This is a genomic window from Afipia birgiae 34632 (genome assembly GCF_000308295.2).
GTDB lineage: Bacteria > Pseudomonadota > Alphaproteobacteria > Rhizobiales > Xanthobacteraceae > Afipia > Afipia birgiae.
This window is the reverse complement of record NZ_HG326652.1, coordinates 2,262,489-2,318,405: the sequence shown is the minus strand read 5'-3', so window position 1 is coordinate 2,318,405 and position 55,917 is coordinate 2,262,489. Positions and strand designations below refer to the sequence as shown.

The 55,917-nt window shown below is 60.0% G+C and carries 57 protein-coding genes and 1 pseudogene (2 of these 58 running past the window's edge); 32 read left to right on the top strand and 26 right to left on the bottom strand.

The window, feature by feature from the left end; genetic code table 11:
* The 6 genes and pseudogenes from BN32_RS10925 to BN32_RS10900 all read right to left on the bottom strand — a co-directional run.
* Positions 1 to 550 carry the 5' portion of an HlyD family secretion protein gene (locus BN32_RS10925; protein WP_019198229.1) on the bottom strand. 683 nt of this gene lie to the left of the window's left edge, so only the first 550 of its 1,233 coding nucleotides appear in the window; the start codon lies at positions 548 to 550; the stop codon falls past the left edge of the window.
* Positions 543 to 1,004 (bottom strand): hypothetical protein, encoded by a 462-nt coding sequence (locus BN32_RS10920; RefSeq protein WP_040425643.1) that lies wholly within the window; start codon positions 1,002 to 1,004, stop codon positions 543 to 545. The genes BN32_RS10925 and BN32_RS10920 overlap by 8 nt, the downstream gene beginning before the upstream one ends.
* A 311-nt stretch (positions 1,005 to 1,315) precedes the next feature.
* Positions 1,316 to 2,217, bottom strand: a pseudogene (locus BN32_RS10915) (sigma-70 family RNA polymerase sigma factor).
* Positions 2,204 to 2,680 (bottom strand): carboxymuconolactone decarboxylase family protein, encoded by a 477-nt coding sequence (locus tag BN32_RS10910; RefSeq protein WP_040426289.1) that lies wholly within the window; start codon positions 2,678 to 2,680, stop codon positions 2,204 to 2,206. Before BN32_RS10910 ends, BN32_RS10915 begins: the two are co-directional and overlap by 14 nt.
* Positions 2,681 to 2,726: 46 nt before the next feature.
* Positions 2,727 to 3,143, bottom strand: a complete 417-nt coding sequence (locus tag BN32_RS10905) for a cupin domain-containing protein (RefSeq protein WP_019198226.1) — start codon at positions 3,141 to 3,143, stop codon at positions 2,727 to 2,729.
* Between the two features lie 29 nt (positions 3,144 to 3,172).
* Positions 3,173 to 3,931, bottom strand: coding sequence for an SDR family oxidoreductase (locus BN32_RS10900; protein ID WP_040426288.1), 759 nt, complete (start codon positions 3,929 to 3,931; stop codon positions 3,173 to 3,175).
* 338 nt (positions 3,932 to 4,269) lie between these two features.
* On the opposite strand from BN32_RS10900, the gene BN32_RS10895 reads away from it, so the two are divergent.
* Positions 4,270 to 4,578, top strand: a complete 309-nt coding sequence (locus BN32_RS10895) for an I78 family peptidase inhibitor (RefSeq protein WP_040426287.1) — start codon at positions 4,270 to 4,272, stop codon at positions 4,576 to 4,578.
* A 32-nt stretch (positions 4,579 to 4,610) separates the two neighbouring features.
* Here BN32_RS10895 and BN32_RS10890 read toward each other — a convergent pair whose 3' ends face one another.
* On the bottom strand, positions 4,611 to 5,024 hold the full coding sequence (locus BN32_RS10890; RefSeq protein ID WP_019198224.1) for an META domain-containing protein: 414 nt from the start codon (positions 5,022 to 5,024) through the stop codon (positions 4,611 to 4,613).
* A 223-nt stretch (positions 5,025 to 5,247) separates the two neighbouring features.
* Between BN32_RS10890 and BN32_RS10885 the strand changes: the two genes are divergently transcribed.
* The 5 genes from BN32_RS10885 (at position 5,248) to rocF (ending at position 12,038) form a co-directional block, all read left to right on the top strand.
* Positions 5,248 to 6,357: a hypothetical protein gene (locus tag BN32_RS10885; protein ID WP_040425642.1), complete on the top strand. Its 1,110-nt coding sequence runs from the start codon at positions 5,248 to 5,250 to the stop codon at positions 6,355 to 6,357.
* A 165-nt stretch (positions 6,358 to 6,522) separates the two neighbouring features.
* Positions 6,523 to 7,866 carry a hypothetical protein gene (locus BN32_RS10880; protein WP_019198221.1) on the top strand — a complete coding sequence of 448 codons (1,344 nt, stop codon included), beginning with the start codon at positions 6,523 to 6,525 and terminating at the stop codon, positions 7,864 to 7,866.
* 140 nt (positions 7,867 to 8,006) lie between these two features.
* Entirely contained in the window at positions 8,007 to 9,200 is a 1,194-nt protein-coding gene (metK, locus tag BN32_RS10875) for a methionine adenosyltransferase (protein WP_019198220.1), read from the top strand.
* Between the two features lie 294 nt (positions 9,201 to 9,494).
* A complete protein-coding gene (gene ahcY / locus BN32_RS10870; RefSeq protein ID WP_019198219.1) occupies positions 9,495 to 10,931 on the top strand; it encodes an adenosylhomocysteinase in 1,437 nt (478 codons plus the stop codon).
* Between the two features lie 141 nt (positions 10,932 to 11,072).
* Entirely contained in the window at positions 11,073 to 12,038 is a 966-nt protein-coding gene (rocF, locus tag BN32_RS10865) for an arginase (RefSeq protein ID WP_019198218.1), read from the top strand.
* Between the two features lie 10 nt (positions 12,039 to 12,048).
* On the opposite strand, the gene BN32_RS10860 is transcribed toward rocF, so the two are convergent.
* Positions 12,049 to 12,444, bottom strand: a complete 396-nt coding sequence (locus tag BN32_RS10860; protein ID WP_019198217.1) for a MerR family transcriptional regulator — start codon at positions 12,442 to 12,444, stop codon at positions 12,049 to 12,051.
* A gap of 70 nt (positions 12,445 to 12,514) precedes the next feature.
* On the opposite strand from BN32_RS10860, the gene BN32_RS10855 reads away from it, so the two are divergent.
* The 5 genes from BN32_RS10855 (at position 12,515) to BN32_RS10830 (ending at position 17,104) form a co-directional block, all read left to right on the top strand.
* Positions 12,515 to 13,366: a cation diffusion facilitator family transporter gene (locus BN32_RS10855; RefSeq protein WP_040425641.1), complete on the top strand. Its 852-nt coding sequence runs from the start codon at positions 12,515 to 12,517 to the stop codon at positions 13,364 to 13,366.
* Between the two features lie 749 nt (positions 13,367 to 14,115).
* On the top strand, positions 14,116 to 14,325 hold the full coding sequence (locus BN32_RS10845; RefSeq protein WP_019198213.1) for a cold-shock protein: 210 nt from the start codon (positions 14,116 to 14,118) through the stop codon (positions 14,323 to 14,325).
* A 435-nt stretch (positions 14,326 to 14,760) separates the two neighbouring features.
* Positions 14,761 to 16,230, top strand: a complete 1,470-nt coding sequence (locus tag BN32_RS10840; protein WP_019198212.1) for a flavin-containing monooxygenase — start codon at positions 14,761 to 14,763, stop codon at positions 16,228 to 16,230.
* Between the two features lie 135 nt (positions 16,231 to 16,365).
* Positions 16,366 to 16,791, top strand: a complete 426-nt coding sequence (locus tag BN32_RS10835) for a cupin domain-containing protein (protein WP_040426285.1) — start codon at positions 16,366 to 16,368, stop codon at positions 16,789 to 16,791.
* A gap of 94 nt (positions 16,792 to 16,885) precedes the next feature.
* Positions 16,886 to 17,104, top strand: a complete 219-nt coding sequence (locus BN32_RS10830) for a LapA family protein (protein ID WP_019198210.1) — start codon at positions 16,886 to 16,888, stop codon at positions 17,102 to 17,104.
* Between the two features lie 24 nt (positions 17,105 to 17,128).
* On the opposite strand, the gene BN32_RS10825 is transcribed toward BN32_RS10830, so the two are convergent.
* Both BN32_RS10825 and BN32_RS10820 read right to left on the bottom strand, forming a co-directional pair.
* Positions 17,129 to 18,010 (bottom strand): alpha/beta hydrolase, encoded by an 882-nt coding sequence (locus BN32_RS10825; RefSeq protein WP_019198209.1) that lies wholly within the window; start codon positions 18,008 to 18,010, stop codon positions 17,129 to 17,131.
* A gap of 27 nt (positions 18,011 to 18,037) precedes the next feature.
* Positions 18,038 to 19,768 carry an adenylate/guanylate cyclase domain-containing protein gene (locus tag BN32_RS10820; RefSeq protein WP_019198208.1) on the bottom strand — a complete coding sequence of 577 codons (1,731 nt, stop codon included), beginning with the start codon at positions 19,766 to 19,768 and terminating at the stop codon, positions 18,038 to 18,040.
* Between the two features lie 1,055 nt (positions 19,769 to 20,823).
* Here BN32_RS10820 and BN32_RS10810 point away from each other — a divergent pair.
* On the top strand, positions 20,824 to 22,122 hold the full coding sequence (locus tag BN32_RS10810) for an amidase (RefSeq protein ID WP_019198206.1): 1,299 nt from the start codon (positions 20,824 to 20,826) through the stop codon (positions 22,120 to 22,122).
* 180 nt (positions 22,123 to 22,302) lie between these two features.
* Here the strand turns inward: BN32_RS10810 and BN32_RS10805 are convergent, their stop codons facing one another.
* From BN32_RS10805 to galE, 3 genes are all read right to left on the bottom strand, one after another.
* On the bottom strand, positions 22,303 to 22,992 hold the full coding sequence (locus tag BN32_RS10805; RefSeq protein ID WP_019198205.1) for a fumarylacetoacetate hydrolase family protein: 690 nt from the start codon (positions 22,990 to 22,992) through the stop codon (positions 22,303 to 22,305).
* A gap of 49 nt (positions 22,993 to 23,041) precedes the next feature.
* Positions 23,042 to 24,844, bottom strand: coding sequence for an ABC transporter ATP-binding protein (locus BN32_RS10800; RefSeq protein WP_019198204.1), 1,803 nt, complete (start codon positions 24,842 to 24,844; stop codon positions 23,042 to 23,044).
* A 119-nt stretch (positions 24,845 to 24,963) separates the two neighbouring features.
* Positions 24,964 to 25,977 carry a UDP-glucose 4-epimerase GalE gene (galE, locus tag BN32_RS10795; RefSeq protein ID WP_019198203.1) on the bottom strand — a complete coding sequence of 338 codons (1,014 nt, stop codon included), beginning with the start codon at positions 25,975 to 25,977 and terminating at the stop codon, positions 24,964 to 24,966.
* 371 nt (positions 25,978 to 26,348) lie between these two features.
* Here galE and waaC point away from each other — a divergent pair, with 371 nt between their 5' ends.
* Positions 26,349 to 27,299: a lipopolysaccharide heptosyltransferase I gene (waaC, locus tag BN32_RS10790; protein ID WP_040425640.1), complete on the top strand. Its 951-nt coding sequence runs from the start codon at positions 26,349 to 26,351 to the stop codon at positions 27,297 to 27,299.
* Here the strand turns inward: waaC and BN32_RS10785 are convergent.
* The 3 genes from BN32_RS10785 to waaF all read right to left on the bottom strand — a co-directional run bounded on the left by BN32_RS10785 (position 27,289) and on the right by waaF (position 29,563).
* Positions 27,289 to 27,813 (bottom strand): D-glycero-alpha-D-manno-heptose-1,7-bisphosphate 7-phosphatase, encoded by a 525-nt coding sequence (locus BN32_RS10785; RefSeq protein ID WP_019198201.1) that lies wholly within the window; start codon positions 27,811 to 27,813, stop codon positions 27,289 to 27,291. The genes waaC and BN32_RS10785 overlap by 11 nt on opposite strands.
* Positions 27,810 to 28,403 (bottom strand): D-sedoheptulose 7-phosphate isomerase, encoded by a 594-nt coding sequence (locus BN32_RS10780; RefSeq protein ID WP_019198200.1) that lies wholly within the window; start codon positions 28,401 to 28,403, stop codon positions 27,810 to 27,812. The genes BN32_RS10785 and BN32_RS10780 overlap by 4 nt, the downstream gene beginning before the upstream one ends.
* A gap of 92 nt (positions 28,404 to 28,495) precedes the next feature.
* On the bottom strand, positions 28,496 to 29,563 hold the full coding sequence (waaF, locus tag BN32_RS10775) for a lipopolysaccharide heptosyltransferase II (protein ID WP_040425639.1): 1,068 nt from the start codon (positions 29,561 to 29,563) through the stop codon (positions 28,496 to 28,498).
* Between the two features lie 203 nt (positions 29,564 to 29,766).
* On the opposite strand from waaF, the gene rfaD reads away from it, so the two are divergent.
* Genes rfaD through BN32_RS10755 form a run of 4 tightly spaced genes read left to right on the top strand, consistent with a single transcriptional unit; the run spans position 29,767 to position 35,461 of the window.
* On the top strand, positions 29,767 to 30,747 hold the full coding sequence (rfaD, locus tag BN32_RS10770) for an ADP-glyceromanno-heptose 6-epimerase (RefSeq protein ID WP_019198198.1): 981 nt from the start codon (positions 29,767 to 29,769) through the stop codon (positions 30,745 to 30,747).
* A gap of 39 nt (positions 30,748 to 30,786) precedes the next feature.
* A complete protein-coding gene (rfaE1, locus tag BN32_RS10765) occupies positions 30,787 to 32,259 on the top strand; it encodes a D-glycero-beta-D-manno-heptose-7-phosphate kinase (protein ID WP_019198197.1) in 1,473 nt (490 codons plus the stop codon).
* Positions 32,256 to 33,533, top strand: a complete 1,278-nt coding sequence (locus BN32_RS10760) for an O-antigen ligase family protein (protein ID WP_019198196.1) — start codon at positions 32,256 to 32,258, stop codon at positions 33,531 to 33,533. Before rfaE1 ends, BN32_RS10760 begins: the two co-directional genes overlap by 4 nt.
* 2 nt (positions 33,534 to 33,535) lie before the next feature.
* On the top strand, positions 33,536 to 35,461 hold the full coding sequence (locus BN32_RS10755; protein WP_019198195.1) for an SDR family NAD(P)-dependent oxidoreductase: 1,926 nt from the start codon (positions 33,536 to 33,538) through the stop codon (positions 35,459 to 35,461).
* A gap of 1 nt (position 35,462) precedes the next feature.
* On the opposite strand, the gene BN32_RS10750 is transcribed toward BN32_RS10755, so the two are convergent.
* Complete coding sequence (locus BN32_RS10750) at positions 35,463 to 36,476, bottom strand: MraY family glycosyltransferase (protein ID WP_040426283.1); 1,014 nt, start codon at positions 36,474 to 36,476, stop codon at positions 35,463 to 35,465.
* A 20-nt stretch (positions 36,477 to 36,496) separates the two neighbouring features.
* Complete coding sequence (locus BN32_RS10745; RefSeq protein ID WP_019198193.1) at positions 36,497 to 37,345, bottom strand: class I SAM-dependent methyltransferase; 849 nt, start codon at positions 37,343 to 37,345, stop codon at positions 36,497 to 36,499.
* Between the two features lie 237 nt (positions 37,346 to 37,582).
* On the opposite strand from BN32_RS10745, the gene BN32_RS10740 reads away from it, so the two are divergent.
* Positions 37,583 to 37,951 (top strand): hypothetical protein, encoded by a 369-nt coding sequence (locus tag BN32_RS10740; protein WP_244438126.1) that lies wholly within the window; start codon positions 37,583 to 37,585, stop codon positions 37,949 to 37,951.
* 33 nt (positions 37,952 to 37,984) lie between these two features.
* Here BN32_RS10740 and BN32_RS10735 read toward each other — a convergent pair whose 3' ends face one another.
* The 6 genes from BN32_RS10735 to BN32_RS10710 all read right to left on the bottom strand — a co-directional run bounded on the left by BN32_RS10735 (position 37,985) and on the right by BN32_RS10710 (position 42,626).
* Positions 37,985 to 39,100 (bottom strand): glycosyltransferase family 4 protein, encoded by a 1,116-nt coding sequence (locus tag BN32_RS10735; RefSeq protein ID WP_430641916.1) that lies wholly within the window; start codon positions 39,098 to 39,100, stop codon positions 37,985 to 37,987.
* 240 nt (positions 39,101 to 39,340) lie between these two features.
* Complete coding sequence (locus BN32_RS10730) at positions 39,341 to 39,712, bottom strand: hypothetical protein (protein WP_019198190.1); 372 nt, start codon at positions 39,710 to 39,712, stop codon at positions 39,341 to 39,343.
* A gap of 9 nt (positions 39,713 to 39,721) precedes the next feature.
* Positions 39,722 to 40,345, bottom strand: coding sequence for a hypothetical protein (locus tag BN32_RS10725; protein WP_019198189.1), 624 nt, complete (start codon positions 40,343 to 40,345; stop codon positions 39,722 to 39,724).
* 123 nt (positions 40,346 to 40,468) lie between these two features.
* Positions 40,469 to 41,230, bottom strand: coding sequence for a hypothetical protein (locus BN32_RS10720; protein ID WP_019198188.1), 762 nt, complete (start codon positions 41,228 to 41,230; stop codon positions 40,469 to 40,471).
* 267 nt (positions 41,231 to 41,497) lie between these two features.
* Entirely contained in the window at positions 41,498 to 42,157 is a 660-nt protein-coding gene (locus tag BN32_RS10715) for a hypothetical protein (protein WP_019198187.1), read from the bottom strand.
* A 10-nt stretch (positions 42,158 to 42,167) separates the two neighbouring features.
* Positions 42,168 to 42,626, bottom strand: a complete 459-nt coding sequence (locus BN32_RS10710; RefSeq protein WP_019198186.1) for a hypothetical protein — start codon at positions 42,624 to 42,626, stop codon at positions 42,168 to 42,170.
* Positions 42,627 to 42,693: 67 nt separating this feature from the next.
* Between BN32_RS10710 and BN32_RS26160 the strand changes: the two genes are divergently transcribed.
* Entirely contained in the window at positions 42,694 to 42,921 is a 228-nt protein-coding gene (locus BN32_RS26160) for a helix-turn-helix domain-containing protein (protein WP_040425636.1), read from the top strand.
* A gap of 25 nt (positions 42,922 to 42,946) precedes the next feature.
* Here the strand turns inward: BN32_RS26160 and BN32_RS10700 are convergent, their stop codons facing one another.
* Complete coding sequence (locus BN32_RS10700; protein WP_019198185.1) at positions 42,947 to 44,200, bottom strand: ERF family protein; 1,254 nt, start codon at positions 44,198 to 44,200, stop codon at positions 42,947 to 42,949.
* A 4-nt stretch (positions 44,201 to 44,204) separates the two neighbouring features.
* A complete protein-coding gene (locus BN32_RS10695; protein WP_051488455.1) occupies positions 44,205 to 45,038 on the bottom strand; it encodes a YqaJ viral recombinase family protein in 834 nt (277 codons plus the stop codon).
* Positions 45,039 to 45,132: 94 nt separating this feature from the next.
* Here BN32_RS10695 and BN32_RS10690 point away from each other — a divergent pair, with 94 nt between their 5' ends.
* From BN32_RS10690 to BN32_RS10630, 13 genes are all read left to right on the top strand, one after another.
* The gene (locus BN32_RS10690; protein WP_040426273.1) at positions 45,133 to 45,384 is read left to right on the top strand and encodes a helix-turn-helix transcriptional regulator; all 252 of its coding nucleotides are present in this window, start codon (positions 45,133 to 45,135) and stop codon (positions 45,382 to 45,384) included.
* A 142-nt stretch (positions 45,385 to 45,526) separates the two neighbouring features.
* The gene (locus BN32_RS10685; protein ID WP_210164656.1) at positions 45,527 to 45,814 is read left to right on the top strand and encodes a hypothetical protein; all 288 of its coding nucleotides are present in this window, start codon (positions 45,527 to 45,529) and stop codon (positions 45,812 to 45,814) included.
* Between the two features lie 270 nt (positions 45,815 to 46,084).
* On the top strand, positions 46,085 to 47,320 hold the full coding sequence (locus BN32_RS10680) for an IS256 family transposase (RefSeq protein ID WP_169713338.1): 1,236 nt from the start codon (positions 46,085 to 46,087) through the stop codon (positions 47,318 to 47,320).
* Between the two features lie 610 nt (positions 47,321 to 47,930).
* Positions 47,931 to 48,572: a winged helix-turn-helix transcriptional regulator gene (locus tag BN32_RS10675; RefSeq protein ID WP_019198181.1), complete on the top strand. Its 642-nt coding sequence runs from the start codon at positions 47,931 to 47,933 to the stop codon at positions 48,570 to 48,572.
* Entirely contained in the window at positions 48,569 to 49,084 is a 516-nt protein-coding gene (nusG, locus tag BN32_RS10670) for a transcription termination/antitermination protein NusG (protein WP_019198180.1), read from the top strand. The genes BN32_RS10675 and nusG overlap by 4 nt, the downstream gene beginning before the upstream one ends.
* A 191-nt stretch (positions 49,085 to 49,275) precedes the next feature.
* Positions 49,276 to 49,935, top strand: a complete 660-nt coding sequence (locus BN32_RS10665; RefSeq protein ID WP_019198179.1) for a cytidylyltransferase domain-containing protein — start codon at positions 49,276 to 49,278, stop codon at positions 49,933 to 49,935.
* Entirely contained in the window at positions 49,935 to 50,963 is a 1,029-nt protein-coding gene (locus BN32_RS10660) for a Gfo/Idh/MocA family protein (protein WP_019198178.1), read from the top strand. Before BN32_RS10665 ends, BN32_RS10660 begins: the two co-directional genes overlap by 1 nt.
* Positions 50,960 to 52,129 carry a DegT/DnrJ/EryC1/StrS family aminotransferase gene (locus tag BN32_RS10655; RefSeq protein WP_019198177.1) on the top strand — a complete coding sequence of 390 codons (1,170 nt, stop codon included), beginning with the start codon at positions 50,960 to 50,962 and terminating at the stop codon, positions 52,127 to 52,129. Before BN32_RS10660 ends, BN32_RS10655 begins: the two co-directional genes overlap by 4 nt.
* On the top strand, positions 52,111 to 53,142 hold the full coding sequence (locus tag BN32_RS10650; RefSeq protein WP_019198176.1) for an NAD-dependent epimerase/dehydratase family protein: 1,032 nt from the start codon (positions 52,111 to 52,113) through the stop codon (positions 53,140 to 53,142). The genes BN32_RS10655 and BN32_RS10650 overlap by 19 nt, the downstream gene beginning before the upstream one ends.
* A 33-nt stretch (positions 53,143 to 53,175) precedes the next feature.
* Positions 53,176 to 53,904: a GNAT family N-acetyltransferase gene (locus BN32_RS10645; protein ID WP_156946967.1), complete on the top strand. Its 729-nt coding sequence runs from the start codon at positions 53,176 to 53,178 to the stop codon at positions 53,902 to 53,904.
* Positions 53,901 to 54,914 (top strand): N-acetylneuraminate synthase family protein, encoded by a 1,014-nt coding sequence (locus BN32_RS10640; protein WP_019198174.1) that lies wholly within the window; start codon positions 53,901 to 53,903, stop codon positions 54,912 to 54,914. The genes BN32_RS10645 and BN32_RS10640 overlap by 4 nt, the downstream gene beginning before the upstream one ends.
* Before the next feature lie 5 nt (positions 54,915 to 54,919).
* A complete protein-coding gene (locus tag BN32_RS10635; protein ID WP_019198173.1) occupies positions 54,920 to 55,663 on the top strand; it encodes a formyltransferase family protein in 744 nt (247 codons plus the stop codon).
* Positions 55,656 to 55,917 carry the start of a polysaccharide deacetylase family protein gene (locus tag BN32_RS10630; protein ID WP_162161305.1) on the top strand. It continues 647 nt past the right edge of the window, so only the first 262 of its 909 coding nucleotides appear in the window; its start codon is at positions 55,656 to 55,658; its stop codon lies off the right edge, out of view. The genes BN32_RS10635 and BN32_RS10630 overlap by 8 nt, the downstream gene beginning before the upstream one ends.

The window sequence follows — 55,917 nt, the reverse complement described above, 5'->3', positions numbered from 1 at the left end:
CCGTCACCACCACTTCGAGTTTTTCGATGTCCCGCTGCGGGACGATGCCGGGATTGCGCCTCTGCAACTCGCGCTTGACGTCGAGTTCATCGGAGGCCTGCTGCAGCGAACTCTTCGCTTCCTGAATCTGGGCGTCGGCTTTCACGACTTCCGACTGAGCCGCGATCATGGCGGCATCGACTTCCGCGATCTTGCGCTGTGCTGTTTTTACAGCTGCGTCCTGTTTTGAACTGTCCAGTCTGAAGATGACGTCCCCCTTTTTGACGGGACCGCTGAAATCAGCGTTGACCTCCGCGACGCGCCCGATTGTCTCCGGAACGAGCGGGATCGTGCGGTAAAACAGGGTCACATTCGTGGTGGACGGATGAAAATAGAAGATCACTGTGATGAGCGCGACGGTCAGCATCAGGCACGCCGTGATGCCCCATCGCAGTTCATACCAGACAGAGAACAGCGTGATCTCTTTGCCGATCCGCTTGCCCTGGACATAGCGGCGATAGAGATAATCCGGAAGGATCGTCAGAAGGGAGCAGAGCATCAGTTCAAGCATGATGCGACTCCACACTCTTGACGCCTGCGTCCCTGGCTTTGCCGGGTGCGTTCGCCGCAGCGGTGTGAGCCGTCACCTCGGCCGGTGGCTCGGAGGGATCGGGGGTCGGCGGAATGCCGGCCATTTTCTGGACGGAGCCGGCGATGCTGCGCAGCGGCGTGCTGAAGTCAGGCAGATCGACCAGGGCAAGCAGCAGTCCGGCGACCCAGAATGCTTGGATATGCGTGAACAGCGCGAGCAGGCAAAGGACTGCGACGATCTCGAACTGAAGCTTCTGCGATTTGTGTGCCATCTGCTCGGGCAGGGCGTGAAGCCTCAGGTAGATGTTGCCGACGAACAGAACGGAAAGAAGCAGGATGAGCCCGACGACCACCATGAGAACGTCGGTGTCACCCGGTGCGGTGATAAAGCCCGGGAGATGGTGCGGCGCGGCTGGATGTAGCGACTCGCTCAAAGGCAACCTCCCGGAAGCATGTTGTCAAAAACAAAGTGCCAAAACAGAAACGGCGTTGCCGAGAGTTCCATCCTTGCACAGGGATGGAACTTGGCAAGGGCAAAGTGGCCGATGTTGATCTGAGTCATGGTCGAGGAAAGATTGGCGTTGCCATCCCACCGAGCGAAGTTTGTTCATCTTCACCGGGTGGGCATTAATGATGTGTTGTCGCGCGTGACATTCCCGGCATGGGCCGGGCGCCCGATTGCCGTCACCATCCCGCCTTTTGCGCTGGAGTCCGCCGCCCTTTCGCCTCTTGGCTGCGGCACCCCTCAGTGCTGCGTTTCAGATGACCCGGAAACATTGAGAGCTTCCGCGACGTGGCGCAGTTTCTCTGGATTGCGGGTAATATAGATCTCGGTGATCTTTCCATCCTCAATGGCGAAGGCCGTGGTCTGAAAGACATCATCGCGCTCATAGCTGACATAGCCCGGCAAGCCGTCGATCTGTATCGGCCGGAAAAATCCATCCCGCTTGATGCCCAGCTTTCGCGAGAGGCCTTCATAAAGGCGAAGCACGCGCTCCAGCCCGGCAATGGGATTGAGGAAGGCGTGCACTTTGCCGCCGCCATCGGACCGCACCACCACGTTCTGAGCGAGGATCGCGCGCAGCGCATTGGTGTCGCCGCTGCGTGTGGCGACGAAAAAGGCTTCGGCGATGCGGCTGCCTTCGTCGCGCGCAACGGGAAAGCGCGGACGCGAGTCCTGAACATGCTTGCGTGCCCGCGCAGCCAGTTGCCGGACGGCGGCGGGCTCGCGTTCGACGGTCACTGCCACTTCATCGAGGGGGACGCCGAACACGTCGTGCAGCAGAAACGCGGCGCGCTCCAGCGGCGACAACCGTTCCAGCGCAAGCATCAGGGTCAGGGTCAGATCGTCCTGATCCATTTCGTCCGGCTCCTCGATGATCGGCTCCGGCAGCCACGATCCGACATAGGTTTCGCGGCGCGAGCGGGCGGATTTCATGACGTCGAGGCAAAGCCGCGTCACGATGCGCGACAGGAATGCAGCCGGAGTTTCCACCGTTGCGCGATCGGCCTGCTGCCAGCGCAGCCAGGCATCCCCTGCACCACGTCCTCGGCCTCCGCGACAGAGCCGAGCATGCGGTAGGCGAGACGCACCAGCCGGGGCCGGTGCGTCTCGAACATTTGCGTGCCGTCGTCAGGCCGCGGCATGAGCCCTGTCCTTCGCCTCATCCACCGGATGAAGAACGCGGAAACCCACCTGCAAACGATTCCAGACGTTGATGGAGCCGATCAGCATGGTCAGGTTCACCTGTTCGTTCTCGGTGAATTCGCCCTTGAGCAGTTCGTAATCCCGGTTCGGTGCGCCTGTCGCCGCCAGCAGCGTCAAGGCTTCCGTCCAGGCAAGTGCGGCTCTTTCCCGGTCACTGTAAAGAGGAGACTCTCGCCATGCGGTCAGCATGTAGATTCTCATTTCGGTTTCGCCGTGGGCGCGCAAATCGGTCGTGTGCATATGGATGCAGAACGCACAGCCGTTGACCTGCGAGGCGCGCAGCTTCACCAGTTCGATGAGGTTGTATTCGAGGCCACTGTTCTTGATGGCGGCTTCGAGCGCCGTCATGGCCTTGATAGCATCGGGGACCAACTTGTAGGGGGCATCCAATCGGGGGATCATCATCGTCTCCATTTGAGGTAGGTTCATTTCAATTCTCGGCTGATTTTTATTTGATGTCGGTCGTGAGTACCTTCTCGTCGGTATCGACAACGAACACCGCGAGCAGGCTCGCCGGCTCGGTATCGCTGGCGTTGGCGCTGACGGCGTGACGATCGCCCGGCATCTCGGCGAAATTCTCGCCGGCGCGGTAGGTCTTCTCCGGTCCGTCGTTCACCTTGCTGCGGATCGCGCCCTTCAGGATGGTTGCATAGATGAAGGCGGAGTCCGGATGCGTGTGCGCGGGCGACGAACCGCCGGGCTGATATTCGACCAGAACGCCTTTCAGGCTCTTGCCTTTCGCGTTCGGAAGCACGTGATCGAAAACCACGGTGACCTTTGCATTGTTGTTGGCTGCATCGTTACCGGAGGCTCCGCCGACAAGCAGAAGGCCGATGGCGGCGGAGCAGAGAAGTGCTTTGAACATTTTGATCTCCTGTTGGGCTAGCGAGCCGGTTATGCAGCCGCGGTGGTCTGATCGCGGCGCAGCCATTCGTCGAATGTGATGGTGCCGAGACGGGCGCCTGTGTCCGGCGTCAGCGAGCGATCGTTGAGCTTGATGCCGAAGTAGCGCGCGTCGGGATCGGTGATCACGTCCTTCCGGTCGTTCTTCGCACTCAGGTATTTCCGGATAAGCTGATCCATCTGGAAAGATTCCGGTCCGGCAACCTCGACCATGCCCTGCGCGGGGGCGAGGGCTGCATCCGCGACAGCGGCGGCGACATCATCGGCCGCCATCGGCTGGAATTTCGCAGGAGAGACACGGACGGTTTGTCCCTGCGTCGCTTCCTGCGCGATGCCGCCGACGAATTCAAAAAACTGCGTGGCGCGGACGATGGTGTAGGGCACGCCTGAATTTTCGACGGCGCGTTCCTGCGCCAGCTTGGCGCCGAAGTAGCCGAACTCGAGCAGACGCTCGGTGCCGACCACGGACAGCGCGACATGAAGCTTTACGCCGGCGGCTTTTTCCGCCGCGAAAATATTGCGGCCCGCCGCTTCAAAGAAGGCCAGCGCTGCCGCACTTTCGAACGACGGCGAGTTCGCCACGTCGACGACAACATCTGTGCCTGTGAACGCTTCCTTCAGTCCCTCTCCGGTGACGGTGTTGACGCCTGTCGATGGCGACGCCGCCAGAACCTCATGGCCGCGCTGGCGCAACTGGGTGACGACACGCGATCCGATCAGGCCGGAGCCTCCGATAACGACAATCTTCATGATGGCCTCCTGTGAGGGCCGCGATTTGCGGCGGTTGATAACGGAAGTGCATGAAAGTCCTTGAGTTTCGGCGGGTTTCCCGCCGTTGCCTTCAAGTTCTTTCTGCACCTTCGCCATCAAGACGAGGCAGGAGGGGGCGGATGTGACATCGTTCGAAAGATTTTTTTGGAGGGGCGGTGCCAGTCGATACGCCTCAGTCTTCGACGGTCCTGAAATTGAGTGAGGCGAAGACAACTTCGCCATTGTTCCGTGCGCTTTGGAGCCGTTAGATTTTGCTTGCGGCGCATATGCGCCGTGCGTTGCCCGATGCTCGTTGGCCTTTCAGGGAGGTGATTGCCTTGACGCTCCATTCCAGATTGCGGATCGCCGGGACCCTGACGCTGACCGTCTTCGCCATCGCGGCGTCTCAGAGTGTCACGCGTCAGGCGGACGCGGCTGGCGGGGCCGGTATCTGTCGGCGCGATGCGGCAGAAGCGCTGACGGGCAAGAAACGTATCACCAATGCTCAAGCGAAGCGGATCACCGGGGCTTCCATCGTGCGCCAGATCAAGCCGGGCCAGCCTGTAACGATGGACTACCGCCAGGAGCGCGTGACGATCGAGACTGATCCGAAGACTGGCAGGATTATCCGCGCCTATTGCGGATAGGGTGCGCTATCGCTGTCTCCTGCGGCGATGTTCTAGTCCATCTTGCTGAGGCGCATCATTTCGAAGCCGCCGCCATCGAACAGCAGGAGTTTTCGCTGCGCCTGATCGATGCGCCACGTCCTGACTCTTTCCAGCGTGTTGTGGAATTTGCCTTCCTGTTTCATCACGGCGGCGGAGCACGCCATGCGCGTCGAGGCCATCGGCAGGAACTTGATCGCGGTGCCGTCGATCTTTGCCGAGCCGGCATAGCGGTTGCAGCCGCCCATGCCGTTGACGATGCCGTCGTCACGAATCTCCAGCGTGGTCTGCAGCCGGTCGATCACGCCGCCGCCGTCGATGTCCTCCGCCAGCCATTTGCCGGTCGGCGCGACGGGCGCTGCATGGGCGGTCCCTGCGAGCAGCAGCGCAAGAAGTGCGAGGATGTTGAATTGTGATGCTCTGGTCATGCTGAGATTTTGCTTCGGCGTTTCGGCTCCCGATAATGGATAGAGATTTGGGTGAAAACGCGGATACCGCGCAGAATTTTTGTCCCATCGAACGGCAGGGTGGCGAAGCCGCTGAATGGGCTACTGGGATTGTTGCCAGCGGCCGGAACTTCATGGTGGGCGGCGCGCCGCGTGCATACTGAATCTTAAAGCTGCGGTCCTATGCCTCAGGGCAGGAGGACTGATGGTCACGGTTCTGACAAGGCAACTTGTGTGCAGTCATCGCCGCGCATGGCGCGCGTGCATTGCGCTTGTCACGCTGGTCGTTCTGGCTGTCCTGATCGGCATCGGGGTCGCGAACCTCGGCACATTGCCGACGGCCGCCGCCAACGCGCCGAATGCAGGCGACATCGCACTTTACAAGCGCATTATCGCGGATGTGCAGGGCGGTGAATCCTATTATACGGCCGCCATTCGCGAGCTGCGGGAGAGCAACTATCCGCTTCGCCCCTTCGTTGTGGTGCGCCCGCCCGTTCTTGCTGTTGCGCTCGCGGCAATATCCGACGAGAACGTGTGTCGTGTGGTGCTCCGCGCGCTTGCAGCCGTCACGCTGCTGGCGTGGACGTGGCGTTTGCGCGCCTTCGCACCTGCGCCGCTGTGGTTTGCCTTTGCCGTCGTGGTGCTCGCCACCGGCATTGCTCCGGCCATCGTGCCTCAGGCCTATCCGCTGCATGAAGTCTGGGCTGGATTGCTGATCGCTTTGTCGCTCGCGCTGCGCAGGCCAAACGCATGGATCGTCGCCGTCATTCTTGGTGTCGCCGCTGCGATTGTTCGCGAACTGGCGGCAGCCTATCTGCTTGCGATGATGGTCATGGCATTGAAGGACGGTTATCGGAAGGAAGCGGCGGCATGGGCCGCTGGTCTTGCGATATTTGCCGCTGCGCTTGCCGTTCACGCGTTTGAAGTGAACTCGCTGGTGACGGCGGCCGATTCTTCGTCGCCGAGCTGGCTGCGTGTCGGCGGCTGGTCGTTCGTGCTGCAAACCATGCAATGGAATTTGCTGCTCGAAGCCGCGCCGCGCTGGGTCAGTGTGGTCCTGGTGCCGTTGGCGCTGGTGGGATTGACCGGGATGCGCGATGAACTTGGTCAGCGGGTGTCTCTGGTCGTGTTCGGCTATCTGGCTGCTTTCATCTTTGTCGGCCGTGACAACAATTCCTACTGGGGGTTGATGATCGCTCCTTTGTGGCCGCTGGGCCTCGTCGCCACATGGCCCGCGCTAGCCCGGTGTGTCGCCGATTTACGTGCGTACCTTGTCCCAAAGGAATCGCCGTCCAACGCGGCGTCTACGGGCTAGGTTTGGGCGGAAATAGCTCCGAGTCCTTAGGCAAACGAGCTGTGAGTCCGGGCAAAATAAGTCCCGTACGGGCATTTTATTTGTGGGCAGATAGTGGTAGGAAGCCGAACGCAAAATCGTTCTGCCCACAAATTCCAGCCCACCCGAACCCTGCCCACCGGTCTGATGAAAAACGACCAGCTCCTGGCCCAGATTTCCGAATACTGCCGACAGGCGGGAATGGCGGAATCGACGTTCGGCCGCCGCGCGGTGAACGACGGCAAGCTGGTGCACCGGCTGCGCGAGGGCAAGCGCATCACCGTCGATACGCTCGAGCGGATACAGGCCTTTCTCGGCGACGGCGTGCCGGTCGTGACCGTGCCGGAGCCGCCGATCGAGAAGCGCGATCCCACCGGAAACTTCCGTTTTTTCGAGAACCGCCAGAAGTACCTGCTGTTCGTCCACACCTGCTCGGAAAAGCGGGTGATCGCCGACCGGGTGGCGCTGGAGTTGGGGAGCATCCATCCGCGGCCGCCCGCATTGCGTGTTTTCGACGCAGGCGTGGGCGACGGGACGGTGCTGGCGCGGGTGATGCGCGCGATGCACAGCCGGTTCCCGAACATGCCGTTCTATATCGCAGGCAAGGAAATCAGCCTCGAGGACGTGCGGCTGACCCTGAACAAGGTGCCGGACCGGTTGTTCGAGCATCCGGCGACGGTCTTTGTCCTGACCAACATGAATTATGCCGAGGCCCCGTGGCTGGCGCCGAAATCGCCGACTGCCGCAGCCGGAATGATCTGGCGCGAGGTGGCGCTGCGTGGCTCGTCCTCAGGCGAATTCGAGACGCAAATCGCAGATTTGCAGCCGTTTCTGGAAGAGAACTGGCGCGCCGCTGTCAGCACGCGCTCGGGCATGCCGGTCTACGAGCGGCCGATCGCGCTTGTGATCTACCGCGAGGATCACCGGTTCCTGCTCGATGCCATGATTCCGCGGGCCGGCCGCGTCGAGGCCAATTTCGATCTGGTGATCGCCTCGCAGCCGTATCGCGCCAGATCGTCGCTGAATTTCCGCGCCAAGAAGATCGTTGCGCCGTTGGCCCGCGCGCTGCGCGCCGGCGGCCGGCTGATCGGGATTCACTCCTACGGCCGCGATCCCGGGATGGAGATTGTGCAGTCGGTCTGGCCGGGAGAAAATCCTTTCGCGGTCAGCCGCCATGAGCTACTCCGCGCCGTAAAATACGAGCTGGGATCGGCGGGACGCGATCTTAACTTTAATGCCTATGCGGATAACCGCTCGATCTTCCGATACGATATGGAAGCGTTGCCCAACGAGGTGACGGGTCCGATCGGGACTTCGACGGCCTTTGCAGCATGGAACGCGGCGGTGTATGTCGCTCAGGTCGAAGACGACCGCCTGGACGAAGTCACGCAAAGCGGACGTTATCTCGACGCCACCAGAGAGGTTCTGCGCAAGCACAACGGCCTCTGGTTCTACGATGAGTCTTACGTCATCTCACGGCGTCGAGATTGAAAAGATCCATAGTGTTTTCGAGCGAAGTGGACACCGGTTCGCGTCAGGAAAACACGTCACTAGAAGACGAACCTTGGTTCTCGACCAAGGTTCGAAAATTCAAACGGGCCGACCGCGGCCCATCTGGAAGGGATTGGTTGATGCGCGCGTCTTATCTGTTCACGAGTGAATCGGTTTCTGAAGGTCATCCGGACAAGGTTTGCGACCGGATTTCGGACGAGATCGTCGATCTGTTTTTCCGCGAAGGCCCGAAGGCCGGAATCGATCCGTGGGATATCCGCGCCGCGTGCGAAACGCTGGCGACGACCAACAAGGTCGTGATCGCGGGCGAGACGCGCGGACCTTCCACCGTCACCAACGATCACATCGAGCAGGTTGTCCGCAACGCGATCAAGGACATCGGCTACGAGCAGGACGGCTTCCACTGGAAGAACGCCGACATCGAAATCCTGCTGCATCCGCAGTCGGCCGACATCGCGCAGGGCGTCGATGCGAAGCAGCCGACCAATGCGGAAGAAGGCGCGGGCGACCAGGGCATCATGTTCGGTTACGCTACCAACGAGACGCCTGAACTGATGCCGGCGCCGATCCACTACGCGCACAAGATCCTGCGCCTGATCTCGGAAGCCCGTCACTCGGGCGTCGAGAAGGTGCTCGGCCCGGACTCCAAGAGCCAGGTCACCGTGCAGTACGAAAACGGCAAGCCGGTCGGCGTGCGCGAGATCGTCGTGTCGCATCAGCATCTCGTCGAGGACATGACCTCGAACCAGGTGCGCGAGCGCGTCGAGCCGTACGTGCGCAAGGCGCTGCCGGAAGGCTGGATCAACGGCAAGACCATCTGGCACATCAACCCGACCGGCAAGTTCTTCATCGGCGGTCCCGATGGTGACGCGGGTCTCACCGGCCGCAAGATCATCGTCGACACCTACGGTGGTGCTGCTCCGCACGGCGGCGGCGCGTTCTCCGGCAAGGATTCCACCAAGGTCGACCGCTCGGCGGCTTATGCGGCGCGCTACGTCGCCAAGAACGTCGTCGCGGCTGGTCTCGCCGACAGGTGCACGCTGCAGCTCGCTTATGCCATCGGCGTGGCGCGTCCGCTGTCGATCTACATCGACACCCACGGCACCGGCAAAGTCTCGGACGACAAGATCGAGAAGGCCGTCGCTGAATCGATGGACCTCACCCCGCGCGGTATCCGCAAGCACCTCGATCTCAACAAGCCGATCTACGCGCGCACCGCGGCTTACGGCCACTTCGGCCGCACCCCGGACGCCGACGGCGGCTTCTCGTGGGAAAAGACCGACCTCGCCGACGCGCTCAAGCGCGCGGTGTGAGTTCAGCACTAGGGCCGGAATAATCCCTCCCCCTTGTGGGGAGGGCAAAGGCGACCTTCGGTCGCCGTCACTTTGGAAGAACGCCGATGCTTTGCATCGGCTACGCAAGCGAAGCGGAGGCCGGGGTGGGGGTCTTTCGCCAATGACGATTAAGACCAACACCCCCACCCGACGCATCGTTCGCTGCGCTCTCGATGCGCCACCCTCCCCACAAGGGGGAGGGAGAGCAAAGCACACTCGAATTTGCGTGCAGCCCCGCGCAACCACGCCACTCATGAATCAGGATTACACACCATGACCACCGCCACCGCGAAAGCCCCCGCAGGCTTCACCGATTACATCGTCGCAGACATCGGCCTTGCCGATTTCGGCCGCAAGGAACTCTCGCTGGCCGAGACCGAAATGCCCGGCCTGATGGCGACGCGCGAAGAGTACGGCCCGAAGCAGCCGCTGAAGGGCGCGCGCATCGCCGGCTCGCTGCATATGACCATTCAGACCGGCGTGCTGATCGAGACGCTGAAGGCGCTCGGCGCCGACATCCGCTGGGTCTCCTGCAACATCTATTCGACGCAGGACCACGCCGCTGCCGCCATCGCAGCCGCCGGCATTCCGGTGTTCGCGATCAAGGGCGAGACGCTGAAGGATTACTGGGACTACACCGCCAAGCTGTTCGACTGGCACGGCGGCGGTCATCCGAACATGATCCTCGATGACGGCGGCGACGCCACCATGTACGTCCATCTCGGCCTGCGCGCGGAGAACGGCGACACTGCGTTTCTCGACAAGCCGGGCTCCGAGGAAGAAGAAGTGTTCTTCGCGCTGCTCAAGAAGCAGCTCAAGGAAAAGCCGAAGGGGTACTTCAAGGCAATCGCCGACAGCATCAAGGGCGTCTCGGAAGAGACCACCACGGGCGTGCATCGCCTGTACGACATGCAGAAGGCCGGCACGCTGCTGTGGCCAGCCATCAACGTCAACGACTCGGTGACCAAGTCGAAGTTCGACAACCTCTATGGCTGCCGTGAATCGCTGGTCGACGGCATCCGCCGCGGCACCGACGTCATGATGTCGGGCAAGGTCGCGATGGTCGCTGGCTTCGGCGACGTCGGCAAGGGCTCGGCGGCGTCGCTGCGTCAGGCCGGCTGCCGCGTGATGGTCTCCGAAGTCGATCCGATCTGCGCACTGCAGGCGGCGATGGAAGGCTATCAGGTCGTCACGATGGAAGACGCGGCACCTCAGGCCGACATCTTCGTCACCGCGACCGGCAACAAGGACATCATCACCATCGAGCACATGCGCGCGATGAAGGATCGCGCCATCGTCTGCAACATCGGTCACTTCGACAACGAGATCCAGATCGCCTCGCTGAAGAACCTGAAGTGGACCAACATCAAGCCGCAGGTCGATGAAATCGCGTTCCCGGACGGTCACCGCATCATCATGCTGTCGGAAGGCCGCCTCGTGAACCTCGGCAACGCGATGGGCCATCCGTCCTTCGTGATGTCGGCATCGTTCACCAACCAGACGCTGGCGCAGATCGAACTCTGGGCCAACAACAAGGACAGCAAGTACAAGAAGGAAGTCTACGTGCTGCCGAAGTCGCTCGACGAGAAGGTCGCGCGGCTCCACCTTGCCAAGATCGGTGTCAAGCTCACCGAGCTGCGCAAGGACCAGGCCGACTACATCGGCGTGAAGCAGGAAGGCCCTTACAAGGGCGATCACTACCGCTACTGAGCCTTTCTCTCAGGACAAAACACAAAAGCCCCGGAGCAATCCGGGGCTTTTTTGCGTTGAGACGGCGTATCGCGGCGCGCGCGAATCCCGCTAGGATACCCGCACAGTTCTGTCTCCATCGCCCACCCGCGCGAGGTTGTCGTGACCGCCAAACCAGACTCCTATCCGACGAATGTCTCGCTGCTCGGCGTGCCGATCGAAGTTGGCGCCTCGCAGAAGGGCGCACTGATGGGTCCGGCGGCGCTGCGCACGGCGGGCATCGCGCCGCTGCTGGAAAGCCTCGACTTCAAGGTGGAGGACCTCGGCGACATCTCGCCGCGCGATCTCACGTTCAGCGATGAAGCGCCGCCGCCGAATGCGAAGCATTACAGGGAGATCAAGGCCTGGACCCGTGAGACCAGCAAACGCGCTTACGCGATGGCGAAGTCCGGCGCGATTCCGGTTTTCCTCGGCGGCGATCATTCGCTGTCGATGGGCACGGTGAATGGCGTCGCGCGGCACTGGCACGAACAGGAGCGCGAGCTGTTCGTGCTCTGGCTCGACGCCCACGCCGACTACAACACGCCGGCAACAACGATCACCGGCAACATGCACGGCATGTCCGGCGCGTTCCTGTGCGGCGAGCCGGGACTGGACGATCTGTTGCCGCGCAATGAGCGATCCTCCATCGTGACGCGCCAGCTCGGCCTGTTCGGCCTGCGCTCGGTGGACAAGAAGGAGAAGGAGTTGCTCGCGCAGCGCGATGTCTGGATCGCCGACATGCGCCGGATCGACGAGTTCGGCGTCAGCGTGCTGATGCGCGAATTCATCGAGCGGGTGAGGGCGCGCAGCGGCGTCCTCCATGTCAGCCTCGATGTGGATTTTCTCGATCCGGTGTCCGCCCCCGGCGTCGGCACCACGGTGTCGGGCGGGGCGACCTATCGCGAGGCGCATCTCGTCATGGAGATGCTTCAGGATTCAGGTCTGGTGCGCTCGCTCGATCTGGTCGAGCTCAATCCGTTTCTGGACAACCGCGGCCTCACCGCGCGCACCGTGGTCGAATTGGTCGGCTCGCTGTTCGGCCAGCAGATCCATGACCGGCCAACGCCGAGTAATGCGGTGGTGTAGGGGGAACTCTCTAGTTCACCTTCGCGAGTTCATTGATCACGCGGCAATCTGTTACGCGGCCATTTTCGCATGCGTTTACCATGCGCGTCAGTTCGTCGCGTAAAGCAGCCAGACGACGCAGCCGGCTTTCGACGGCCACGAGTTGCGCAGTGGCAAGTTTGGATGCCGTCTTGCAGGATCGTTCGGGCTGCTCTTGCAATGCAAGAAGTGCGCGCACGGAACTGAGATCGAACCCAAGGTCGCGGGCATGTCGGATAAAGGCCAACCGCTGAACGTCCGCCTCAACATAAGATCTACGGCCATTCGCCGCGCGTTCAGCCTTCGGCAGAATGCCCATCCGTTCATAGTACCGGATGGTCTCGATATGAACGCCAGATCGCTTGGAAAGAGTGCCGATGGGCATCATGGGAAACACCTTGCTCCTGTAGTCACTACAGGATGTAGCCTCGGGGGACAATTTAGCAAGGAGTCGGAATATGACGACAGCAGAACTAGATGCGCCGGTTCGGTATCGGGTGACGGGCATGGATTGCTCGTCTTGCGCCGCGAAGATCGAGAGCACTGCGCGTGGCGTCCCAGGCGTGCAGGAAGTCAGGGTTTCCATTGCTTCACAGGAGATGACGCTACGCCTCGATGACTGGGCGGCTACGCTCCCAGAGGTGGAGCGCAAGATTACTGATCTCGGCTACAAGCTCGCCCGCTTACGCACTGACGATGATGACGACAAAGTTCCGGACCTTTCCCATGTTACGCCGGCCTATAAGCGAGCGCTCTGGATCGTGGTTCTTCTCAACGCTGGATACGGTGTTATCGAAATCGTCGGCGGATATATCGCAGGGTCGCAGGCTCTGAAGGCCGATGCGCTCGACTTTCTTGGCGACGGCATGATTTCGTTCTTGGGGTTGATTGCAGTGGGCTGGGGACTCGCGGCGCGCGCTAAGGCGGCGATGCTGCAAGGAATTTTTCTGGGCGTTCTGGGCGTGGGCGTGCTCGTGGCAACCGCCTATCGCGTACTAATCGTGCAGCAGCCGGAAGCGGAGTTAATGGGCATTCTTGGCCTGATCGCGCTTGCGGTGAACGTAGCGGCGGCGGTGGTTCTCCTTCCGCACCGGCATGGTGATGCCAATGTACGCGCGGTTTGGCTGTTCAGCCGAAATGATGCCATCGGGAATGTTGCGGTCGTCATCGCCGCGTTCCTCGTCGCGTGGACGCAGACCCGTTGGCCTGATCTGGTGGTCGCGGTCATCATTGCAGGTCTGTTCCTGCAATCGGCGTTCTCAATCGTTAAAGATGCACGCAACGACTTGAGCACCGTGCGCTCAGGGTAACGCTCGGTAGTTCACTCCCCCACACCCTGCATATACGCGCGGTCTTCTGCCGGCAGTCCGTCCAGCCAAATCTGCTCGTCGCCGGGCTCGGGCAGCACGTGGCCGTATTCCGCCATCTGCCGGGCAGGGATCTCCGTGACGGGAGAAAATGTGGAGCGCGATCATCCAATACCTCCGATGTCGTCCCCGCGAAGGCGGGGACCCACGATCGATGTTGTCGCGATAGCCGGTCACGCCTTCCTTCGCCTTCACCAAGGGCGGTGGTTATGGGTCCCCGCTTTCGCGAGGACGACGTGGAGAGATTACGTCACCGCGTTATGGATACGCGTGATCTCCCTGGCGATGGCGGCTTTCTTCGCGGCGTCGAGCAGTCCTGCGGGAGCGGTGCAGTGACAGGCCGGCATGGATGCCGCGCTGGTTGAAGTGAATCTTCTTGAGGAGGATTAAGGATATCTTCGCACGTTAAGCTGCAAATGCCGCTGCATCGCCGAGCTATTTTCGGCTCCCAAGCCTCTGGCATTGCTGTGTTAAACGCCCGCGCCGCTGTGCGAACACAATTGAGTTGTTGCTTTAAGGCTTCGAGGTGCTACAAGCCGTGCATTCGATTTGCGGCTCAGCTTTTGTTAAAGCGCCCTTTGGACCTTTTCGGTCCCCTCCGGCTCCTTACCCAAAGACATCGCTAGATTGGATTATGCTTCGCGCGACGTCGTGCGGAGTTGCGCATCTACGCGCCTGAAGGATTGTTTGTTATGACGACTGGTACTGTGAAGTGGTTCAACGGCCAAAAGGGCTTTGGTTTCATTCAGCCGAACGATGGCGGCACCGATGTGTTCGTTCACATCAGCGCTGTCGAGCGTGCTGGCCTGACCGGCCTCGCCGAAGGACAGAAGGTTTCGTACGAAGCCAAGGTTGACAAGATGCGCGGCAAGACCAGCGCAGAAAACCTGCAGCTTCTGTAAGGCCTGATCGCGACGACAGCCGGACACCGGTTGTCGCGCCAGCCTTCAATAGAAAAAGAGCCAGGCGCTGCCGCCACGGATGTAACGGCAGCAGCAGCCAGCTTTTCGCTCGTTTCACGGATGTACTGAAACGGACGTCACCAAGCCCCGTCAGAAATGATGGGGCTTTTTGCTGTCGGGCATGATCCCGAAAAGTGGGCACCGGTTTTCGGATCAGATCATGCCCAAATAGACCGGGCATGATCCCGAAAAGTGGGCGCCGGTTTTCGGACCAGATCATGCCCAAACAAACCTGCCATGATCCCGAAAGGCATGCCCTCGGGCGCGACCCGAGGGTGGGCACCAGTTTTAAACAAGGCCGCGCGCACCGGTATCGCAAAATCGAGTTGCCATGCCGCCCTGCTTGCCGGTTAAATCCCGGTCAGGGAGACTGAAATGCTCGACAAGACCAAAGCAGAAAGCGACCACTTCGATGTGCTGATTGTCGGCGCGGGCCTGTCGGGCATCGGCGCGGGCTATCATCTGCAAAGGAATTGCCCCGGCAAGAGCTACGCGATCCTCGAAGGGCGCGAGAGCATCGGCGGCACCTGGGATCTGTTCCGCTATCCCGGCATCCGCTCCGACAGCGACATGTACACGCTCGGCTATTCGTTCAAGCCATGGACCGAGCCCAAGGCGATCGCCGACGGCCCGCGCATTCTCAACTACGTGCGCGAGACCGCGCGCGACAACGGCATCGACAGCAAGATCCGTTTCAACCATCGCGTCAAAAGCGCGTCGTGGTCGTCGAAGGACGCGCGCTGGACGGTGGAGGTGGAGGGGGGGCCTGCCAAGGAAATCGCGCATCTCACCTGCAATTTCCTGTTCATGTGCAGCGGCTATTACTCCTACGAAGGTGGCTATTCGCCGGAGTTTCCGGGGGCCGATCAGTTCACCGGCCGCATCGTCCATCCGCAGAAGTGGACCACCGATATCGATTACGCCGGCAAGCGCGTGGTGGTGATCGGCTCGGGAGCCACCGCCGTGACGCTGGTGCCGGAAATGGCCAGGACCGCCGCGCATGTCACCATGCTGCAGCGTTCGCCGACCTACGTGGTCGCGCGGCCCGCCGAGGACGCGCTCGCCAACAAGCTGCGCAAGAAGCTGCCCGCCAAGCTCGCCTATCACCTGATCCGCTGGCGCAATGTGCTGTTCGGCATGTATTTCTTCCAGCTCTGCCGCCGCAAGCCGGAACGCGCCAAGCAGATGATCCTCGGCGGCGTGCGTCATGCGCTCGGGCCGGACTACGACATCGGTACGCATTTCACGCCGCGCTACAATCCATGGCAGCAGCGGCTGTGCCTGGTGCCGGACGGCGACCTGTTCAAGTCGATCAAGAACGGCCGCGCCTCGGTGGTCACCAACACCATCGACACGTTCACGCCGAAGGGCATCCGCCTTGCCGACGGCAGCGAGCTTGAGGCCGATCTGATTGTCACCGCGACGGGCCTGAACTTGCAGGTGCTCGGCGGGATGCAGGTCAGCGTCGACGGGAGCAAAGTCGATTTCGCGAGCACGCTGAACTACAAGGGCATGATGTATTCGGACGTGCCGAACCTGGCGTCGTCATTCGGCTACACCAACGCCTCGTGGACGCTGAAATGCGATCTCACCTGCGAATATGTCTGCCGCCTGATCAACTATATGGACAAGCGCGGCTACAAGCAGTGCACGCCGCGCAACACCGATCCCGAGGTGAAACAGGAGAACTGGCTCGATTTCACGTCGGGTTATGTGCAGCGCTCGGTGGCGAAGATGCCGAAACAAGGCTCGAAGCGGCCATGGAAGCTTTACCAGAACTACGCGCTGGATATCGTCTCGCTGCGTCTCGGCAAGGTCGATGACGGCGTGATGGTGTATGAGTGACACGACGCGCACCGTCATTCCGGGATGCGCCTTTGGCGCAGATCCGGAATCCATGTCCATCTCTTCCGCCGCAGGATTCCGGGTTCGCTCGCCGCGCTCGCGCCCCGGAATGACGAAACACTGGAGTTTGATGCAATGAAGTCTCTTCCCTTCGCGCTCGGCCTGTTGCTGATCGCGTCGCCGCTCCATGCGGACACGCAGGCGGTCACAGGCAAGGTCGTGGTCAAGCCCGTCATCTCCTCAACGATGACGTCGAGCGGTCAGCCCATCGTGCTGCCGCAAAAGGACGCGCAGGTCATCGTCTCGACCTACGAGATTCCGGCGGGCGCGGTGCTGCCCAAGCACAAGCATCCGTTTCCGCGTTATGGCTACGTGCAGGCGGGCACCATTGAAGTCACCAACGTCGATACCGGCAAGACCGAGACCTTTAAGACCGGCGATTTCATTGTCGAGGCGGTGGATCAATGGCACTTCGGCACGAACAAGGGTCCCGAGCCGGTGAAGCTGCTGGTTATCGACATGGTCGAGAAGGGCCAGCCCAACACGGTGTTGCACAAGTAGACATTTGAATGAAACCTGACAGGCTGGTGAACCGGTTGCGCCGGGTTCGGCTTGGGTGCAACTTCTGGCAAGTTCATTTCAAGCGAGGCGAACCATGCGCTGGCTAAACACGGCTGTGATTATCGTTCTTGTCGCGGGAATCCTGATCTTCGCGTTTCAAAATCTTCAGAGCGTCACGGTGTCCTTCCTCGGTCTGCGGATCACCGCGCCGATGGCGGTGCATGCCTCGATCATCTATCTCGTCGGCATGGCGACGGGCGGCAGTTTGTGGGCATTGATGCGCTGGGCCCTGCGCGGGCCAAAAGAGCCCTAGCGTAATCTGCACGCGCCGGGGCGTTCACATGTGACGGCGGATGAACGCGCCGGCGTTGGCCAGCGCGCGGCGGCCGGGTTCGAGATGTGCGTTCCATAGCGGCCATGCGTGGATCATCTCCGGCCACACCTCCAGGGTGACGTCGACATCGGCGGCGCCCGCTGCCGCTGCAAAACGCACGGCGTCGTCGAGCAGCGTTTCGTGCGAGCCGACCTGTAGCAGTGTCGGCGGAAATCCGTGCAGATCGGAAAACAGCGGTGAGATGCGCGGATCGTTGCGCGCCATTCCGGCAGGCACGAAGGCGTCGGCGAGCTCGCCGAGATAGCCCTTGTGGATGATCGGATCGACGATGTCCTTGGTGACAAGCGACGCACCCGACATGGTGAGGTCGGTCCAGGGCGAGGCCAGCCACGCGCAGGTGGGATGCTCGCCTTGTTCGCGCAGTGTGTTGATCAGCACGGCGGTGAGGTTGCCGCCCGCGCTGTCGCCGCCGATGGCGATCTGCGATGGCAGATAGGCCTGCTTGCGCAAGTATCGCCACGCAGTCATCGCATCGTCCAGCGCTGCGGGAAACGGATGCTCCGGCGCGAGGCGATAGCCGACCGCGAGGGTGCGGATTTTCGCCGCGCGTCCGGCTTCGGTTACCATGCGGCGATGGCTGGTGATCGAGCCCGAGCAATAGCCGCCGCCATGAAAAAACATCAGCACGCGCGAGGCATCGCTGCCGGGCGCCAGCGACCATTCGCCGGGCACGCCGCCGAGGTCGGCGCTTGTGAGTGTGACATCATCGGCGACCGGCCAGACCGAACCGATCTCGTCCAGCCGCTCGCGCCGCTGTGCCCAGCCGACCGGCCGGGCCTTCGCCGTCAGCAGCGCGCGGATCGCGTCGATTTCGGAGGAGGGCATGATGCTACTCCTGTTGCGTGGAGAACCTTACTTCTGTTCGAGCCGCCACACACCGTCCCAGTCATCGCCGGGCGGTGTCGTTGCAAAGCCATCGAGACGCTTGACGAATGTCAGTGACGGGCCGTCATCGGGAACGGCGTCGAGCGCTGCGGCGAACGCGCGGCGTGCGTCGTCCCAGCGCCGGGCGCGATAGGCGGCAAGGCCGTCCGAGTAGTGATCCCGAAGCGCGATGTGAGCCGTCGTCAACGCGCCCTTGCGGCCCATGATCTCGAACACCGTTTGCGGCTGGGTCTGCCCCACCGTCACGATCCGGTCGATCTCGCGGACTTCAATGTCGGCTGCGGCACTTGCAACAGTCGCCTCGGACACCAGGATGCGGCTGCCATAGGCCTTGTTCGCGCCTTCCAGCCGCGATGCAAGGTTCACGGTGTCGCCCATCACGGTGTAGCTCATCATCAGTTCGGAGCCGATGCTGCCGACCAGCGCCTCCCCGGTGGCGATGCCGATGCGAACGTCGAACGGCGCCGGCAGATTGCGGACACCGAGCAGTTCGGGCAGTTCGGCGCGCAATTGCGGGACGATCTCAAGCATATCGAGCGCCGCGATGCTGGCGAGCCGCGCCTGATCTTCGTCTGCGGTGAAGGGAGGTCCCCAATAGGCCATGATGGCGTCGCCGATATATTTGTCGATAATGCCTTCGTGCGCGCGTATCGGACCGGACATCGCCGAGAGATAACGGTTCATCACCTTGACCAGCCCTTGCGGCGTTGTTCCTCGGCTCGTGCCGCTGAATCCCTTCACGTCGCAGAACAGCACGGTCATGACGCGCCGCTGGCCTTCGGAGGCCAGCGCAGGCCGATCGATCAGTCCCTCGACCACGCGCGGATCAATGTACTTTCCGAATGTTTCGCGGATGCGCTCCTTGAGGCGTAACTGCTCGACCATGCTGTTGAACGCGGTGGTGAGCTGGCCGATTTCGTCCTGTGTGGTCACGACGAGCTTTTCCTCGAGATGGCCCGCTTCGACGGCCCGTGCGCCCTCCAGCAGTTTGCGGACAGGGCGCGTCATGCCGGCGCTGACCAGCATGGAGAACACCAACCCCATGATGGCCGCCAGCGCTGTCAGCACCGCGGCAATGATCGTGACCTGGGATTGCTTTTGCCGGGTCCGGTCGGCCTCCGACCGCAGCAACGCAAACATGTCCGCACGGATGGAGTCGAGGCTCTGGTTGAGTTCGTTGCGCAGGGCATCGACGCGCGCGAGGCCGTCGTCGATCGCCTTGGTATCGCCGGTCTCAATCAGCGGCAGCATGCGCTCGATCTCGGTGTTGAGATGACGGCGCGAGACGTTGAGGGCGGTTTCAAGGCGGGTGTCGAGCCGGGCCAGCGCCGTCGGATCGGCGAACGTGACGCCCTTCTGAATCAGGCCGTTGATCAGCAAACGTGCGGCCTGTGCTTCCTGCTCGACTTCAGCGCCCTTGGTCTCGAAGACGCTGCGGATCGCCGTCAGGCGCTCGCTGCCCGCCGGTGAGCGCATCTTTTCGATCACCATCCGGCGCAGCTCCAGCGCCCGTTCGACGGAGCGGATGTTCGCACGCGCCAGATTGCCGTAGGCCGGGATGTAACTGGTCGTCAGCTCTTCGAGGCGTGCGCTGACCTGCATCACCGACACCATGGACAGGATTGCGGTGACCGCCATCAGCACGATGAGCGTCACGGCAATGCCCATGATTTTTCGCCGGATCGACAGCCGGATCATCGCGATTCTCTCATTGAAGAACTTTATCGGGGATGAGGCCGTAGGGACATCCGGTAAAGCGTCGAAGTTGCGGCTTACCTACGCGTCTCCATTCTCTCGCTCATCCTTCAATATCTGCGGTAGGCACAAGTCAAAAATTCTCCAGTGCGCGCGGTCTGAAAGGAGCATTTGAACGAATTCGCAGGCAGTATCCAAGGGCGATCTTGACATTCATGTTGATAGGACTATATTCCTCCTTATCCCGCCCCGTCATGAGGGGCGTTTCGCGATCGTCACGATACGCGGGGCGGGATGCGGTGGCCGCTTGCGGCGCTCGGTTCGTGGCTGTGAAAAGCACCGCGAACGACGACGGCGCAGCAGCGGACGGCCAAAGTCGCGTGGTCCCGGCGTCGCGGTGCTGACGTCGAAAGGAACGGGAGGGTCCGTCGCCCCTGTGGCGGTGGAAGTCACTCACGATCCAGAACGGTGGCGAAAGAGCCGTCCACCGGGGAGAGCGCGAACGAGGCCGTTCCAACCATTGCGTGCGGAACGCCGGATGCCTCCGGCGCAACCGTGGTGACGACGCTCGTGTGCTTTCTACCTTGCACACGGGGCTGCGGATGCGCTTGCGCATCCGGCGTTCCGCGCGCCCTCATTTCGAGGGTGAGGCGAATAAGGACTTCGGGCGCCCCCGCGCCTTTCAAACAACAGGGGCGATGGCGCACATCTGCATGAAAACGGGGAGATGAAGCACAATGCGCATCACACATGCGATGTCGTCCCCGCGCAGGCGGGGACCCACAACCACCGGCCACGGTGATGACAAAGGAAAGAGTTGTCCCGCGCTCGCGACAACATCGATGATTCAGGGAGTATGGGTCCCCGCCTGCACGGGGACGATGCGGAGAGGAATTGTGCAGATCGCTTCAACTCCTTTCGCAGGGACGACATGAAAGGAAGGAAGACAGGCAGGGATCGCGCGATGCGCCCGGAGAATGCGAAATTTTAGAGGCATTGCCTTCCGCGCGCGAAAAATCCATTCTCCCGGCCTCCTTTCCAGCAGACCAAGAAGAAACATGACAGCCTCATCCCGCGAACGTCTCGAACAAGCCCTCACCAAGATTGCCGATCCCGCAGGCGAAGGCGCGCGCGCCTGCCTCACCGTCTATGCCGACGAGGCCCGCAACGCCGCCGACGCCGCCGACGCCCGGATCAAATCCGGCAATTCGCGTGGACCGCTCGACGGCGCGGTCGTGACCATCAAGGATCTGTTCGACGTCAAGGGCGAAGTCACCCGCGCCGGATCGAAGGTGCTGGCTTCGCGCGGCAAGCCCGCGGACGCGGATGCCGTGATCGTTCAGCGCCTGCGCGAGGCGGGTGCCGTGATCGTCGCGAAAACCAACATGACCGAATTCGCCTATTCGGGTCTCGGCGCAAACCCGCACTTTGGAACGCCGGGCAATCCCGCGGACCGCAAGCGCGTGCCCGGCGGCTCGTCCGCGGGTGCTGCGGTGGCCGCAGCTGACGGGATCGGCGAGATCGCCATTGGCACCGACACCGGCGGCTCGACGCGTATTCCGGCGGCGTTTTGCGGCATCACCGGCTTCAAGCCCACAGTAAAGCGCGTGCCGCGCGCGGGCGCGTTCCCGCTGTCGTACTCGCTGGATTCCATCGGGCCGATCGCGCGCAGCGTCGCGGATTGCGCCAATGCCGATGCCGTGCTGGCAGGCGAGACGCCATCGCCGCTGAAGCCGCTCGCGCTCAAGGACGTGCGCGCCGGCTTCGTGCAGGGCTATCCCATTGAGGGTCTCGATGACATCGTCGGCAAGGCCTATCCGCAGGCGCTGGCGAAGCTTGCCTCAAGCTGGAAATCGGGCGCTGACGTCACGCTGAAGGCGCTGGATATCATGCACACCGCCAATGAGCGCGGCGGCGTCGCTCCGCCGGAGGCGTACGCAGTCCATCGCACGCTGCTCGCCGAGGCGGGCGAGGGCGTCGATCCGAACGTGCGGATGCGCCTGCTGCGCTCCGAGAAGGTCACCGCCGCCGACTACATCCTCGCGATGCGTGATCGCGAACGCGGTATCGCGCAGATGGATGCGGTGTTCGATCAGGCCGATGTGCTGGTGATGCCGACGGTGCAGATCGTCGCGCCGACCATGGACGAGGTGTCTACGCCGGAGAGCTTCAACAAGCGCAACGTCCAGGCGCTGATGAACACCGTGATCTGGAATTTCTTCGATACCTGCGCGATCTCGCTGCCGATCAGGTTCGGCAATGCGCTGCCTGTCGGGCTGATGCTGGTCGGCCGCCACGGCGACGACCGCAAGCTGCTCGCCATCGCGGCGGCGGTCGAGAAGCAACTGGGGGCGTAAGATGTGGATGATGAAGCGGACGTAGCTTCAACATCTTCAATCGTCATCACCGGGCTTGACCAGGTGATCCATCGTACTAAATGCCGATGAAAAAAGATGGATGGCCGGGTACAGGCGAGCGGAAGCGCCGCCGTTCTTTGAGCGGCTCCGCCCGGCCATGACAGTTTGAGATATACGGCTTCAGCCGATCGCGACCTTCAGCGTGCCGATGCCGTCGATGCCGCATTCGATCTTGTCGCCGGGCGCAAGGGCCGCGACGCCGGCGGGGGTGCCGGTCAGGATGATGTCACCCGCGCCGAGCGAGACCTGCAGCGAAAGCTTGCCGATGATCTCGGCGACGTTCCAGATCATCTCGGAGAGGTCGCCCTTCTGCTTCTCGGTGCCGTTGACCGAAAGCCAGATCTTGCCCTTTACCGGGTGGCCGATCTCGGCTGCGGGACGCAGCGCACCGCAGGGTGCGGAGAAATCGAACGACTTGCCGATCTCCCAGGGCTGCTCCTTCTTGCGCGACGCCATCTGCAAATCCCGGCGTGTGAGGTCGATGCCGACGCCGTAGCCGTAGACATGATCGAGCGCCTTGGCGGGATCGATGTTGGCGCCGCCGCTTTTCAGCGCGACCACCAATTCGACCTCATGCTGGAAATCCTTGGTCAGCGACGGATACGGGATCGTAGCGCCGTCGCCGGCGACCATGTCGGCATGCTTGGCGAAGAAGAACGGCGGCTGGCGCTCGTCGTTGCCCATTTCGCGGATGTGCTCGAGATAATTGCGGCCCACGCACCAGATGCGGCGCACCGGAAAGGCTTTCGATTCGCCGGCAACAGGAATGGATGGCTGCGTGAGTGCGGGAATGACGAAGTTGGCGCTCATGGGGATTCCGGTGTCTGGGAGGGAAAACGGAAAGGCGGGAGCAACGATCCTATGCGCTGGCGGCGACCGGAGCCAGCGGATTGGCATCACGATGCTGCAGGCGGAAGAACGAGGCGTAACGTCCGCCGCGCCGCAGCAAGTCGTCATGGCCGCCGGTCTCGACGATGGTGCCGTTCTCGACCACCAGAATCTGGTCGGCATGCATGATGGTGTGCAGGCGGTGCGCGATGACGATGGTGGTGCGGTTCTGGCACAGATGCTCGATGGCTTCCTGCACCTGCTTCTCGGATTCTGAATCCAAAGCGGCGGTGGCTTCATCGAGCAGGATGATCGGAGCATCCTTCACCAGCGCGCGGGCAATCGCAATGCGCTGACGCTGGCCGCCGGAGAGCTGCGTGCCATGCTCGCCGACAGGGGTGTCGTAGCCGAGCGGGAAGCCCATGATGAAGTCGTGGGCGCAGGCCGCTTTCGCTGCGTTGACGATCTCGTCGTTCGACGCTCCGGGGCGGCCGAAGGAGATGTTCTCGCGGATGGTGTCGCGGAACAGGTAGACGTCCTGCCCGACATACGCGGTCTGCTGGCGCAGCGAGCGCCGGGATACATCGGAGATGATCTGCCCGTCGATAACGATCGCACCGAACTTGGCCTCGTAAAGCCGCAGCAGCAGCGCCAGCACGGTGGATTTTCCGCCGCCGGAAGGACCGACCAGCGCGGTGACCTTGCCGGGCTCGGCCACGAAGCTCATGCGGTTGAGTACTGTCTCGTTGCTGCGGTAGGCAAAAGTCACGTCGCGGAACTCGACCTTGGCCTCGGTCAGCTTCAACGCCGGCTTGTCGCTGTCGTCCGGTTCCGTCGCGGGGCTGTCGACGATTTCGAGCAGCTTGCGCGCGCCAATCAGGTGGCTATTGAGTTCGATGTTGAGGCGCGCGAGGCGCTTGGCCGGTTCATAGGCCAGCAGAAACGCGGTGATGAAGGAGAAAAACTCTCCGGGCGTCGCACCTGTCGCGATCACGCGATAGCCGCCATACATCAGGCAACCGGCGATGGCGAAGCCGCCGAGCATTTCCATCAGCGGGCTGGAACGGCTTTGCACCCGCGCCATCTTGTTGGCGTTGGCCTCGACCACGCCGATGCTCTTGTCGATCCGCGCCTGCATCGTGTCTTCGAGCGTGAAGGCCTTGACGGTGCGGATGCCCTGCAGGGATTCCTGCATGGTTTCGAGAATGTCGGCGTTTCCGGTAAACTGGTCATGGGCGAGATGCTTGATCCGGCGCACCAGCTTGCGGATAAAGAACAGCGCCGGCGGTGCGATCAGCAGGCCGCCCAGCGACATCCATGGATCCTGAATGACCATCACGGCGGCAAGACCGATCAGCGACAGGAAGTCGCGGCCGACTGCGCTGATCAGGAGGCTCAACACCTGCGTCACCGCCTGAGCGCCGGCGGTCAGGCGCGCGAGAAATTCGGACGAATGGCGTTCGGAAAAGAAACCGACATTCTCGCGCATCAGCTTGGCGAACAGCCGGCGCTGGTTGCTGGCCAGAATGGCGTTGCTGATCTTGGACAGGATCACCGTGTGACCGTAGGTCGCGGCACCCTTGAGCGTGAACAGAGCGATGATCACCAGCGACAGCAGGACGATGCCGTGGACGCTGCGATTGACATAGGTCTGGTTGATGACTTCGCCGAGCAGCCAGGCGGATGCCGCAGTGGTTCCCGCCGAGACTGCCATCAACGTGAACGCGACCGCATAGCGCCGCCAATGCTGGAGGCCCTGTTCGGTGATCAGGCGGCGAATAAGAGCGGCCGCCCCATAAGGGTCGTCGGTGATTTTTCGTGGAAGCTCGGTCATCCGCGTTCCAGTGACGGCCGGCGCAACCGGCGCCCCGTCAGGGTTTATGCGATGTCCGTCTCTTGCCCGCTATGGACCGGATTTTCAAGCGAAATCAGGGCTTTTTGGTCAATTCTACACTACGCTGAGACTGCCTGCCGGCCGTCCCGCTGACGTTCGACAAGCAGCTTTTCCTCCCATGCCAGCGCGTGGCGGGCGATGGTGTCGAGGTTGTCGTATTGCGGCGTCCAGTCCAGCGTGGCGCGGATGCGTGCGGTGTCCGCAATCATGGTCATGATGTCGCCGGGGCGGCGTTCGGCATACTGGACGGCGAAATTGCGCCCGGAGGCGCGGCGCACGGCTTCGATGGTTTCGAGCACGGAATAGCCGCGGCCATAACCGCAGTTCAGAGTAGCGGACGGGCCGCCGCCTTCGAGATACGCAAGCGCTGCGCAATGGGCCTGCGCCAGATCGCTGACATGGATGAAATCGCGAACGCAACTTCCATCGACGGTCGGATAGTCGGTCCCGAACACGTCGATCTTGGCGCGCTGGCCGGTCGCCGCTTCAACCGCAATCTTCAGGAGATGCGTTGCGCCGACGGTCGCGAGACCGATGCGCGCCTGCGGATCGGCGCCGGCGACGTTGAAGTAGCGCAGCACCACATAATGCATGCCGTGCGCTGAGGCGACATCGTGCAGCATGATCTCGGTCATCAGCTTCGATGAACCGTATGGCGACATCGGGCGCGTCGGCGCCTCTTCGGCAACAGGCGTCCGGTCCGGATTGCCATAAACGGCCGCCGTCGATGAAAAGATGAAGCGGCTGATGTTGCACTTGACCGCTGCGTTCAGAAGGTTGCGCGTGGTCATCGTGTTGTTGCGGTAATAACCGAGCGGATCACGCATCGAGTCCGGGACGACCACCGAGCCCGCGAAATGGACGATTGAACTGACATTGTGCGCGGCGATCACGCCTTCGACGAGGTTTTCGTCGGAGACATCGCCGATGAACAGCGGCACGCCTTCCGGCAGGAACTGCGAGAAGCCGGTCGAGAGATTGTCGACGACCACGACGCTCTCGCCCGCATCAACCAGCGCGCGAACCGTATGGCTGCCGATGTAACCTGCACCCCCGGTGACCAGTACTGTCATGGCATTCAAATCCGTATCGTTTCCGCGCTCCGTCAGTCGCGCTTGCGCGGCGGAATGTGGAGCGAACTTGTTGCCGGAAGCTTGCAGAGAAACGATGGAAATGGGGTATAAGGCCGAACTTTCGGGGTGAATCCCTTGGATTTTCCCGCAGGAACGCGGTTTATGGTTTCCAAAACGTAACGCCAGTGTCCCGTATCCGACGTTCGCCTCACTTTGCTGCGCGTTCTGGGCGAACGTCGGATACGAAAGGACACTAGCAAAATGTAATTCTAGTGATCCTTTGGTTCTGACTTTCGTAAAGTGCCTGCGAAGGAGATGATACGAATGTCGGAACCGGATCACTAATTCACGAGTCCGGGCCGATCACGCCGATGCATGGTATTATGTTCATCAAGACATCATCGCTCGGGGATGTCGTGCATCATATGCCGGCGGTGACCGACGCGCGCCGTTACCGGCCCGACGCGCGGATGACGTGGGTTGTAGAGGAGGCCTTTGCGCCGCTTGCGCGGCTTCATCCCGCCGTGAACGAAGTAATCCCGGTTTCGACGCGGCGCTGGCGCTCTCAGTTGCTGCGTTCCGAGACATGGAGCGAAGTGTCGGCTTTCAAAGCAAAGTTGAAGTCGATCGAGGCTGAGAAGGTGATCGACACACAGGGCCTGATCCGGTCGGCATTGATCGCGCGGACTGCCACTGGTGAACGGCACGGCTATGACGCGTCGAGCATTCGAGAACCGGTGGCGTCGTGGTTCTACGATATCAAGCATGCGGTTGCGCGCGATCAGCATGCGGTGACGCGCAACCGGCTGCTGACCGGGTTAAGTCTGGGCTATTCGCCGGACGCGACAATCGATTACGGATTGGTCAAGCCGCCAAGGGAAGGCGGTGCGCCCTATGCTGTGTTGCTGCATGGAACGTCACGCGCCGCCAAGGAGTGGCGTGAGGTTGATTGGATCGGCACCGGCAAGTGGCTGCGCGAGCAAGGCCTCGACGTGGTGCTGCCGTGGGGGAATGAGCGCGAGCGCTTGCGCTGCAAACGTCTTGCGGCCGCAATTCCCGGAAGCCGCATTCTCGAACGCCAGCCGCTCGATGCGACGGCGAAAGTGATTGCCAACGCCGCGCTGGTGGTCGGCGTCGATACCGGATTGCTGCATCTGGCTGCCGCGTACAGTGTCCCGCTGATCGCAGTGTTTCTTGCAACCGATCCGGGTCTGACCGGTCCCGTCGGCAACGGCTCGATCACGGTGGTCGGCGGGAAGGATGTTTATCCGTCGTTCGATCGGGTCATCGCCGCCGCGCAGAAATTGTCGCTTAAGCCCTGACGCGCTTCGTCAGGATTGCTTTCACGCAGCCCGAAATATCGTTTCCGGAAAACAGATAACCTTCGATGCCTGCTGCTGTACCGGCATCGAGATCCCGCTGCTTGTCTCCGATGACGAAACTGCGCTCGGCCTCGACAGGCCAGTGCTTCATGAGATCGAGGATCATGCCCGGCTGCGGCTTGCGCCAGTGGCATTCGCGCGTGTAGCCCGGCACGGTGCCGTCGGGATGATGCGGACAGTAACGAAAGTCGTCGATGCGTGCGCCGTCGCGTGCCAGTTCATCGCGCATCCAGTTGTGCAGAGTGCGAACATCGTCCTCTGAGAAGAACCCGCGTGCGACGCCGGACTGGTTGGTGAAGACGAAAACGTAGTAGCCGGCGTCGTTCAGCATCTTAATGGCGCTCGCCACGCCCGGCATCCAGCGAAGGCGCTCGCGGGTGCCGACGTAGGCATCGTCGAGATTGATCACGCCGTCGCGGTCGAGAAACGCCGCAGGCTTTCTGTCCAAAGTCATTTTGCTTTCGTTGCCGAGATCAGCGCCTGCTCGACCTCGTCGCAGATCGCATGCATCGCCATCATGTGAACCTGCTGGATCACCGGTGTGTCGTCGGTTGGCGCGACGAACAGATGATCGCATGCCGCGCGCATGCTCTCGCCCTTGGTGCCGGTGAAACCGATGGTCGCTACGCCCATGTCGCGCGCTGTTTTAAGCGCAGCAAGGATGTTCGGCGAACGACCGGACGTCGTCAGCGCGAACAAAATGTCACCGCGACGGGCGAGGCCCTGCACCTGCCGTGCGAACACCTGTTCGAAGCCGTAGTCGTTGGCGATGGCCGTCAGCGCAGAGGTGTCGGTGGTGAGTGCGATCGCGGCCCAGCCGGGACGTTCCTGCTTGTAGCGGCCGACGACTTCGGCGGCGATGTGCTGGGCATCGGCCGCGCTGCCGCCATTGCCGATCAGGAGCAGCTTGTTGCCGGCTTTCAGTGCGTCCGTTACTGCCCGCGCAATCGCGTGCGTCGTTGCCAGCAGTTCGTTGCTCTGCACGGCCTTGGTCAGCCCGGCGAGCGAGCTCTGAAAATGCGCGACAATCCGATCCTGGCTCACATGTCACCGCGTTCGTTCAGGTTTCACTTCAGTGGTCGTCACGAGTGGTAGTGATGGTGCGATACGGGCGCAAGTGCGGCCACGGTTCGAGATTAACGTGCGCCAGCCGTGGCTATCACGCCTTGCGCAATGTCTACGACCTCCGATGCCGGGATATCGCGCATGCAATGATGATCGTTCATGGTGCAAACCGGACGATGACAGGGCTGGCAGGGCAGGTCGGTCGCCCGCTTGATAGTGGCGGCAAGGCCGTTCAGCGGCGCCCAGTGATAGGGGCTGGTCGGGCCGAAGATCCCGATGGCCGGGGTGCCAATGGCGGCGGCGATGTGCATCAGGCCGGAGTCATTGGAGATCACCGTTTTCGCAGCCGCCAGCGCCATGATGCCGTTGCGCAAATCCGTACCGGTGAGGTCGCGAACGCGTGGTCCCGCGAAATTGACGATCTCCGTGGCGATGGCTTTTTCGCCGGGGCCGCCAACCACCCAGACGTCGAGGCCCTGCTCGGCGAACATGCGAGCGGCTTCAGCGTAGTAGGTCCAGCGTTTCGACGCGCCGACCGATCCGGGGGCCAGTGCCACTGCGGCGGTTTGGCCCAGATTGTTGGCTTGCCGCCACGCCGCGACTTCTGCGGGCGGCACTACCAGCTGCGGAACCGGCCACTCTTTCGGCAGCGGCGCATCGGCGGGCAGGGCGAGGGCGGCATTCTTGTCGATAAAACGGGGCATCTTCCGCTCGCCCCAACGCCAGTCATTGATCAGCCCGAAGCGAACCTCGCCGACGAAGCCGGTCCGCTGCGGAATGCCTGCAAGGGTCGGGGCGATGGCCGCCTTCCATGTCCGGGGCATCACCAGGGCGGTGCCATAGCCCGCGTCGCGGAGTTGTCTGGCCAGCGCCCACTGCTTGCTCATGGCAAGTCGCCCGCGGGGCAGGTCCCAAGTGATGCCTCTGCGGACGCCGGGCATGTAATCCACCAGCGGAGCGCACAGGCTGGTCACCAGGAGATCGACCGACCGGTTCGGCCAGCGCTCCTTGAGGACCCGGACCACCGTATGTCCACGGACGAAATCCCCGATCCACATGTACGGAATCACCAGAATGGGACTGGTTTCCGAGGGATCGGGCGAAACCTTCAATTCGTCTAGAAATGAATTTTTATTCATTTATTGAAGGGCTTTGCAGCCATTTCCGTGGTTTGGGAGAATTGTGCACATTCAGCCGGTTACCGCGTCACTTGAGCGGCGTCCAGATGCGTTTTTACACGCCCCCCATGGAGCGCTGCCCTTCACCACACCAGCGGACGTGAGTTGCTTGCCGGGCGCGAGTGAGGCAAAGGTGACCCGCGTCAATTGGGCGGGATTCCTTCATGCTGCTGGTGACCGGCGGAGCCGGTTTTATCGGGTCGAACGTCGTCGCCGCCCTCAACGATGCGGGCCGCGCGGACGTGGCCGTTTGCGACTTTCTCGGCAGCGACGGCAAGTGGCGCAATCTCGCCAAGCGGCAGCTCGCCGACGTGGTTCCGCCGGCTGAACTAATGCCGTGGCTGGATGGCCGCAAACTAGACGCCATCATTCATCTCGGTGCGATCTCGGAGACAACGGCCACTGACGGCGATCTCGTGATCGAGACCAATTTCCGCCTCTCGATGCGGCTGCTCGACTGGTGCACGGCAAATTCCGTTCCGTTCATCTATGCCTCGTCCGCGGCGACTTATGGCGATGGGGACCAGGGATTCCGTGACGATGCGTCCCTCGATGCTCTGAAGAAGCTGCGGCCGATGAACCTCTACGGCTGGAGCAAGCATCTGTTCGACATGGCGGTGGCTGAACGGCTCGCGAAGGGCGAGAAGATGCCGCCGCTATGGGCGGGTCTCAAGTTCTTCAATGTGTTCGGCCCGAATGAATACCATAAGGGCACCATGATGAGCGTGCTCGCCCGCCGCTTTGACGACATCAGGTCCGGGCGCACTGTCCAATTGTTCAAGTCCCATCGAGACGGCATCGCCGATGGCGACCAGCGGCGCGATTTCATTCACGTCGATGACGTCGTACGCGTGATCATGTGGTTGCTGGCGGCGCGCTCCGTCAACGGCATTTTCAATGTCGGGACCGGCAAGGCGCGCAGCTTCCGCGACCTGATTCTTGCGGCCTATGGTGCGCTCGGCGCCAAGCCGAACATCGAATACATCGACATGCCGGAACAAATTCGCGACAGTTATCAGTACTTCACCGAAGCAGAGGTCGATCATCTGCGCGGCGCAGGTTACAATGGCGGCTTCACGGCGCTGGAAGATGCCGTCGGCAGCTATGTCAGGGATTTTCTCGACCGGCCCGATCGCTACCGCTGATCGTGCAACCAGTGGTCCACTAGGGATACAGGCGTTCTCATGTTCGATTTTGACGCACTGTCGCAAGCGATTGTCCGCCAGACCGTGCTGTGCGTCGGCGATCTGATGCTGGACGAATTTGTCTATGGCGAAGTATCCCGCATTTCGCCGGAAGCGCCAGCGCCTGTGATCGCGGCCCGGCGCAGCGAGATCAATGTCGGCGGTGCGGGCAACGTAGCGCGCAACATCGCATCGCTCGGGGCGAGATGTATTTTCGTGGGCTTGGTCGGCAATGACGTTGCCGGTGAGACGCTGAAGGCGGAGCTCGCAAGGGAAAGCCTGATCGAGCCGGTTCTGGTGACAGATCCGGCACGGCCGACCACGCGCAAGGTGCGTTTTGTTTCGGAGCACTTCTCCACGCATATGTTGCGTGCGGACTGGGAGTTGTCGGCTCCGGCGTCTGAGGTCACCGAACGCAAGCTAATTGATGCCGTTGTCAGCGCGCTGCCGCGGGCAGACATCGTGCTGTTGTCGGACTATGCAAAGGGTGTTCTGACCGCACGGGTGATCCGCAATGTCATCGATGCGGCGCGCAAGCTCGGCAAGCGCGTGATCGTTGATCCGAAGAGCGCAAACCTGGCGATCTATCGCGGTGCGACGCTGCTGACCCCGAATCGCAAGGAATTTGCCGAAGCGACACGCAGGCGCATCCTGTCGGATGCCGATATCGCCGACGCTTCGATCGAGGCGCTGCGCACCGCCGATGCCGAAGCGATCCTTGTGACGCAGAGTGAAGACGGCATGACGCTGGCGCACCGCGACGGCAGCCTGATCCATGTTCCGGCGCAACCGGCGAAGGTTCGCGACGTGTCGGGCGCTGGTGATACGGTGGCTGCGGTGCTTGCGGTGATGCTCGCTTCCGGGACAGATTGGGAAACGGCCTTGCGCTGTGCGGCGGCGGGTGCCTCCGTGGCCGTCAGCAAGCCCGGCACAGCCACGGTGTCGCTGGCGGAATTGCGGCGGAAGATTTTGCCGCACGCCTCGCTTGCGGCGGAAGAGAAGATTGCCTCAAGTGCTGCCGGTCTCGATGCTCATCTTGCCGAGTGGCGCAGACAGGGTCTGCGCGTTGGCTTCACCAACGGGTGTTTCGACATTCTGCATCCAGGGCATGTCCGGGTGGTGACGCAGGCGCGCGCTGCTTGTGATCGTCTGGTTGTCGGCCTCAACAGTGATGCGTCGGTGCGGCGTCTGAAGGGTGCTGAGCGGCCGGTTCAGGACGAGCGCGCCCGCGCTGAAGTCCTTGCAGCGCTCGAGGCAGTCGATCTCGTCGTGATCTTCGAACAGGATACGCCGCTGGAACTGATCACGCAGATCAAGCCCAGCGTGCTGGTCAAGGGCGGCGACTACACCCGCGAGCAGGTCGTCGGTCACGAGATCGTCGCGGCCAACGGCGGTGAGGTAGTGCTCGTCGATATCCTGCCGGGTCACAGCACCACGTCGCTGGTCAAGCGCGCGAGAGAGAACAAGGCATGACCGCGAACGCGTCCGATCTCTCGGCTCACGTATCGCCTTCGGTCTGGCGCAACACCGCCGCGTGGACAAAGGCGGCGGATATCGCGGTGGTTTTGATCGCCATCTCGCTGCCGTGGTCGACGTCGTTGGTCGCGATCTTCGCAGTGGCGTGGCTGCTGTTGCTGATTCCGGCGATCGAGTGGACAGGTTTCCTGGAATCGATGAAGCGGCCGGCATGCGCTACCCCGCTTCTGCTTTTCGCGGTGGCTGTCGTTGGTACGCTGTGGGCCATGGATATTTCCTGGTCGGACCGGCTGCGCGGCATCAATCCGGTCGCCAAGCTGCTCGCTATCCCCGTTCTGATCTATCACTTTGAACGATCGGGGCGGGGACTGTGGGTGATGCTCGCGTTTCTCGCGTCATGCACCGCCGTGATGCTGACATCGTGGCTGATGTTCGTCGATCATCGGGTGGTGTTCGACCCGGCGCGCTCGCTCGGTGTTCCCGTTAAAAACTACATCGCGCAGAGTCAGGAATTCGCGCTCTGCGCCTTCGCTGCCTTCGGAGCGGCAGTTTACCTGCTGAAAGCGCAGCGGAAGACGTGGGCTGCGCTTTTGCTCGTTCTCGGCATCGGCTTTCTCACCAACATGGTTTTTGTTGCGAGTTCGCGAACCGTTCTCGTCTGCATCCCGGTGCTGATCGTCATTTTTGCCGCAAAGCATTTCAGCACGCGCGGCTTTTTGCTGTTGATGGTCGCGGTGATCGCGGCCAGTGCGCTCGCGTGGACATCGTCGCCTTACCTGCGTATGCGGGTCGCGACGACCGGGAGCGAATATCAGAGCTACCATGAAAGAAACGCTGTGACGTCGGTCGGCGAGCGACTCGAATTCTGGCGCAAGTCGATCAAGTTCGTCGCGGAAGCGCCACTCGTGGGTCACGGAACGGGATCGACGAAAACATTGTTCACGCAGGACGCGGTTGGGCAAGCCGGTGCATCGGCTCAGATCATCGGCAATCCGCATAACCAGACGCTCAACGTGGCCGTGCAATGGGGCCTGCTTGGCTGCCTCGTCCTGTTTGCGATGTGGGCTGTGCATCTCAGGTTGTTCGCAGGAACTGGCCTTGCAGCGTGGGTGGGCCTGGTTGCGGTGGTCGAAAATTTTGTTAGTTCGCTGCTGAATTCGCATCTCTTCGATTTTCACGAAGGGTGGATCTACGTACTCGCTGTCGGCGTCGCGGGGGGCATGGTCTTGCGCGTTTCCCGGACGGCGAAGCTAACGGCGGGGCAGGCGTAGTCATGGCCGCCTCGTCCCGGTTCAGGTTTCCGCGTCTCACCTGGCGAAATCTGCTGATCGTCATCCATGATGCGTTGGCGACCATCTTCGCAGTCGTCGCGAGCTTCTATCTGCGGTTTGAGGGCAGCGGTCTCATCGAACGTCTGCCGCTGCTGCTCCGAATCCTGCCGTACTTCGTCGTTTTCAGCATCGTCGTTTGTTACGTCTTCCGGCTGACGACAACCAAGTGGCGTTTCATCTCGCTGCCGGACTTTTTCAACATCGTCAAAGCTTCGACGGTGCTGGCGTTGATGCTGCTGGTGCTGGACTACATTTTCATTGCGCCGAACGTCTACGGCACATTCTTCTTCGGCAAGACGACGATCATCATCTACTGGTTCCTGCAGAATTTCGCGCTCGGCGGATTGCGCGTCGCCTATCGTTATTTTCGTTACACGCGGACGCTCAGTCAGGCGCGCAGCCTCGATGCTTCTCCGACGTTGCTGGTCGGACGCGCAGCTGACGCAGAAGTTTTGCTTCGGGGGATCGAAAGCGGCGCCGTGAAGCGAACCTGGCCGGTGGGTGTGCTGTCTCCGTCCTTGTCCGATCGGGGGCAGTCGATCCGCGGCATTCACGTGCTCGGCGGGATCGACGATCTCGGCGATGTCGTTGGCGATTTCTCGCGCCGGGAGCGGCCGATCGAACGCGTCGTCATGATGCCGTCGGCTTTCGAGGCGGATGCGTCGCCGGAGTCGGTGCTGACGCGCGCCCGTAAGCTTGGTCTTACGGTTAGCCGCCTGCCGTCGCTCGAAGGCAGCGGTGAAACTCCGCGGCTTGCACCGGTTGCTGTCGAAGATCTGTTGCTTCGGCCGAGCGTCAAGATTGACTATCAGCGGCTCGAAACATTCGTGAAGGGAAAATCCGTCGTTGTCACCGGCGGTGGTGGGTCGATCGGCTCAGAGATATGCGACCGCGTCGTGACGTTTGGCGCGTCGCGGCTGCTAATTGTGGAGAATGCGGAACCCGCATTGCATGCAGTGCTGGAAAGCCTGACGGCCAAATTCCCAGCTGCGATTGTCGAGGGCCGCATCGCTGACATTCGCGACCGTACGCGCATTGCGCATCTCATGGCTGAGTTCAAGCCCAACATCGTATTTCATGCCGCTGCGCTGAAACACGTTCCGATCCTCGAGCGGGATTGGGGCGAGGGCGTCAAGACCAATATCTTTGGCACCGTCAATGTGGCCGATGCGGCGGTGAGCGCCGGCGCCGATGCCATGGTGATGATTTCCACCGACAAGGCCATCGAGCCCGTGTCGATGCTCGGGCTGACCAAGCGCTTTGCCGAAATGTATTGCCAGGCGCTCGACCGCGAGCTGATGCACAAGGCCAATGGCAAGACCCCGATGCGGCTCATCTCCGTTCGGTTCGGCAACGTGCTGGCATCGAATGGGTCGGTGGTGCCGAAGTTCAAGGCGCAGATCGAGGCCGGCGGTCCCGTCACCGTCACGCATCCGGATATGGTCCGTTATTTCATGACCATTCGCGAAGCGTGCGATCTCGTGGTGACGTCCGCAACCCATGCGCTCGATCCGGTGCGTCCGGATGTGTCGGTGTATGTGTTGAACATGGGACAGCCGGTGAAGATCGTCGATCTCGCCGAGCGCATCATCAGGCTGTCCGGGCTTCAGCCGGGTTATGACATCGACATCGTGTTCACCGGCGTCCGGCCGGGCGAGCGACTGAACGAAATCCTGTTCGCGCACGAAGAGCCAACAGCGGACATCGGCATCGCTGGTATCGTCGCTGCGCGCCCCAACGAGCCCCCGCTCGATACCTTGCAGCGATGGTTGTCCACGCTGGAAAAGGCCGTGGGAAGCGAACAGCGCAGCGTCATTGTCGGCGTGCTGAAGGATGCCATCCCCGAATTCAAGAGCGGGGCGGCTTAGATCACCCGACCGGTTTCCGTTGGTGGGAGAAGCGACCGAGCACGAGCGCCACCGCGGTCACACCGAACGCCAGCGTGATGCCCTGAACATAAGGCGACTTCTGCCAGATGGTGACCGCCGCAAAAGCCGCGAGAACGATGTTCAGAATGAACACTTCGCCAACCACCTGCATCACGCTGAAGCCGTTGTTGGTGGCCTGCTGGTAGAAGTGAGACCGGTGGGCGACCCAGATCGCTTCACCCCTCATCAGGCGCTTCAGAAGCGTCAGCGTCGCGTCGGCGAGATAGTACATCGGCAGCAGCAGCGCGGCGACGAGATGTCCGCTTCCCGCGAGCTGAAGCAGGCACCATCCCATCAGTAAACCGATCGGCAGGCTGCCCACATCGCCGAGGAAGAGTTTTGCGACGGGCTTGTTGAATGGCGCGAAACCGATCATCGCGCCGCACAGCGCGAGGGCCACCAGCGTGGGGCCCAGGGGCAATTGGCCGTAGAAGCCGAACAGCGCCAGTGCTGCTGTCAGGGGAACCGCTTCCGCGACTGTCATCCAGTCAAGACCATCCATGAAGTTCACAAGATTGACGAACCACAGTCCGCCGATCAGCAGCAGGACGCGCTCCGCCCACACGGGCAGACCCTGAACAAGATGAAATTCTGCGGGAAGGGTTGCGAGCACGATGCCGACGGCAGCGGCCTGTATCAACAGGCGGGGCAGGACAGGCATCGTCCGCAAATCATCGTAGGCGCCGAACAAAGCCAGAAAAACCGCCGCCGCAAGGACCGCGAGCAGAACGGAACCTGCAACCGCACCAAAAAACGAAACCGATATCGCGGCCGACGTGATGACTGCGGCGATCACCGCCACACCGCCACCCTGCGGCGTTGGCACGCTGTGGGACGATCGCGCGTTTGGCCGGGCCAATGCATAGCGCTGGAGCAGGGGGCGAAGCAGGACAATCAGCATCGCGCAAATCACGCAGGCGACGAGCGGCGTGGTTATGATGAGCAATAAATTCATGAAAGGTGCATCACATCCGGTCAGCGCTTGACGCCGACGGCGCACCAGTAGGGTACGCGGTCTGAAAAATGAATGTCCTGAAACCCGGCAATGGTCAGCATGTCCTGGATTTGTCCGCGAGTGAAGCGTTGCTCAAGACGGGTACAGAACCGATCGTAAGCGTCGGTTCTCATCACATAGAACGCGCGATCCTTGTAGGATTCCAGCGGCAGTGCTGCGGCTGAGAATCCCAGCCGCTCGACAAGAGCCGCCAGGCGGGCCAGCGGCCAGTATACGAATACTGCAATGATCTGGCTGATCCAGAGGCGGGGCTTCTCCGGGAGACTTGAGATCACGACACGGAAGATATTGCTGAATTTCCACAGCGCGCGATACCAGGCCGGCCGGTTGTCGAGTGCGTAATAGAGATAGATCAGGAAAGGGGCGCCCGGCTTGAGCTTCGTCGCGATTTCGGAAATCGCGGCTTGCGTATCGGGCACATGATGGAGCACCCCCAGCGAAAACGCGAAATCAAGGGATGCGTCGGCGAGCGGCAGTTCCCCCACGCTGGCGTGATGAAAGGTCACGTTCTTTGCAGCTTCCAGATTTGTGCGCGCGACATTCAGAGCATCGGCGCTTGCATCGAGAAGATGAAGATGTCCGACGCGAGGCGCTACCATCACGGACCATCGGCCGCTGCCGCACCCTACATCCATGCCGACCGCATCGGTGGGCAGACGATCCCAAGGGAAAATATGAAAATAGGATTCGAAGATGGCCGCCCGGTCGTCTGCGGAAAAGGCATCCTCTCCCTGACGAAAAGTCGACCATTCATGGCCAAATCCGGCGGCAACCGCTGGATCGACGTTATTTGCTTGACGATCGGACATAGAACCCCACGTGGTTAGAGGCGCGAGGTTGCAGGGAACACGGCGCCGCAAGGTGTTTAATCAAACCGGAGCGAGGTGACAACGTTCTCAGCGCGCACCGCTGTCCGGGGAAATATCGGCCAGGCGCATTGCCTGTGAACTCCGGCGTATTTTCAAGCCCTGGATCCCACTTTTCACCGGCGCGCCGAAGCGATAGGAATGCACCCGGTCAGGCGGGAGTGAGCATCATTGGTAGCTGTGCGATTGCTTCAGGTGTTGCTCGCGGCTGTGCTGCTGAGCGGGTGCACTTTCTTTTTTGATGTGCAGGATTCGGTTCAACCGGATCCGGAGCCGGATTCCCGGCAACAGAAAGTTATCTTCGACCGGATTCAGCAAATCACGCAGTCGACGAAGGACATCACTCGGTCCGAGATTTCTAATGTCGGACCGAACGAGGCACAGTCGGGCCCGGAAAAATGGACGGTTTGCTCCCGCGGAAACTCCGGCAGTGAGTTGCGCTATTTCACGTTCTTCCTGAAGGGCGAAACAGTTGCCAACTGGCGTCCTGCGGTGATCAATGACAGGTGCGAGGCGCGCACCTATTCGGCGTTTGAACGGGCGCATTAATCTGTGGTGGCAAGAGATCAGCTCGAAACGACATTATCGATCGTGCTTGAGCTGTTCCCTATAAAGAGCGACGACGGCTGCGCCGATCGATTGCGCAGACATCTTCTCGACTACGAGTTCGCGGGCCGCCGCACCGTAATGCCTCCTTAGTTCCCTTGATGCGGCTAGTTCGCCGATTGCATCGGCCAGGGCTTGTGGATCTTCGATTGGTACCAGCAAACCTGTTTGTTCGTGGATTGCGATTTCCCGGCAACCGGGCGCGTCCGTGGCGACGAGTGGCCGGCCGCAGGCTGCGGCTTCCAGCAGACTTTTGGGCAGACCTTCACGATGGGAAGGAAGGACTGCGATATGTGAGTCACGCCACAGCGAGGTAATGTCCTGGACATGCCCCAGCCAGGTGATGCCGGGCAGGCTGTTCCACCGCTGTGCTTCCTGGAGCGACACGGAAGCGGGATTGGCTGGGTCAGGGTCGCCGGCGATCAGCAGGCGCGTATCCAGGCCGCGCGTCTGCAAGATTTCGTGCGCCGTCACCAATGCGGGAATTCCCTTGTCGGTCAGTAGTCGTCCTGCAAACCCGACCGTGACCGGACCGTCAGGCTCGGGCAGCGGTTTGAGCACGTCGGTATCGACACCTGAGCCCGGAATAAGCGCAATGCGCGCGGGGTCGATACCCACATTTTCGAGCGTCCGTTGATCATCCGGATTTTGGACCAGCGCGGTCGAGTTGTTCCTATTGAGCAATAATCGAAGCACCGCCGAGATAATGAAGCGCAGCATCCGCGCGCGGGTAGATTTCCCGGTGAACGTATAGCCGAGGCCGGTCATTGCATTGATCTGCGGTATGGCCATTCCCAACGCTGCGAAACCGCCAAGGACGCAGCATTGCAAACCGGAGTGATGAAGCAATTGGGGCCTGATCCGTTGCTCGATGGTTCGGATGGCATTCATGGATGCGAGGGTGCCGATCGGTGACCGGCTTCCGCGCTTGAGCACTATAGGATGAAGCGTAAAGCCTTCGGCTCGGATAGCGTCGGCATGGTCCGATACGTTGGTGGCGACATGCACATCGAAACCAGCAGCGCGCGCGGCGCGCGCCATTGGCAATCGATGCTGGATGAATGCCCAATCCTCGTTGGCCAGGTAGAGCAGCGTTTTCCGAGAGGTCTTGTGCACTATACTACTTCTGAGGAAGTGAGACGATTGAAAGGCTGTTCACAGTTTACCGGGGTATAATATGGATCTCTACGGTCTCTGATTGGCATAACACATTGCCTTGGAAACTCGCAATTAAGGGCAGCGGCGTTCATGCAGCGGAAATTTTTGAACTATCGCAACTTAGGGAATTGGGTTCGTTCTGCAATTTCGGATTTTTGCAGATAACTGACTGATTCAGGAACTCTCGGAACGACGCTGCAACTTCTTTCGAATTGCGTAAGCCTTTCCGTCGTAGCGCTGTAATGCTGCGATTCTCTTTAGTAGTTCACTGAGACTGTTTGGGGATGTCGGATCGAGCAATTGAGCCATCAGCCTCATTCGCTCCGCCCGGATGGTCTGAAGAATTTCGAAATTATCTGCTTCCCTCGCTTCGCAGGGATCTGTGAAGGCGTTTTCGTTCCGACTCGTTGTGCCAATCAAGTTGCTTGCGGCTAAGCCGTGGCGAAGCGCGTTCATTTTTGAACGCGCTTTGCCTTTTTGTGTACGCGGTCCGGTGCTCTTGGTGGCATTTTTCCGGTTGGCTGCGATCTGCTTTTCGGATGCCATTCTTGATCTCTATGGCTTTGCAGTGTCGCCAGTTGCCTTAGCCGCAGTCGCGCCCAGTTTTTCAGCGCGCGTCGCACAGCGTTTCTCCAGATTGTTGAGGAACGACAGCAAACGCTTCTGCGCGGACGCAATCAAGCGCTCGATTGCGACAATTTCCGGCAATGCCAGTGCAAACGTTGCTGCTTCGATCGAGTAATCTACCTGGTCGAATTCAGCTACTGCTTGTGCGCGGAACCGGGGATCGGAGAAGAATCTCTCCGTTTTTGTTGCGGTGTCGTGCTTCACAATGGCTTCCGCAGCAACCGGCGATTGGTCGGTAAGCATCGTCTCGAATGTGTTCTTAACGGCCTGCCGAGTGTGGTTCCCGATCAGCTTCATGCGGGTGTGCTGGTAGCGCTGTATTTCCCACGTCAGGATCGCCACATCATATGCTTGATAGAACTCGATGACGGTTTCGGCTCCCACCGCCTTCACAAAGCTGTCGAACAGTTCTTCGAAATCCTCTTCATTTTCGTCAGGCAGCAGGGGCGGCCAGATGAACAGCTTCTGGATCATCTTGGGCCACTTTGAGCGTGGCGATTCGTTTGGTTTTTCCTCGATCGGGGTAGTGGTCAGTTTGACATCATTATTCACGTTTCATCTCCTGTAAATCACAGGCCGGATTTGCCTGTGATTTACAGAACCAAAAGATCTTCCGCGGGCGCCAGCATCCTTTATGGGAATAACTGGGTACGCAGGTTTCTAGCTGGACTACAGCTAGCGCCGGTAGATTTGGGTGGCTTGACGTACAATTGTAAGCGGCGTCACTCGCGCCAGACCGCGATTGCGCAATATCGTATTGAGCGGTGGAAGAACTGATTCGACAAAATCGAGGAAATCGCCGCGCTCTTTGGAGGTACTGGCGCCCGGCGTTCCGACGTCTGTTATTCGCGTGATGCTAGGTTGATATCGAAGGAAGATCGAACCGAGTTTCGTTGCGATAGGTTCGTGAGCGTCAATCGAGGGGCGGCCTTTTCGGCGCCTTTGTCGAACATTCTCTTGCGCTAACACTGCAGCATTCTTGATCCGCAGTTTGGTTGGAGGTCGGGGTTTGCCCTTGAATCCTTTAGGACGAATGCGCATCACATCTGGCCAGAACGTCCCGGGCTTTTCGTCTCCGCGCTGATAGCAGCATGCCAGCAACCGATCGACTTCCCCGGGCAGCAGTGGACTGAGTCCTAAAGCAGGTTGCTTTGCAATTTTGTCTAGGGTTGCCATCATGACGCCAGATGGAATGACGGCCATCCAGCAAAGGGCTTCAATCAGAACACCTGTGATCTCATCGAGGAGGTCGTTGGCGGACTGATCTATTTGCTTGTCGAACCTGCCCTCGAAGTCACCTAGTTTACCGTGTTCATCGTAGAAACGGAGCGTCTCTAAAACGTTACGGCGGTGTTCAGACAACCATTCGCGAACGTAGGTCGCGTGGGTTTGATAAGCGAGTTGTACGATCAGTTGAGGTTTGTAGACGGTCGGCATGGGGGCACAGGTGGGTCACTGAGAATCGAAGGTGCCATGCCCGATCATCATTCCGGCAATGATTTGGATGGATCTGGTTATCCACACCATTATTTAGCTCAACGGGCGGTCTTGTAGCAGGTTGGGCTCTTAACGCTTTCTCGTACCTAAAAATCATTCATTCAACATCAGTCAGAAACGAACTTCCTTTCCAATAGACCGATTTCCTATCGATAGGACGCAAATCGAGGCCATCGATCTATTCGGACGGGCTGCAAGCAAAGATGGTCAGAACTGACTTCGATCAATTAGTTTGGTTCTCAGGTTTCCATCCTTCCTTGAAATCAACTCGACCGTATAACCGCGGGCCTCCGTAAACTTAAAAATCCGATCTGTCTGGTTTGTAGAAGTTGTTGGGCCAAACAACCCTTTTTCCCCACACCAGATTTCCCCAGTGGCATACTTCAGAACAAAAGAGCCTTCCGGCACCTCCTGTTCAAAGGTCTCACCACCGCGCAGATAGAATGTCATTATTGTTTTTGCGGTGACGGCATCCTCCAGTTTGATGAAATAGGAACCGCCCGGGCTTGTCCGAATGATTAGCGGAGAAACCCTAGCCGACTGGTCATAGCTCGCATAAAGTCCGCTGGACGGCTGAGGATAGCTGGTGCAGGCGGCAGAAGGTGCCGAGATTTTTGTCGTTGAGCCGTCTGGAATCCAGTCTATCAGAACGGACGGCTTTAGGGTGGCAAGCAAGCCCAGTCCAACCGCGATCGTGATGAAATATCGCATTGTATAGGCTTGGCGCAGAAGGCGCTTTCCCAAGGCTTCCGGCAGAGCGGATCGGCACTTGCCACAATGGGGCAGCTTGGTGACGCCGTAGGCAACAATGCGGTTGATAGCCCCACACCTGGAGCAGGCTATTTCGCGGGTGGGAACGGGAAGCATTAGCTGTTCTTCATTGCAAGCAGTTCTGAACGGCGAAAGCGCATTGCTCACCACCAGTGAGGATGCCGCCAGTCGGTCCAGCGTAGTTGAGCTTTGATACCCGGCCGTCCGTCATCACTACATTCACGGTGCAAAAGCGACGGTTGGAATTAACGGTGGCCAGGCTCGTCGTTGTGGCCTGACCGGTCGCTGAGAACTGGTTGCCTCGCCGCTCGCCCAAGATTGATCCGTTGGTTTGCGCGTAGCCTGTCCCAATTGTGGTCGTGCTATCGTTACCTGATCCGTACGACCAAACTTCCGTCGTTCCTTCGGCCGCCTTGGTCGCTGGCGGGCCCATACAAGCCAAGACTTGCTCCCGACTCAGGCCGACCATCTTTTCCTGAGCGCCTTGCGCAACGACCGCGCGCTGCACCGCACAGCCAGCCGTTGCAAATGCACACAAGACCACGATCAATCTATCCCAGATCATAGAACCCCCTCTTTATGTAGAGAATACTCCGTTGACGTAAACTCGACAAGGGCATGCAACTTCACGCATGACCTTACGCGACATTTTTGCAGTTAATCTAAGAAGGTATCGATACTTACAGGGCTTTTCTCAGGAAGAACTAGCTCATCGCGCCGGTATCGATCGTACGTATATTAGTGCTTTGGAACGGCGCGTGTATGCGGCGAGCATCGACGTCATCGAAAGATTAGCGAACGAATTATCTGTTGATCCGAAAGAGCTTTTATCTCGACAGAAAAATACCTCTAAAAAGTAAGCTTTCGAAATGGAGGTGTCGTGGTTCACTCGTTGGTGCGGGTTTTTGACCATAGCCTTTGCGATATTTCGATGGGGTCGATTGTCGTGCGTCCCCACCACGCCAATTCGTCGCCGTGCCGATGATTGTCTCGATGGTGCATCCGGCAGAGCGGCACCGTAAACTCGTCACTTGTCTTGCGCCCCATGGCGCGAGGTTGAGCAAATCGCAAATGATGCGCATCCGAGGGAGATCGTTCGCAGATCAGGCAGGGTTGCGAGGCGACAAATCGCAGGTGGGCTTTATTGCGATGTCGTCGTGGTTCACCAAGCGCAAGTTCACTCTTGTCGATCTTCGCCTCAACGAAGACATTGCTCTGCGGTTCGACCGCCACATGTCCAACGGTCGCTGCAGTTCGCACAATGCCATCGCTGGCTCCGTCGCCGGTCTTTTCCGACTTCTTTCGCGTTCTCTTCCGCAAGCCGATCGGCGCCGGACCATCCGAAGGCGTTGTTTGAATGTTGCATGGCAACTCGGCAGCCGCCACCGATGCGATGCCGTTCGTTTCGACATTTTGTGCTTCAGCTTGGAGCGCTATCATCTTGGCGGTAAACGCGGCCTCGATTCGTTTTGCCTCGTCCGTCGCGAGACGGTTCTTGGCTTTGAGGACGCCTGCGGCGCGTTGTTGAAGCTCTTCGACCGTCAACGAAGTATCTATGTCGAGTTTGAGTCTGGCGCATATTGATTGCGACTCGTCGATGGCTGGCAAGCGACTGTCCGTGGATACTGGCGTCGTCTTAACATGGGCTGAGATCGAGCCAGCAGAAGCATGATCCGAACCCGCATTCTGATAAGGCGCGATGGGTGCCGTATCCGCCGTGATCTGAGGACCTTGGAGGTCGGGGGTGTCGAGGTCGTCTTCGCCAGCGATGCCGACCAAAGTGAACAGTGCGTAACGCCGGGCATAGGTGAGCGCGGCTCCCATTCGGCGCGGGGCTGTGGTTTCCGACAGCTGGCAAACCGGCCAGTCCGATGAGATCCATTCGCCGGAGGTATGAATGAGGATAGTGGTCAGATTGACCATGCCGTTCGCCCGATCGATGTCGGTGGTCTGGGCGACCGCGATCTGCTGCCCGCCCAACGTTTTACGCACGATCTCAAGACCGCTTGAGAGCGGTGCGTAACGGAAGGTTTGTGGATTGTCGCCTCGGTTATTGTGATGGATCATGCCAACCATGGATTTTTCCGGGTTGGCGAGTTCGGTCTGGGCCTTAGCCAGAGCGGTCGCGATCGCGGCCACGCTTTCACTGGAGCGATGCACGGGCGCTCTCCATTTCAACGAGATCAAACGTCACCGCGCCGGATTTGGAGCGTTTGGCGCGGATGCCATGCCCCATGGCCTCCTTGGCATCCTCCGGCATCAGTACTTTGAGCTCGGTCTTCGCCCGCTCGTGGTCGAGATGGGCGTTGCGCGTTTCAAGGTAAAGGGATGCGAACTCGGCCCAAGAGTTGGAGGCGTTCATATCGATCACCCGGACGGCTTCAATCCGCGGCTTGGGTGGTTCGCAGTCGAACAGTGCCGGTTGCTCCCCCGTCTTGACCGCGCGCCAGAAGGCCTTTTCTGCGGCGATCAGGACGGTTTGGTAAATCGGATCGGCCTCGATCGTGAGTTCCACCCATTTCCCGCCACCATTGATAATCGACAGCACCGACGTCTTGGTTTCAGCGACCAACATGTTGTGCTGAAGCTGGGCCATATGTTTCTCAGCCGCAGCCCCTTCCGAGAACGACCATGGCAACATGAACTTGGCCTCGAAGACCGCGCCGGTTGCTTCCACCAGCCCATCGAGGGTGGCCGCCATCCAGGGAAACGCCCGGTGAATGGCGTGGCGCTGGATGGCCACGATGCGATGCCCTGACTGACGCTCGAACCAGCGGCGATTGAGTTCCTCCGTCACAAGCCCCAATTGGACGATCAACTCGCCCGAGAGATCGGGTCCAGCGGACTCGCCCCGCTTTTCCTTCCAGAGCCGCAATAACGCTTTCTCGTCTTTGCCCATAATTATGCGGGCGTCTGATCCGCCGATGAAATGCCGCCGGTTGACACTATGCCGTTGTTTATTTTGGGAAATTGACATTGGTTGGCCTCTAATACGGTTTTGAGGTAGCTATGGGTTTGACTGCGAACGTTCGTCACATCAACATTTTATGTTGAACCATACGATCAATATAATGTCAACACGAATTATCTATTCGATAACCGCGGGCCAGTGCCGTGCAGCGCGGGCTTTGCTGGACATCACGCAGCCGGCCCTTGCCGAAGTGGCGGGGCTTGGGCTGTCGACGATCGTGGATTTTGAAAAGTCCCGGCGTGATGTGTCTCGGGACGCCGTTCATGAGATTCAAAAGGCGCTAGAAGGCGCCGGTGTTCAGTTTGTCGCGCGAAATGATATTGCAGGACCTGGTGTGCGCTTACGAAAGTAAGACGGCAGCATGAGCTTGTCGGATAACAGGCTGTCGGCGCTACAGCCGTGCTTATTGTCTTTCATTGTGTTGCTCCTAGTGGGTGATGAACCGGATGATGGGCCTGTGGGCGTCAGCGGGGTTTTCCGAGGGCGGGGCGATCATGGGTGTGAACGTTTCGATTGACAGAAGATGGCTTTCGCGTTGGATGTGCCGCGCACAGCTCAAAAAACAGTCTCAAGCGGGGTGGGAACTTTACGTGATTGACAAAGATGCGCAGTGGCGGGAACTTTTGAAAGCTCTAGCCACGATCAGCCGGGCGCTACCGCCGCGGCGGCCACAGTCAGTTCCTGCTGCGGTCGCAGAAGCCGATTATCTTGAAGCAGGAAAACTTTACGCGCTGCACGAACAAGCCATTTATGATGCGATAAATGCGATCAGAGTATCCTAGTTGCGCTCCCGCTCCGTAGCGTAAAATTCCATCGCTCAGATCGTGGCGAGCACTCAGTCCGTGAATGATAATCAAATTTTAGAAGATCAGTTCGAGCTATACGAAGCCTGTATTTTAAGCGGGCAAGTTTCAAACGAGGAGGTGCCGTCGCGGAGTTGGTAGGAATTGAGGGTGGCGTAGTCTCCGGGGTGATCAACCTCGAATCATCCGGCGTTGAAGCGTCGGACTGGAGACTACGCCATGACCAAGCTTACCACGAAGCCTGATTCCATGCAGCCTGCGACTGAGATGGCTGTTGATCTTTTCGATAACTGGTTCGACCCGATCGAGACCGAGGTACGGGCTCGGGCGCGTCAATTCATCGAAGAGCTGATCCGCGGCGAGCTCGATACCGCGCTGGCCCGGCCGCGTTACGAACGAAGCAAGATGGCCGGCAACGAAGCAGGAGCCTGCGTCACGGGCCACCGTCATGGCAGCCGGACGCGCTCGCTGACGGGCACGTTCGGGCCGATCGAGATCGCGGTGCCGCGGGCCCGGCTGACCACTTCGGAAGGCAAGACGACGGAATGGAAGAGCCAGGCGCTGCGGGCCTATCAGCGGCGCACGCTTGCCGCCGATGCGCTGATCGCGAGCACCTATCTCGCCGGCACCAATACCCGGCGGGTGCGTCGCGCGCTGGCGGCGTTGTTCGGCGGGACAGTCGGCAAGGACACGGTGAGCCGGACGTGGCGCAAGGTGAAGAGCGACTGGGATGCCTGGAACACCCGCTCACTGGCCGAGGATCCGATCGTGCGCCTGATCCTCGACGGCACCGTCGTTCGCGTGCGGCTCGACCGCAAGGCGACCTCGATCTCGCTCCTCGTTGTCCTGGGCGTGCGCGCCGACGGCCAGAAGGTGCTGCTCGCGATCAAGAGCATGGGCGGAGAGAGCGCCGAGGCGTGGCGCACTGTCCTCGACGATCTAATTAGGCGCGGGCTACGGCGGCCCGAGTTCCTCATCGTCGATGGCGCGCCGGGGCTCGACAAGGCCATTGCCTCGGTCTGGGACGGAGTGCCGGTCCAGCGCTGCACGGTCCACAAGCACAGGAACCTTTTCGCGCATGCACCCGAGCGCCTGCATGACGAGATCACCGCGGATTACAACGACATGATCTACGCGACGACACCTGAGGAGATAGAGGTCCGCCGCAAGGCCTTCATTCGCAAATGGAGGCTCAAGCACCGCGCTGTCGCCGACAGCCTGGAAGAGGCAGGGGAACGCTTGTTCACCTTCACTCGCTTGCCGCCGAGCCAATGGCGCAGTGTACGCACCACGAATGCAATCGAGCGTCTGCACGAAGAATTCAAGCGACGGATCAAGACTCAAACCGTTCTGCCATCCGCCGACACCGCCGCGATGTTGTTCTGGGCGCTGCTCGCTTCAGGACAGATCAACATGCGCAAGGTGGATGGGTGGCAGACGCTTTCCACAAAACCCATTGATCAGCCGATTGACCTTGCCGCCTGAAACGATACCTTCATGTTACCGGAGAACGCGCCACTGAATTCCAACCGCATTCCGGACGGCACCAACGAGGACGTCCCGGTCCTGCTCTCCATGAACCCGAAATTTGAGAAGTGGTATCGACGTCGCGCCCGAGATCGGGCGGCTAGTCGGAGATTTCAGCCGGCAGCACCTCGCAACTGATTTCGCCGGCGTCCGTACCGCGCGATGCGGAGCGATTTCATTTCGCTAATGGCCTCCGTGGTCTGTTTTCCATAACTGTTCTGTTGTTTTTTGTCTCCTTTTGCGCATTTGTTCGCAAACTCCAAGAGTGCCGATCCCGATGCGCGGCTTTGGCGAAGTGCTGGCGGCTCTCCGCTTTTGACGGCCCGCCAAAAAACCTTCTCTGCTGCGATCAGTGCGGTCTGCTAAATCGGGTCAGCTTCAATCGTTAGTTCGACCCGTTTTCCGCCCCGAGCAATGACTTGAATTCGAACGCGAAGTGGTTAGCACCTGCTCGGATATGTGGAGTTATTTAAGTGATATCATGTGCTTTTGCTGTTCATCGCATGAACAATAGCCTTGACGTTCACCCCGTGAACGCGGTAGCCATCCCGCTTGGAAAGGGCTGCCGATGGCGCGCGGGGTTCAGACAGAGGACGCGGAGAACGACCGGATCGTTCTCGACCTTCTCAATTCGGTCGAAGCCGATGGCTCGCGCTCGCAGCGTCACATCGCTTCCGAACTCGGCATCGCCCTTGGCCTCGTGAACGCCTACCTCAAACGCTGCGTAAAAAAGGGCCTCGTCAAGGTCGGTCAGGCGCCTGCGCGCCGTTACGCCTACTACCTGACCCCTCAGGGTTTCGCCGAGAAGTCGCGCCTGACGGTCGATTATCTCTCGAGCTCGTTTTCATTTTTCCGTCGCGCCAAAGCCGACTGCGCGCAGGTGTTCGAGAGCGCCAAATCGCGCGGCTTCCGCAAGCTGGTGCTGGCGGGCCAGTCCGACCTCGCAGAGGTAGCTATCCTTTGCGCCGTGGAAAGCGGAGTGACCATTGTCGCTCTGGTCGACAAGCGATCCGATGTGTGCAGCTTCGCCGGGCTTCCGGTCGTAACATCCTTTGAGCAGGTGGGTGAGGCGTTCGACGCGGTGGTCGTGACCGACGTCAGGCGCGCGCGCGAAACTTTCGACGGCATGCTTGCCGTCTTCGGCCGGGAACGTGTGCTCGCTCCCGCGCTGCTCGGTCTGCGCGTTCCCGGCCTGGAGTCAGCGTCATGAGCGAGCGCCCGTTGCAACAGTGGTTCGTTGTCCAGACCCAGGTCAATTGCGAAGCCAAGGCCGCGCAGAACTTGGTTCGCCAGGGCTTTGAAGTCTATCTGCCGCGCTATCTCAAGCGCCGCCGGCACGCCCGGAAAATCGATTTCACGGCAAAGCCGCTGTTTCCCCGCTACATGTTCGTTGCCATCGATATGGCCACGCAGCGCTGGCGTTCGATCCAGTCGACCTTCGGCGTATCGCGTCTGGTCAGCAACGGCGACACGCCGGCTGGCGTGCCTGACGGTGTCATCTCATCGCTGCGGCGCCGCGAGGACGACAAGGGTTTCGTCCAGATGGAGCGAGGCCCTGTGTTCTCGCGCGGCGACAAGGTGCGGGTGATGGCGGGTGCGTTCATCGACAACATCGCGTTGTTCGATGGCATATGCGACCGCGATCGCGTTTCGATTCTGCTCGACCTGCTGGGCCAGAAGGTCCGCGTTAGTCTCGACGTGGACATGGTTGCCGCCGCGTAAGCGGTTCCGGGCAATCCAAATCTGCCTCACGGAACAGGTTGCCGTGAAGCTAAGAAGGCCGCATTGCGCGGACGTCTGAGTGACATCGAGTCACCCGGACTGCGGTAGCGTGGGAATTTTCGGGTAACAATTGTCGCGGATCTCGTCGCGGCCGGGTCGTAGTCATAAAGCAAAATGCAAATTAAGGGTCGATGACGTTTCGGGTGTTTGTCCAGGCGCGGATGAGTTCGGAGCGGTTTCCGGGCAAGATGCTGGCGCCGTTTCGCGGGCGTCCGCTAATCGCAAGCCTGCTGGACCGCCTGGGCCCGGATTTGCTGTCGCGAACCGTGCTGCTCACGAGCGATCATGCGACCGACGATCCGCTCGCCGATTTTGCCGAGCGCCGATGCGAGGTGCCTGTTTTTCGGGGCGAACTTCAGAACGTCGCTGCGCGCTTTCAGGCATGTCTGGCCGCATATCCATGCGAGTGGTTCGTGCGGCTGTCCGGCGACAGTCCTTTGATGAGCGGTGCTTTGGTGAAGACTATGCTCGGCTTCAGGGGCCCCGGACACGATGTTGTTTCCAACGTCGCGAAGCGGACTTTTCCGCCCGGCCAAAGCGTTGAGTGCATACGGAGCGACGTGTTCGCCGCCTTGCAGGCCGATGCGCTGACGGCGGCGCAGCAGGAGCACGTGACAAAAGTTTTCTACGACGGACAGGGAAACTGGCGGCTGCGCAGCATCGTCTGCCGCGAGCCGCATCTGGCCAGCACCCGGATGGTTGTCGATAGTCTCGATGATCTCAGAGCGCTGGAGACCCTTGCCACGGACCCGTCGGCATCGCTGGCCGCGCTGGCGGACATCGAAGCGTGATGCAGGGAGAACTCGGCGTTGCGGTGATTGGGCTCGGGATCGGCGAGCAGCATGCCCGGATGTATGCCACGCTTCCTTCATGCCGGGTTCGCGCGCTTGTCGATCTTGACCGCCATCGCGCAGAGGCTCTGGCGTCGGAGTTTTCCGATTGTGATGCGCTCGATCGCTACGAGGATGTGCTGGAACGTAACGACATCGATGTCGTATCGATTGCCTCGTTCGACGATATGCATTTCACCCAGGTCAAGAGTGCGCTTCTGGCGAAAAAGCACGTTTTTGTCGAGAAGCCGCTGTGCCGTAATGCGTCGGAACTGGCCGATATTCGAAAGACCCTTGCCGCACATGACGATCTGCATCTTGCCAGCAATCTGTTGCTTCGCGGCGCGGACCTCTATCGCTGGCTCAAGGCGGAAATCGAGTCCGGCTCGTTCGGCGAAATATACGCGTTCGATGGCGACTATCTCTATGGCCGCCTGCACAAGATCACCGATGGATGGCGCGGCGAGACGGAGCAGTATTCGGTCATGCTCGGCGGCGGCATCCACATGATCGATTTGATGCTCTGGCTGACGGGCCAGCGCCCGGTTTCGGTTCATGCCGTCGGCAACGGGATTTGTGCCCGAGGTACGGCGTTCCAATACAATGACTTCACCGCCGCGACGATGACATTCGCTTCAGGGCTGGCGGCGAGGATCACGGCCAATTTTGGCTGCGTCCATCGGCATCAGCACGTGGTGCGGATTTTCGGCACCCGCAAGACGTTCATTCTGGACGATGCCGGCGCGCGCATCATGACATCCCGCGATCCCATTCGTCCGGGTGAATCTGTGTCTCTGCCGTCGCCGGTCGATCTTGCGGCAAGGCCGTCTCATAAGGGCGTGCTGATCCCGTCTTTCGTGGAAGGGATCGTGTCGAACGCAAAACGGCAGACGCGGAATCTCGACGCTACGCTCGACTCGATTGCGATTGCGGTCGCTTGTGACGAGTCGGTTTCCATCTCTTCATCAGTGCAGATCAGTTATCAATGACCCAGCAACGTAAAATCGCATTCGGAAAACCCTGGATCACGGATGCGGAACGCAATGCCGTCCTCGGCGTTCTGGCAGGCGACGTTCTCACGCATGGCCCTCAGGCTCACGAATTCGAGAAGGAATTCGCCGCTGCCGTCGGAGGAGGGCATGCGCTCACCCTAAGTAACGGCACTGCAGCGCTGCATCTCGCCTATTGGCAACTTGGTATCGGGGTGGGCGACGAGGTGATCGTTCCAGCCCAGACTCATGTGGCGACTGTCCATGCCGTCGAAGTTGTCGGGGCGCGGCCGGTGTTCGTGGATTGCGACCGAGCCACTGGCAATATGACGCCTGAGGCAATCGAGGCGGCGATAACTCCCCGGACACGTGCAATCGGGTTGGTGCACTTTGTGGGCATGCCATGCGACATGCCAGCGATTATGAAGATTGCGGCGAAGCACGGCCTGAAGGTTGTCGAGGACTGTGCGTTAGCGCTTGGGACGCGGTGGGACGGAATCCACGCCGGGCTGTTCGGTGATGCGGGAACATTTTCGTTCTATCCCGTCAAACATATTACGACGGGCGACGGCGGAATGCTGATCACCCGGCATGGGGATCTCGCACAAAAGATATCGAAGGCGAGGGCCTTTGGTGTGGATCGAACCTTCGCCGAGCGCACCGTTCCCGGCGTTTATGACGTGCTTTCGTTGGGCATCAATTATCGCTTGAGCGACATCAATTCTGCGATCGGGCGCGAGCAATTAAAGCGCCTTGGAATTATCCTGGAGCGACGTGCTCGGAACTTCGCCGCCCTCAAGAGCGGGCTGGCCGATCTCGAACATGTTGCGATCCTCGATGCCACGGCCGCCAACCAGATCAATAGCCATTACTGCCTGACTGCAGTACTGGACGGTGCCTTGGCCAGCCAGCGCACGGAAGTCATTCGACGGCTTAATGCTGCGGGCGTCGGGACCAGCGTCTATTACCCACACCCGATTCCACGGCTTGCCTACTATCGCGAAAAGTATGATGAAGACCTTTCACGTTTTCCGAATGCTGCCCGCATCAGCGATCAGTCGATTGCGCTCCCAGTAGGGCCGCATTTGGAAATCGATGACATGAATCACATCGCACAAGTATTGACCACGATCGTGAGGGATTTGATGTGTTCGAAGAAAAGCTGAAGGGCCGTACTATTGCGCTGATCGGCGGCGCGGGTTTCATTGGTCATAATCTTGCGCTAGCGCTGAAACGGCATGGCGCTGATCCGCACGTCATTGACGGGCTTCAGGTGAACAACCTGGGTGCGTTTACCAACTCCGGTGAAGATCCGAACAAGACTCTCTACGTCAATTTCATTTTCGAACGCATGAGGCTGTTGCGCGAGGTCGGAATTCCAATGCACGTTCTGGACGCGCGCGATTATCACGCGCTGTCGCGGTGCCTGTCCGACATCAAAGCGGACTGCTTTGTCCAACTCGCGGCGATTGCTCACGCCAATCGTTCCAACAAGGATCCGTACAGCACGTTCGACCATTCGTTCCGTACCTTGGAGAATGCGCTGGATACCGCGCGCGATCAGAACGTTCACTTCGTCTATTTCTCATCATCGATGGTGTACGGAAATTTCGAAGGTGAGGCTGCCGTCGAAGAACGCCACTGCGAACCAATGGGTATCTACGGTGCTCTGAAGTATGGCGGCGAAAAGCTAGTGATTGCACACAATCAGGTGTTCAATACGCCTTACACAATCGTCCGGCCTTCGGCGCTCTATGGCGAGCGGTGCGTTAGCCGACGCGTCGGGCAGGCGTTTATCGAGAACGCGCTGCGGGGTATGCGTCTCACTGTGAACGGCGATGGCAATGATGCGCTCGACTTCACCTATATTGAAGATCTTGTGCAGGGTTTGCTGCGATCCATCGCGTTGCCAGAGGCAAGAAATCAGACGTTCAATCTGACTTACGGCAGCGCCCGGACACTCAATCAAATGATCGATCTGATGAGGCAGGCATTCCCTAACATCGAGGTGGTGCACAATCCGAGAGATGGCCTGATGCCGGAGCGAGGCACGTTGTCGGTCGATAAGGCAAAGCGCCTGATTGGTTATGAGCCGCAGTATCCGCTCGAGAAGGGCTTCCCCCGCTATATCGAGTGGTACAAGCAAATGGCGGCTGAACACCCAGGCTATTTTGCTTGAGTTGTCGCCTTGCGCGCTGAAAGAGACGACTGGTTGTCTGATGTTCTCGGCGTCTCAAGCTGGAAAGTGTTTGGTATGGGGGCAGCTGTGCCGCCCGCGGAAATCCTGGCGACAATGCTGGATCGTGCCGGGCACGGCGCAGCCTTCTTCTCTGCAAAAATCCCGACTCGGGACGTGGCTGCCGTGACGAATGCAACGCGGGCGGGATTTTCCGTGATCGATGTCAATGTAACGTTCGATTGGGAGGATGGCGCAGCCAGCAATTTCCGAAGTGACTACAGCACCTCGAACATCGAGTCTGCGACTGCGGGTGACACCTTGGCCGTGGAGGCAATTGCTGGACACTGCTTTGTATTTTCGCGGTTTCATCTCGATCCAGCCATCGGTCTGGACCGAGCGAACGAAGTCAAGCGGCAGTGGGCTCGTGACGCCTGCCAGGGACGCGCCAGCGCCATTTACGTTGCACGGCAGAAAAATACCGTGAGAGGCTTCTTGGCCGTGCTCGAAAGCAAATCAATCAAGGAAACGGACGCGATCATTGATCTGGTTGGAGTGGGGGCAGGGTGTCAAGGACAGGGCACTGGCCAAGCGCTGTGCAAGATGTTCATAGAGCAATGGCGGACCCGCTCGGACCGACTTCGCGTCGGCACGCAGATTTCCAACATTCCGGCGATCCGGCTTTATGAATCGATTGGTTTCCGGGTGACTGAAACGTCGTACGTCCTGCACGCCCACGTCAACAACGGAGCGCTTGCGGCATGAAGATCGGGAACTTCGATTTGCTTAAACGCGTCTTCGTTGTTGCCGAAATTGGGAACAATCACGAGGGAAGTTTTTCGCTAGCAGAGGAACTCATCGGCCAGGCCGCCGCTGCGGGTGTTGATGCGGTCAAGTTTCAGACGTTCGTACCGGAAAATTATGTGTCACGGGATCAGAACGAGCGGTTGGAGCGGCTAAGAAAATTCGCCTTAAGCTTCGAGCAGTTTTGCAGTTTGGCACGACTCGCAAACCAGCAGGGCCTTCAGTTTTTCTCGACACCGTTCGATCTTACGAGTGCTGATGCGCTTGCATCATTCTGCCCTGCAATCAAGATATCATCGGGTGATAACAGCTTTTTCCCTCTTATAGAGCGCGTGGCGTCCTTTCGTAAACCTGTAATTTTCTCGACCGGACTAGCCAGCTTTGCGGATGTTGAGAAGGCGATCGATCGCCTGATGAAAGTCTGGTCTGATCTCGATCATACGGGGGAGCTTGCTTTGCTGCATTGCGTGTCCAGTTATCCCACCCCTTCCGCATTTGCGAATCTCGCCGCGATTCGTGCTTTGTCGATCCGCTTCCGCGAACACGTGATTGGTTATTCGGATCACACACTCGGCAATGACGCTGCGATCCTCAGCGTCGGTCTTGGCGCTAGAATCATCGAGAAGCACTTTACGCTGAGAAAGGATTTTTCCGATTTTCGCGATCATCAACTCTCTGCTGATCCGATGGAAATGGCCAGTCTTGTGCGTGGTGTGCGTTTGGCCGAGGAACTTATTGGCGATGAGGCTGGGGAGACGACAGAGGTCGAGGAGCCAAATCGATTGGCGATGCGCCGTTCTATCGCGGCCGGTAGGGCGATGAGGGCTGGTCATGTTCTGTCCGACAATGATTTGACTTGGGTTCGGCCCGGGGGCGGGTTCGCGCCCGGTGATGAGGCACTCGTTGTCGGTCGGGCCCTCAGTCGCGACGTGTTGCTCGGACAGATATTGAACGACGACGACTTTCGCTGAGCGTCATGAAGATAGCTCTGTTGACAACGCAAACCCCACATCATGCGTTCTTCGTTCGGGAGATTGTAGCTAGATTTGAAGACGTGCATGTTTTTGCCGAAAATAGTAGTCTAAAAGCTCCGTTCGAGACGTTTCACCACTATGAGACAGAGCGCGATTCTTTCGAGCGAGAGTTCTGGTTTAAGGGAGCCAATCCCCAACTTGATGTGTTCGCGCCAGTGACAGCCTTTGACACGATGAATGGCATTGACGCGATAAGAGCTCTTGCGGATTGGCGCGCGGATATCGCAATCGTCTTTGGTACGGGCCGGCTGTCGGAGGCTGTGCTCAAAAACGGTCCTCAATGCTTCCTCAACCTGCACGGCGGGGATCCAGAGGACTATCGGGGGTTGGATACGCATCTCTGGGCCATCTACCATGGTGACTTTGATGGGCTCGTCACGACGCTGCACACTCTCAACCCGATGATCGACGACGGTGACATCTGTTTGCAAGAAGATGTCCACCTCTCGGCAGGCATGCCCCTTTATGCCTTGCGGCGGGCAAATACCGAAACGTGTATTCGACTGACACTTGCCGCGCTGGCGGCTTTTCGCGATCAAGGGGCGGTACCGAGCCGCAAGCAGCGGCGTAAGGGGAGATATTATTCATTCATGCCGAGCCCGCTCAAGGATATCTGCCGAAGGAAATTCGACAACTACACGAAAGCGTTGGTCAACGATGCCGAAGGAGAGCATCCCGATGAGTAGTTTGACCGACCGTCTGACCAATGATGGTGGCCTGACGATCTTCCTTTTTCACGGTGTGATTGAACGCCAAGAGCATCAGGTTCGCAATTATACGCGCAAGCATCTCCCCGTGGTTGAGTTTGAGGCGATCCTTGCAGGCGTTGGTCGAGTCGGCAAAGCTATGTCGATGGATGACGTGCTCGGGACTTGTCTGAGTGGAGAACAGTTTCCGAGGGGGGCCTTTGCGGTTACGTTTGACGATGGCTTTGAGAACA

What these genes read in the sequence shown, in the direction of transcription:
- BN32_RS10910 (WP_040426289.1), bottom strand. Translation starts at nt 2,680, where the DNA reads ATGATCCCCCGATTGGATGCCCCCTACAAGTTGGTCCCCGATGCTATC.
- BN32_RS10905 (WP_019198226.1), bottom strand. Translation starts at nt 3,143, where the DNA reads ATGTTCAAAGCACTTCTCTGCTCCGCCGCCATCGGCCTTCTGCTTGTC.
- BN32_RS10900 (WP_040426288.1), bottom strand. Translation starts at nt 3,931, where the DNA reads ATGAAGATTGTCGTTATCGGAGGCTCCGGCCTGATCGGATCGCGTGTC.
- BN32_RS10890 (WP_019198224.1), bottom strand. Translation starts at nt 5,024, where the DNA reads ATGACCAGAGCATCACAATTCAACATCCTCGCACTTCTTGCGCTGCTG.
- BN32_RS10885 (WP_040425642.1), top strand. Translation starts at nt 5,248, where the DNA reads ATGGTCACGGTTCTGACAAGGCAACTTGTGTGCAGTCATCGCCGCGCA.
- BN32_RS10880 (WP_019198221.1), top strand. Translation starts at nt 6,523, where the DNA reads ATGAAAAACGACCAGCTCCTGGCCCAGATTTCCGAATACTGCCGACAG.
- metK (WP_019198220.1), top strand. Translation starts at nt 8,007, where the DNA reads ATGCGCGCGTCTTATCTGTTCACGAGTGAATCGGTTTCTGAAGGTCAT.
- ahcY (WP_019198219.1), top strand. Translation starts at nt 9,495, where the DNA reads ATGACCACCGCCACCGCGAAAGCCCCCGCAGGCTTCACCGATTACATC.
- BN32_RS10860 (WP_019198217.1), bottom strand. Translation starts at nt 12,444, where the DNA reads ATGATGCCCATCGGCACTCTTTCCAAGCGATCTGGCGTTCATATCGAG.
- BN32_RS10855 (WP_040425641.1), top strand. Translation starts at nt 12,515, where the DNA reads ATGACGACAGCAGAACTAGATGCGCCGGTTCGGTATCGGGTGACGGGC.
- BN32_RS10845 (WP_019198213.1), top strand. Translation starts at nt 14,116, where the DNA reads ATGACGACTGGTACTGTGAAGTGGTTCAACGGCCAAAAGGGCTTTGGT.
- BN32_RS10840 (WP_019198212.1), top strand. Translation starts at nt 14,761, where the DNA reads ATGCTCGACAAGACCAAAGCAGAAAGCGACCACTTCGATGTGCTGATT.
- BN32_RS10835 (WP_040426285.1), top strand. Translation starts at nt 16,366, where the DNA reads ATGAAGTCTCTTCCCTTCGCGCTCGGCCTGTTGCTGATCGCGTCGCCG.
- BN32_RS10830 (WP_019198210.1), top strand. Translation starts at nt 16,886, where the DNA reads ATGCGCTGGCTAAACACGGCTGTGATTATCGTTCTTGTCGCGGGAATC.
- BN32_RS10825 (WP_019198209.1), bottom strand. Translation starts at nt 18,010, where the DNA reads ATGCCCTCCTCCGAAATCGACGCGATCCGCGCGCTGCTGACGGCGAAG.
- BN32_RS10820 (WP_019198208.1), bottom strand. Translation starts at nt 19,768, where the DNA reads ATGATCCGGCTGTCGATCCGGCGAAAAATCATGGGCATTGCCGTGACG.
- BN32_RS10810 (WP_019198206.1), top strand. Translation starts at nt 20,824, where the DNA reads ATGACAGCCTCATCCCGCGAACGTCTCGAACAAGCCCTCACCAAGATT.
- BN32_RS10805 (WP_019198205.1), bottom strand. Translation starts at nt 22,992, where the DNA reads ATGAGCGCCAACTTCGTCATTCCCGCACTCACGCAGCCATCCATTCCT.
- BN32_RS10800 (WP_019198204.1), bottom strand. Translation starts at nt 24,844, where the DNA reads ATGACCGAGCTTCCACGAAAAATCACCGACGACCCTTATGGGGCGGCC.
- galE (WP_019198203.1), bottom strand. Translation starts at nt 25,977, where the DNA reads ATGACAGTACTGGTCACCGGGGGTGCAGGTTACATCGGCAGCCATACG.
- waaC (WP_040425640.1), top strand. Translation starts at nt 26,349, where the DNA reads ATGCATGGTATTATGTTCATCAAGACATCATCGCTCGGGGATGTCGTG.
- BN32_RS10785 (WP_019198201.1), bottom strand. Translation starts at nt 27,813, where the DNA reads ATGACTTTGGACAGAAAGCCTGCGGCGTTTCTCGACCGCGACGGCGTG.
- waaF (WP_040425639.1), bottom strand. Translation starts at nt 29,563, where the DNA reads ATGAATAAAAATTCATTTCTAGACGAATTGAAGGTTTCGCCCGATCCC.
- rfaD (WP_019198198.1), top strand. Translation starts at nt 29,767, where the DNA reads ATGCTGCTGGTGACCGGCGGAGCCGGTTTTATCGGGTCGAACGTCGTC.
- rfaE1 (WP_019198197.1), top strand. Translation starts at nt 30,787, where the DNA reads ATGTTCGATTTTGACGCACTGTCGCAAGCGATTGTCCGCCAGACCGTG.
- BN32_RS10760 (WP_019198196.1), top strand. Translation starts at nt 32,256, where the DNA reads ATGACCGCGAACGCGTCCGATCTCTCGGCTCACGTATCGCCTTCGGTC.
- BN32_RS10755 (WP_019198195.1), top strand. Translation starts at nt 33,536, where the DNA reads ATGGCCGCCTCGTCCCGGTTCAGGTTTCCGCGTCTCACCTGGCGAAAT.
- BN32_RS10750 (WP_040426283.1), bottom strand. Translation starts at nt 36,476, where the DNA reads ATGAATTTATTGCTCATCATAACCACGCCGCTCGTCGCCTGCGTGATT.
- BN32_RS10745 (WP_019198193.1), bottom strand. Translation starts at nt 37,345, where the DNA reads ATGTCCGATCGTCAAGCAAATAACGTCGATCCAGCGGTTGCCGCCGGA.
- BN32_RS10730 (WP_019198190.1), bottom strand. Translation starts at nt 39,712, where the DNA reads ATGGCATCCGAAAAGCAGATCGCAGCCAACCGGAAAAATGCCACCAAG.
- BN32_RS10720 (WP_019198188.1), bottom strand. Translation starts at nt 41,230, where the DNA reads ATGCCGACCGTCTACAAACCTCAACTGATCGTACAACTCGCTTATCAA.
- BN32_RS10715 (WP_019198187.1), bottom strand. Translation starts at nt 42,157, where the DNA reads ATGCTTCCCGTTCCCACCCGCGAAATAGCCTGCTCCAGGTGTGGGGCT.
- BN32_RS10710 (WP_019198186.1), bottom strand. Translation starts at nt 42,626, where the DNA reads ATGATCTGGGATAGATTGATCGTGGTCTTGTGTGCATTTGCAACGGCT.
- BN32_RS26160 (WP_040425636.1), top strand. Translation starts at nt 42,694, where the DNA reads ATGACCTTACGCGACATTTTTGCAGTTAATCTAAGAAGGTATCGATAC.
- BN32_RS10695 (WP_051488455.1), bottom strand. Translation starts at nt 45,038, where the DNA reads ATGTCAATTTCCCAAAATAAACAACGGCATAGTGTCAACCGGCGGCAT.
- BN32_RS10690 (WP_040426273.1), top strand. Translation starts at nt 45,133, where the DNA reads ATGTCAACACGAATTATCTATTCGATAACCGCGGGCCAGTGCCGTGCA.
- BN32_RS10685 (WP_210164656.1), top strand. Translation starts at nt 45,527, where the DNA reads ATGGGTGTGAACGTTTCGATTGACAGAAGATGGCTTTCGCGTTGGATG.
- BN32_RS10680 (WP_169713338.1), top strand. Translation starts at nt 46,085, where the DNA reads ATGCAGCCTGCGACTGAGATGGCTGTTGATCTTTTCGATAACTGGTTC.
- BN32_RS10675 (WP_019198181.1), top strand. Translation starts at nt 47,931, where the DNA reads ATGGCGCGCGGGGTTCAGACAGAGGACGCGGAGAACGACCGGATCGTT.
- nusG (WP_019198180.1), top strand. Translation starts at nt 48,569, where the DNA reads ATGAGCGAGCGCCCGTTGCAACAGTGGTTCGTTGTCCAGACCCAGGTC.
- BN32_RS10665 (WP_019198179.1), top strand. Translation starts at nt 49,276, where the DNA reads ATGACGTTTCGGGTGTTTGTCCAGGCGCGGATGAGTTCGGAGCGGTTT.
- BN32_RS10660 (WP_019198178.1), top strand. Translation starts at nt 49,935, where the DNA reads ATGCAGGGAGAACTCGGCGTTGCGGTGATTGGGCTCGGGATCGGCGAG.
- BN32_RS10655 (WP_019198177.1), top strand. Translation starts at nt 50,960, where the DNA reads ATGACCCAGCAACGTAAAATCGCATTCGGAAAACCCTGGATCACGGAT.
- BN32_RS10640 (WP_019198174.1), top strand. Translation starts at nt 53,901, where the DNA reads ATGAAGATCGGGAACTTCGATTTGCTTAAACGCGTCTTCGTTGTTGCC.
- BN32_RS10635 (WP_019198173.1), top strand. Translation starts at nt 54,920, where the DNA reads ATGAAGATAGCTCTGTTGACAACGCAAACCCCACATCATGCGTTCTTC.